The organism is Isoptericola halotolerans (assembly GCF_045689585.1).
GTDB classification, from domain to species: domain Bacteria; phylum Actinomycetota; class Actinomycetes; order Actinomycetales; family Cellulomonadaceae; genus Isoptericola; species Isoptericola halotolerans_B.
This window is the reverse complement of the sequence record NZ_CP140108.1, coordinates 3,969,842-4,011,455: the sequence shown is the minus strand read 5'-3', so window position 1 is coordinate 4,011,455 and position 41,614 is coordinate 3,969,842. Positions and strand designations below refer to the sequence as shown.

The following is a 41,614-nucleotide window of genomic DNA, read 5'->3' as shown; positions in this document are numbered from 1 at the left end:
GATGGAGGTCGTGATCGCTCCGGCGCAGGAGCTGGCGGTGCTGGCTGCTGATGCGGTCGAGGGGGTGCTGGGTTCGCGGGGCGAGCCGGTGCTGGGGTTGGCGACGGGGTCGAGCCCGTTGGCGGTGTATGACGAGCTGGTGCGGCGTCATGTCGAGGAGGGGCTGTCGTTCGGGCGGGCGTGGGGGTTCATGCTCGACGAGTACGTCGGGCTGTCCGCGGACCACCCCCAGCGGTACCGCAACGTCATCGCCACGGAGATCGCCGACCGCGTGGGCTGGCCCGCCGAGCGCGTCGCGGGCCCGGACGGGGCGGCGACGGACCTGCCGGCCGCGTGCGCGGCGTACGAGCGGTCGATCGCGGCGGCGGGCGGCGTGGACCTGCAGATCCTGGGGATCGGTACGGACGGGCACATCGGGTTCAACGAGCCGGGATCGTCCCTGGCGTCGCGCACACGGATCAAGACGTTGACGCAGCAGACGCGGGTGGACAACGCGCGGTTCTTCGACGACGAGGTGGACCAGGTCCCGACGCACTGCCTGACGCAGGGGCTCGGCACGATCATGGAGGCCCGGCACCTGGTGCTCCTGGCGACCGGGAGGCACAAGGCGCAGGCGATCCACCAGCTGGTGGAGGGGCCGGTCTCGGCGTTGTGGCCGGCGACGGTGATGCAGTGGCATCCGCATGCCACGGTGCTGGTCGACGAGGCGGCGGCGTCGCGGTTGCAGCTGGCGGGGTACTACCGCCAGACGTACGCGTCCAAGCCGTCCTGGCAGGGCCTGTGACCCGCCCGAGCCGGCCCCGGGCGGGCGACGTGCGGGGCCGACCGGGCGATTGCTGTAGCAGGCCGGGCGCCCCGTGCGGGATACTGACCAGATGAGCATGAGTCGCCAGTCCGTCGTGCCCCGCGTGCCGACCCTGCCGAAGGGGGAGGAGATCGCCGCCTACGACTCCTACCTGGAGGCCCAGAAGGCGGTCGACTACCTGTCGGACGAGAAGTTCGCCGTCCAGCACGTCACCATCGTGGGGACCGACCTGCGCATGGTCGAGCGGGTCACCGGCCGGCTCACCTACGGGCGGGTCGCGCTCGCCGGGGCGCTCTCCGGTGCCTGGTTCGGGTTCTTCGTCGGCCTGCTCCTCACGCTCTTCGCCGGTGGGGAGGCCGGGGTGCTCGTCGTGGCCCTCGCCCTGGGTGCCGGGTTCGGCCTGATGTTCTCCGTGCTGTCCTACGCGTTCACGGGCGGACGGCGTGACTTCACGTCACAGTCGCAGATCGTCGCCTCGACGTACGCCATCCTCTGCGCCACCGAGCAGGCCGGCGAGGCCCGGCGGATGCTCTCGGGCTCGCCGAGCGGGCTCGGCAAGCAGCGCACCCCCGAGCGTCCGGCGGCCCCCGCCGCGCCCTCGGCACCGGACCCCCGGTGGACGATGCCCGACGGCGCCCCGCGCTACGGGGCGATGCGCCCGGGCGGGGCCGAGGGTTCCGCAGGCTCGGAGGGCGCCGGCGGGTCCGACGGCGCGGGCGATGCCGGTGCGAGCGGCTCCTCCACGTCCTCGGTCGCCGGCGGCGAGGGGCCGTCGCACCCGCACCCGCACCCGCAGCCGCCCGCCACCGGCCCGGACCTGCCCGAGGACCCGTCGCGGACCGGCCCGCAGCCGCCGACCGGTTCGGCCACGGCCGCCCCGGACTCCACGGTGGACCCGGACGACCCGTACGCGCCCCCGCGCGACCGGTGACCGCCTGCGGTGACCCGCAACCGGCGCCGGCCGTGAGTCACCGCAGGACCGCTGGTCAGCCGCGCAGGCGCGCCATCCACGCCTCGACGTCCTCCGGGCGGCGCGGCAGCGCCGCCGACAGGTTCTCGTTGCCGTCGGCGGTGACGAGCACGTCGTCCTCGATCCGTACGCCGATGCCGCGGTACTCCTCGGGCACCGCGAGGTCGTCGGCCTTGAAGTACAGCCCCGGCTCGATGGTGAAGACCATGCCCGGCTCCAGCACGCCGTCGAGGTACATCTCGCGGCGGGCCTGCGCGCAGTCGTGCACGTCCAGCCCGAGGTGGTGCGACGTGCCGTGCACCATCCAGCGGCGGTGCTGCTGCCCCTCCGGGGTCAGGGCCTCCTCCGCGGAGACGGGGAGCAGGCCCCACTCCTCCAGCCGGGCCGCGATGACCTCCATGGCCGCGGTGTGCACGTCGCGGAACCTCGCCCCGGGCCGCGCGGCGGCGAACGCGGCGTCCGCGGCGTCGAGCACGGCCGTGTAGACGCGGCGCTGGACGTCGGTGTACTCGCCGTCGACCGGCAGGGTGCGGGTCACGTCGGCCGTGTAGAGCTCGTCGATCTCGACGCCGCCGTCCAGCAGCACCATCTGGCCGGACCGGACCTGGCCGTCGTTGGTGATCCAGTGCAGCGTCGTGGCGTGCTCGCCGGCAGCCGCGATCGTCTCGTAGCCCACGGCGTTGCCCTCGAGGCGGGCGTGCGCGTCGAACGTCGTCTCGATGACCCGTTCGCCACGACGGTGCTCCACCGCGCGGGGCAGCGCGAGCACGACGGCCTCGAACCCGGCGATCGTCCGGTCGACGGCGTCGCGCATGAGCTCGATCTCGAGCTCGTCCTTCACCAGGCGCAGCTCCGAGACGGCCTCGGCCAGCGACTCGTCGGACGCGTCCTCCTGGGTGCCGGCCTCGGTGCGGATCGCCTCGATCAGCGCGGCGATCTCCTCGTCCGCCTCGGTGATCACCAGCACCTGCACGCCGTCCGCCCCGACGTCCTTGGCGAGAGCCTCGCGCAGCTCGTCCACGTGCCGTGCCTCGATGCCCGTCAGCGTCGTGACGTCGTCCAGGCTGGGGCGTGCGCCCACCCAGAACTCGCCGTAGCGGGAGTCGGCGTAGAACTCCTCGGTGTTGCGGGGCGCCAGCGGGCGCACGTAGAGCACGGCGTGGTGGTGCGTACCGGAGCCGTCCGCGCCGGGGTCACCCTCGCCCTCCGCCACGGGGTGCATGACGAGCACGGCGTCGGGCTCCTGGTCGGTCCCGAGCCCGGTGAGGTGGGCGAACGCGGAGTGCGGCCGGAACCGGTAGTCCGTGTCGTTGGAGCGCTGCTTCAGCGGCCCCGCAGGGATCACCAGCCGCGTCCCCGCGAAGCGGGCCGACAGCTTCGCGCGGCGCTCGGCGGTGAACGGGGCCGCGCGGCCCGGCGTCGTGCCGAGGTCCGGGCGCGGTCCCCACTGCGAGGTGATGAAGTCCTTGAACGCCTGGGAGTCCGGGCGGTGGGAACGGTTGCTCCCACGGTCCTCGACGGTGTCGTCACGGGTCTGGTCGACCGGGGTGGTGTCGTTCATGACGTCCATCCTCCCACCTGCCGACGGCACCGGCGGTGTCGACGAAGACGCCCCCGTCTCACCGGCGGCCGAACTCGCGCAGGGCCCTCGTCAAGGTGTCGTTGAAGGCGGTGGGCGCGTCGGAGTTGACGTCGTGCCCGGCCCGCGGGACGACGACGAGGGCGCCCCGGGCGGCCGCCGCCAGGTGCCGGGACTCCTCCAGGCGCATCCGGTCCCGGGCACCGTTGACCAGCCAGACGGGTGCCTGGATCGCGCGCAGGCTCGCCACCGAGGACCGGCCGGCGAGCCCGGTGAGGGCGTCCGTCACCACGTCCCAGCCCGGTCGGTACCCATCGGCCGTCCGCCTGCTCCCCGGTGCGCTTCTCGGCCCGCCCGTCATCGCCGGCACGTCGGTGCCTCCCGGGCGGACGCGATCGCACCCGGCGGCGGTCCGCCAGGTTCGCAGCGCGGCCCGTCGCGCCGTCGTCGTCCCCGAGACGGCGAGACGTGCGGCGTCCCGGAAGAGGGCCACGGGCTTGCCCCGGGGGTCGGTGGTGCACGCGGCGGCGACGACACCGGCCAGGTCGGGCCCGCCGCCGGCCGCCTCCCGGCTGCGGCGCGCGGCCCAGGCGAGCGACGTGTACCCGCCCAGGGACAGGCCGACGACGACGACGGGGGAGCCGGGCCGGAACGAGGCCGCCGCGCCGTCGAGCACCTCGAACGCACGCTGCATGGAGAAGCGTTCGGTGCGTCGCGCCCCGTGGGCGGGCAGGTCGACCGCGACCGCCTCGTGGCCCGCGCGCCGCACGTGGTCGACCTGGTCTCGCCAGATCGCGGACGACGTCCGCATGCCGTGCACGAACACCACGCCCGCCGGCGGTGCCGCCGAGCGGGCGGACGGCGTGGACCGGGCGTCGCTCTGCGGCTCGGCGTGCAGGTCGAGGTGCTGGTTCATCCCTTCGATGGTCGCGCGCGACCGGGGACCGCTGGCGGAAGCCTGCGTCGGGCCCCGTGGAGACGTTGTGAGCATCGGCGTCCGTACACTTGCCGGGTGATCGACCTCCATACGCACTCGCGGGCGTCCGACGGCACGGACACGCCTCGTCAGGTCATGGAGGCCGCGGCCGCGGCCGGCCTGGCCACCGTCGCCCTCACCGACCACGACACCACCAGCGGGTGGGCCGACGCCGCCGCGAGCGTGGCGAGCACGGGCGTCGCCCTCGTGCGGGGCACGGAGATCTCGACACGAGCCACCGTGCCGGGTGGCGGGCTCAGCGTCCACCTGCTCGCCTACCTGCACGACCCCGCCCACCCGGCCCTCCTGACCGAGCTCGCCCGCACCCGCGACGACCGCGTCACCCGGGCCCGCCGGATGGCCGAGCTCCTCGCCGAGGATTTCCCGCTGACCTGGGACGACGTGGTGGCCCAGACGCACGACGGAGCGACCGTCGGGCGCCCCCACCTCGCCGACGCCCTGGTGGCCGCGGGCGTCGCCGCCGACCGGGACGAGGCGTTCGCGACCATGCTCCACCCGGGCGCCCGGTACTACGTGCCGCACTACGCCCCCGACACGGCGGACGCGGTCCGGGCCGTCCTGGCCGCCGGCGGTGTGCCGGTGATGGCCCACCCCCGGGCCGGCAAGCGCGGCCGGGTCGTCACCGAGGAGACGATCGCCGAGCTCGCGGACGCCGGGCTGGCCGGGCTCGAGGTCGACCACCGCGACCACGAGGACGCCGACCGTCGACGGCTGGCGGTCCTGGCGGCGGACCTGGGACTCCTGGCGACCGGGTCGAGCGACTACCACGGCACCGGCAAGCTGAACCGCATCGGGGAGAACGTGACCGATCCCGACGTGCTGTCCGAGATCGAACGACGGGGCCGGCTGGAGGTGCTGCGGCCGTGAGCCACGTCATCGACCTGACGTTGTTCACGCAGGCGTTCGTCACGCTGTGGGTCATCATGGACCCGCCCGGCACCATCCCGGTCTTCCTGGCCCTGACGTCCACGATGGGCTCCAAGCAGCGCAGCCGGGCCGCCCTGCAGGCCGTGCTGGTGGCGTTCGGCGTCATCGTGACCTTCGCGCTGTTCGGCCAGCAGCTCCTGCAGTACATGGGCATCTCCCTGGCGGCGCTGCAGGCGTCGGGAGGACTGCTGCTGCTCATCGTCGCCATGCAGCTGCTCACGGGGAAGTTCGAGTCCGGGGAGGCCACGGCGGCGACCCCGGGTGCGAACGTCGCCCTGGTCCCCCTGGGGACCCCGCTGCTCGCCGGGCCGGGCGCCATCGTCGCGACGATGGTGTTCGTCCAGCAGGCGAGGGCCGAGGACGAGGGGGTGCCGGGAATCGTGGCGATCTCGGTGGCCATCGTGCTGGTGCACGTCTGCCTCTACCTGGCGATGCGCTTCGCCGACGTGCTGCACCGGGTGCTCAAGGACTCCGGGGTCACGCTCATCACCCGGATCGCGGGCATCCTGCTCGCAGCGATCGCGGTCCAGCAGATCGCCGACGCCGTCATCGAGTTCGTGCAGACCGCGTAGCCGCGCGGCCGCGCCGCGGTCACACGTCGACGGGGGTGAGGGTGACCTCGACGAGGGTGTCGGGACCGAGGTTCTCGGCGCGCCGCACGGTCTTCTTCATCGGCAGGATGAAGGCCTCGTGCTCCTTGGAGGGGAACACGGACGTCTGCCACGTCGTGGCCCCCACCGTCACGCGGACCCGGACGGACCCGAACCCGCGCGGCGGCAGCGGGATGTCGGCGAGCACGTCGGACTCCTCGGGCGGCAGCGTGACGAACCACCAGGCGTCACCCTGCCGGGCCGCCCACTGCCACATCGGGGCCGTGAAGCTCAGCTGCATGTGCAGCACCGTACGCCCCCGGGTGCCGAACAGGAGCCTGGTCCCGCAATCCGGAGGGAAAGCGGGACCAGGCTCCTGCTCGGCGTGGTGGCGGGTCGCTCAGGCCTCCGCGCCGCCCGCCTGGCCCTCGGAGCCGGTGCGGGGACGGCGGCGACGGCGACGGCGGCGCTGGCCCTCGCCGGAGCCCTCGTCCCCCGTGCGCTGCTCGCTCGACCGCTGCTCGCCGTCGGGCCGGGAGCTGCCGGAGGCCGAGCCACCGCGACGTCCGCCGTCGCGACCGCGGCCGCCGTCGCCGGTACGGCCCCGGCCGCCCTCACGCCGGCCCTTGCCCTGACCGCCGCCCGAGCCGCCCCGGCCGCCGTCGCGACCGCTGCTCGGACGCTTGCCCGTCTCGCCGAGGTCCTCGAGCTCCTCGGCGTCGAGGCCGCCGAGCCTCTGGGCACCCTTCGGCAGCCGGCCCTTGGTGCCCTCAGGGATGCCGAGGTCGCTGAGCAGGTGCGGCGAGGACGAGTAGGTCTCGACCGGCTCGGGGAACCCGAGGTCCAGCGTGCGGTCGATCATCTGCCAGCGGGGCACGTCGTCCCAGTCGACGAACGTGATCGCGGTGCCCTTGTTGCCGGCACGGCCGGTGCGACCGATGCGGTGCAGGTAGGTGCGCTCGTCCTCGGGGCACTGGTAGTTGATCACGTGCGTCACGTCGGTGACGTCGATGCCGCGGGCCGCGACGTCCGTGGCGACCAGCACGTCGATGTTGCCGTGCCGCAGCGCGCGCAGCGCCTGCTCGCGCGCACCTTGGCCGAGGTCGCCGTGGATCGCGCCGGCGGCGAACCCGCGGGTGCGCAGCTCGTCGGACACCTTGGCTGCGGTGCGCTTGGTGCGGGCGAACACGATCGTGCGGCCACGACCCTCGGCCTGCAGGATGCGGGCCAGCACCTCGACCTTGTCCAGCGCATGGGCGCGGTAGACGACCTGGCGGGTGTTCTTCACCGTCGCGCCGTCGTCGTCCGGGTCGGCCGCACGGATGTGCGTGGGCTGCGACATGTAGCGGCGGGCCATGGAGACGACCGGGCCGGGCATGGTCGCGGAGAACAGCATGGTGTGGCGCACGGCGGGCGTGCGGGACAGGATCTTCTCGACGTCGGGCAGGAACCCGAGGTCGAGCATCTCGTCGGCCTCGTCGAGGACGACGGTGGCGGCACGGGTGAGATTGAGGTGACCCTGGTTGAGCAGGTCGACCATGCGTCCCGGCGTGCCGACGACGACCTCGACGCCGGTGTTCAGCGTCTCGATCTGCGGCTCGTAGGCGCGGCCGCCGTAGATCTGCACGATGCGGACGCTGCGGTGCTTCGACGCGGTCTCCAGGTCGCGGGCCACCTGCGAGGCGAGCTCGCGCGTCGGTGCCACGACGAGGGCCTGCGGCTTGCCCGGGGCGGGCAGCTCGTCGAACCCGGGCTCGCCCGGTGCGACGACGCGGTGCAGCAGCGGCACGCCGAAGCCGAGGGTCTTGCCCGTGCCGGTCTTGGCCTGGCCGATGATGTCGTGGCCCTGCAGCGCGACCGGGAGGGTCATCGCCTGGATGGGGAACGGGTGCGTGATGCCGGAGTCGCTGAGCGCCCGGACGATCTCCTCGCGGACGCCGAAGTCCGCGAAGCTGACGTCCTGGGCCTGGATGGCTGCCGCGCTCGAGTAGTCGAGGTCGTCGGTCGCCTGGTCGCTGCCCGCGGTAGCCTCGGCGGCGCCGTCCGGGGTGAGGTCTGTGGTGGTCACTGGGTGCCTTCGCATGTCGTCGGCGCGACGGACCGCGAGGGCTGACCAGAGGGCTTGCCGCGGGTCGGACGCTGCGCCGAGGTGGTCGGCAGCCGATCGCGAAAGGACATCGCGCGGTGAGCACGGGGGGTCTGCAACGAGACGACCGGGCAACCGAAGTACCACACCATCGTATCGGAACGCACACCGATCGGCGGGAGGCGTCCGTCACGGTGCGACCTATCCTGGTCCGGTGAAGAGCTCCCGCAGCGCCGCCGGCGTCGATCCCACCGTGCCCGCACCGGCCGTCGAGCTGGTGGGGCTGGCCGCCTACACCGAGCTCGCGGAGTTCGGCCTGCTGGCGGCGCGGTCCGTGGACGCCCCGGACCTCGCGACCCGCCAGGCGCTGGCGGACGGCGCCGACCGTGCGCTCGGCCGGCAGCGGGCCCTGCTGGCCCTGGTCAGCGCGGACGACGGCGTGGTGCCGGGCGTGGTGGGGGCCGCCGTGATGGCTCCCTTCGACGACGCCCTCACGGACTTCGACGCACGGACCGACACCGACGACTGGGCCGAGGGCCTGCTCAAGGGTGTCGTGGGCCACGGGGTTGCCCAGGACTTCTGCCGGGTCCTCGCCGGCGGTCTCGACGGCTCGAGCGGCCGGGCGGTGCGCCAGGTGCTGGAGCGGCCCGCTCCCGGGCCGGAGGCCGGCGCCGACGCCGGCGCGGACGCGGAGGCCATCTGGTTGCTGGCCCGGCTCGCCGCCGCCGACGACGTGCTCGGCTCGCGGCTGGCGCTGTGGGGCCGGCGTGTGGTCGGCGAGGCGCTGGGCGTGGTCACCGCCCTGCTGGGCCGGCGGCCGGAGCTGGCCGCGCTGGCGGCCGAGTCGGCCTCCCGGTCCGGGGTGGACCTGCCGCCCGCCCCGGACCGCGACGACGCCGTGCGCACCTGGTTGGTGGCCCGGCTGACCGGCGAGCACACGCGGCGTATGGACCGCATGCGGCTCGCCGCCTGAGACGGCGAGCCGCATCCCGCTCAGAGGTTGCCGAAGCCCACCGGGCGCTGCTCGCCGCTGCCGATCTCGACGTAGCCGATGGTGGCGGTGGGGACGATGATCTGGCGGCCCTTGGTGTCGGTGAGCTCGAGCGCGGCACCGCCGTCGAGCGCCTTGCGCACGGCCTTCGCGACGTCGTCGGCCTTCTGGTCGGTCTCGACCACCAGCTCGCGGCTCAGGTTCTGCACACCGATCGTGATCTCCACGTTGACTCCTTCGCGCGAGGCGCCGCGACCTGCGGCGCCGGATGGACGGTCTGCCCCGATCCTATGCACGGGCGAGCGTGCGGGCGGCACCGTCCGCGCAGGGTGAACGCGTGCGACCGGCGCGCCGGGTGGGCCGGTCCGGTGCAGAGCCGCTGTCGGAGGCTCGTGGTCGAATCGCCCCCGTGACACCCAGCAGCTCCGTCCGCCTCGTGCCGCCGGCCCCCGCGCAGCCCGCCGGGGCCGCCGTCGCGCTGGACGAGACCCAGACGGCAGCCGTGGAGGCGGCGCTCGAAGGACCCGCGACGCTCGTGGTCGGCGCCCCGGGAACGGGCCGGACCACCGTGGCGCGGGAGATCGCGGTCCGTGCGATCGAGGCCGGCACCGACCCCTCGCGCGTGCTGGTCCTCGCGGCCACCCGCCGCTCGGCGGCCCGGCTGCGCGACGAGGTCGCGGCCGGCGCGGGGCGCACGATCGGCGCCCCGATGGTGCGCACGGCCGCGTCCGCCGCCTTCACCGTCCTGCGCACGCGGTCCGCGGCGCTCGGCGAGCCCCCGCCCACCCTGGTCTCGGGGCCCGAGCAGGACCTCGTGCTGGCCGAGCTGCTCGCCGGCCACCTCGCCGGGGAGGGCGCGCCGCTGCCCCTGCCCGAGGGTCTGCCCGAGGAGTCGCTCGGGCTGCGCGGCCTGCGCCAAGAGCTGCGCGACCTGCTCATGCGTGCCGCCGAGCGTGGGTTGGCACCCGTCGACCTGGACGACCTCGCGCGCCGCCACGAGCGGCCCGAGTGGCGGCTCGCCGCCCGGCTCTACGAGGAGTACCTCGACGTCACCGCCCTGCGGATCGGCACCCCGGACGCGGGCGCGCGGTACGACCCGGCGGTCGTGGTGGACGAGGCGGCGCACACCCTGGCGACGTGGGACGTGACCGGGGCGCCCGCCCCGTCGTGGGACCTCGTCGTCGTCGACGACTACCAGGAGGGGACGGTCGCGACCGCCCGCCTGCTCGGCGTGCTGCACGACGCCGGAGCGCGGCTCGCGCTGCTGGCCGACCCCGACGTCGCCGTCCAGGGCTTCCGCGGCGCCGCCCCCGCGCTGGTCGGTCGGGCCGGCGCCCGGCCCGGCGAGATCGGCGCCTTCGACGCCCGCACGGTCGTGCTCGGGACCGCGTGGCGCCAGCCCGAGCTGCTGCGCGAGGTCACGCTCGCCGTCACCTCCCGGGTCGCGACGGTGTCCGGCGCGCTGCACCGGGGCGCGGCGCCCCGTCCGGGCGGGGCCGCCGACGGCGTGCCGACGCCACGTGCGGACGTCGCGGTCCTGTCCGGTGCGGCGCAGGAGGCGGCCTACATCGCGCGTGAGCTGCGGGCCGAGCACCTGCTGCACGGCACCCCGTGGGAGCGGATGGCGGTGCTGGCGCGCAGCGGTGACCAGCTCGCCGCGCTGCGCCGCGACCTCGTGGCGGCCTCCGTGCCGGTGGCGCTCCTCGGCTCGGACGTCCCGCTGCGGGACGAGCCCGCCGTCGTCCCGCTGCTCGCCGCGTTGCGGGTGTGCGCCGGTCCCGGCGCGCTCGACCGGATGCTCGCCGACCTGGAGCCCGCGGAGCGCCCGTCGTCGCCGGACGACGTCGACGAGGCGTCCCGCCCGGACCCGCTGCCCACGCTGGACGCCGAGGCCGCGGCGCTGCTCCTCACCTCGCCGCTCGGGGGCCTGGACGCGGTCTCCCTGCGCCGTCTGCGCCGCGCCCTGCGTGCCGAGGAGCTCTCCGGCGGCGGCGGGCGGTCGTCCGACGCGCTGCTCGTCGAGGTCCTGGGCGATCCCGCACGGGCGGCGACCCTGCCGTCGGCGGTCCGCCGTGGACCGGTGGCGGTCGCGCGCGTGCTCGCCGCCGGTCGCGAGGCGGCGGCCGTGGACGGCGCTACCGCCCAGACCGTCCTGTGGGCCGTGTGGGCGGCCACCGGCCTGGCGGACCGCTGGCGCGACGCGGCGCTGGCCGGCGGACCCGCCGGGGTGCGCGCGGACCGCGACCTGGATGCGGTCCTCGCGCTGTTCCGCGCCGCCGAGACGTACGTCGAAAGGATGCCGGGCGCCCCGGTCGCCGCGTTCGTCGACTACGTCGCGTCGCAGGACCTGCCGGCCGACTCGCTCGCCGCGTCCGCCACCGGCGCCCGCGCCGTCGAGGCGCTGACGCCCGCCGGTGCTGCCGGGCGCGAGTGGGACGTCGTCGTGGTGGCCGGGGTGCAGGACGGGGTGTGGCCCGACCTGCGCCTGCGCGACTCGCTGCTCGGGTCCCAGGCCCTCGTCGAGCTGCTCGCCGGGCGGGTCCAGGACGCGCACGGGGTGGGCAAGGAAGCCCGTGCCCAGGTGCTCGCCGACGAGCTCCGCGCCTTCGCGGTGGCGGTCTCGCGAGCCCGGCGGCGGTTGCTCGTCACCGCGGTCGAGGACACCGAGGACAGCCCGTCGGTCTTCTGCGACCTGGTCGCCCCGCGCCCCGAGAGCTCGGTGGAGGGCCCCGACCCGCGGCGCGTCCCGGTGGGACAGCCGCTCGACCTGCGCGGCGTCGTGGCCGCTGCGCGCGCCGAGCTCGTGCGGGAGGTAGCCGGCCGCGCCGGCAGTACCGGCAGAGACGGCCCGGATCCGCGGGCCGACGCCGCCGCGGCGCTGCTCGCCCGGCTCGCCGAGGCCGGGGTGCCGGAGGCCGACCCGCGGACCTGGTACGGGGTGGCGCACGCTTCCAGCGACGCGCCGCTGTGGGGGTCGCAGGACGAGGTCGTGGTCTCGCCGTCGAAGGTCGACACCGTCACCACCTGCGCGCTGCGGTGGGCGTTCGAGTCCGCGGGCGGGACGGCGCCGGACGCGACGCACCAGAGTCTCGGCACGCTGGTGCACAGCATCGCCGAGACGCACCCGTCGGCTCCTGCGCACGTCCTGCGCGCTGAGCTCGACCGGCGCTGGCCCGAGCTGGCCCTGCCCGAGGGGTGGCCGAGCCGCCAGCTCCGCCGTCGGGCCGAGGAGATGGTCGGCCGACTCGCGGACTACTTCCAGGGGTCCGGCGAGCCGGTCCTCGTCGAGCCGTCCTTCGACCTGACGCTGGGACGCGCCCGGCTGCGGGGGAAGATCGACCGGGTCGAGAGCGACGGCGGCGACGGCGTGGTCGTGGCTGACCTCAAGACGGGCCGCAGCGCGCCCTCCAAGGACAAGGCGGCCGAGAACCCGCAGCTCGGTGCCTACCAGCTCGCCGTGGACGGTGGAGCGCTCGGGCTGCCGGAGGATACCCGCAGCTCCGGCGCCCGCCTCGTGTTCGTGGGGACCCCCACCAAGGGTCCGTCGCTGCGTGACCAGCCGGCCCTGGACACCGGCGCCGACGGCTCGAGCTGGGCGCGGGCCCTGGTGGAGCAGGCCGCCGACACGATGGCGGACTCCGCCTTCCGGGCCCGCGAGAACGACCTGTGCGGCATGTGCCCGGTGCGGCGCAGCTGTCCCGTGCAGACCGAGGGACGGAGCGTGATCTCGTGACGACGCCACAGGCCTCCGAGCCGGGATCCGGTCACGGGTTCGGTGAGCTCACGTTCGAGGGGCTCGACCACGAAGCCCTCGGTGGCGAGCGGCGCAGCGCCGAGCTCGGGTTCCCGGAGCTGGACGACCCTGCCGGTGCGGCGGCGCCCGAGGCAGGTGCCGCCGTCCCCCGGCTGTCGCCTCGCGACATCGCGGAGCTGCTCGGCCGTCCGGCCCCGACCGACGAGCAGGTCGCCGTCATCGAGGCGCCGCTCGAGCCGGTGCTCGTCGTCGCCGGAGCCGGCTCGGGCAAGACCGAGACGATGGCCGCGCGCGTCGTCTGGCTCCTCGCGAACGACCTCGTCGAACCCGAGGAGGTCCTCGGCCTGACGTTCACGCGCAAGGCCGCCGGTGAGCTGTCGACCCGGGTGCAGTCGCGCCTCGGGCAGCTCGCCCGTGCCCGCGGACGGTCGGCCGCGGACCTCGACCTGCTGGCGCGTCCTACGATCGCCACGTACAACGCCTACGCGGCGTCGCTCGTGGCGGACCACGGCCTCCGGCTCGGGGTCGAGCCGGGTTCGCGGCTCCTGGGAGGTGCCAACCAGTGGCAGCTCGCCGCCGAGGTCGTCGAGTCCTGGGACGGCGACCTGGAGACGGACAAGGCCGTGAGCACCGTCGTCGGCGCGGTCCTGTCGTTGTCGGGCGCGCTGGGGGAGCACCTGCTCGACGTCGACGCCGCCCGTGGCGCCCTGGAAGACCTGGTCGAGCGTCTCGACACGCTGCCCCTCGGACCGAGGCAGCGCTCCCGCACCAAGGACGTCGACCAGCTCGTCGGCTCCGTCGCCGCACGCTCCCGGCTCCTCGACCTGGTGGCCGAGTACCGACGGCGCAAGCGACACACCGACTCCCTCGACTTCGGCGACCAGGTCGCGCTCGCCGCCGAGCTCGCCCGGACGGTGCCCGCGGTCGGCGACGCGGAACGCGCCAGGTACCGGGTGGTCCTGCTCGACGAGTACCAGGACACGTCCTTCGCCCAGGTGGAGCTCCTGGCCGGGCTGTTCCGCGACGGGCACGCCGTCACCGCCGTCGGCGACCCGCACCAGTCGATCTACGGCTGGCGGGGAGCCTCGGCCTCCGGGCTGTCCCGCTTCCCCGAGCGCTTCCGGCACGCCGACGGTACCGCTGCGTCGGTGCGCTACCTCAGCACGTCGTGGCGAAACGACGCCGCCGTGCTCGCCGCGGCCAACGTCGCCTCGGGCCCCCTGCGGGAGACGCCAGGTGCGACCGCGGTGCCGGTGCCGCCGCTCGACCTGCGTCCCGGCGCCGGGGCCGGCTCCGTCGCGGCGCACGTCGCCGCCACCCTCGAGGAGGAGGCCGAGGCGGTCGCCGACTTCGTCGCCGCCCGGTGGCGACGTGCCTCGCGCCCGGACGCGTCCGACCGGGTCACGGCGGCCGTGCTGTGCCGGGCACGCTCGCAGTTCGCCGCCCTGGAGACGGCGCTGCGCCGCCGCGGGCTGCCGGTGGAGGTCGTCGGGCTCGGCGGCCTGCTCACCACGCCCGAGGTGGTGGACGTCGTGGCGCTGCTCGAGGCCGTGCACGACCCGTCCCGCGGCGACTCGTTGCTGCGGCTGCTCACCGGGCCGCGCGTCAACCTGGGTGCTGCCGACCTGCACGCTCTCGGCTCCTGGGCCGCCGACCTCGCCCGGCGGGACGCACCCCGCAGCGCCCGCCGGTCGGGCGCCGGCGCACCCGACGCCGAAGGTCCGGCGGTCGTCGAGGGCGACGTGGTCGACCACCGTTCCGTCGTGGACGCGCTCGACGACCTCCCCGCCCCGGGCCAGGCCGCCACGGACGGTCGCGCCCTGACCTCCGAGGGGCACACGCGGCTCACGGCCCTGGCCCGGCTCCTGCGCGAGCTGCGTTCGCTCACCTACCTCTCGCTGCCCGAGCTCGTCGTCACCGCCGAGCGCGCCCTCGGGCTCGACGTCGAGGTCGCGACCGCGGAGACGCTCGCGCTCGCCGTCGGGTCGGGGCCGGACGGGATGGCGGCCGCCGAGCGCATCAGCCGCCGTGGGCGCGAGCACCTCGACGCGTTCCGCGACGTGGCCGCGAGCTTCGCGCAGTCGGCGGACGTGGCGACGCTCGGCGCGTTCCTCGCCTGGTTGGGGGTGGCCGACGACCAGGAGCGCGGGCTCGACATGCCCGTCCGGGAGCCCGACCCCGACGCCGTCCAGGTCATCACCGCGCACGCCGCCAAGGGGCTTGAGTGGGACGTCGTCGCCGTGCCCGGCCTCGTCGACGGGATCTTCCCGACCGTGGCCGAGTCGTCGAAGGGGCGCACGAGCAGCGGATGGCTCACCGGACTGGGGGAGCTGCCCTACCACCTGCGGGGCGACGCCGACGACCTGCCGCGCTTCCGGTTCGACCTCGCGACGGACACCAAGGACCTCCTCGCCCGGCGCGACGAGTTCCGGCTCGACTGCGGAGAGCACCAGCTCGCGGAGGAACGACGCCTCGCCTATGTCGCGTTCACCCGAGCCCGCCGTGAGCTGTTCTGCACCGCCCACTGGTGGGGGACCGGCAGCCGGCCGCGGCGCGTCTCGCCGTTCCTCGTCGAGCTCGCGGAGGCCGGGATCGTCCAGGCCGAGGGCTGGGAACCCGCCCCGGACGGAGCAGCGTCCAACCCCCGCGACGAGATCGAACGGACCGACGTGTGGCCCGCGGCGGTCGAGCGACCCGACGGCAGCGCCCCCGCAGCGACCACCGCCGACCCCGCCGCCACCCCTCGCGCGCTGCTGCGCGCCACCGCGGCCCGGGTGGCGGACGCGTCCGACGCCGCTCCCCGGCAGGGGGTGCTGCTCGACCGGGCCGGGCACGACCTCGTCGAGCTCACGGAGATCCTGCTCGCCGAACGAGCCGAGCGGGTCGAACCGTCCGTGGAGATGCCGGCGCACGTCTCGGCCTCGGGGCTGGTGCGGCTGGCCCGCGACCGGGACGAGTTCGCCCGTCAGCTGCGCCGCCCGCTGCCGAACGAACCGACCGTGCACGCCCGTCGGGGCACGCTGTTCCACGCCTGGGTCGAGCAGTTCTACTCCTCGGCGTCTCTCCTGGACGTCGAGGACCTGCCGGGGGCGGACGAGCTCGACGTCGCGACCGACCTGGCGCTGGAGGACCTGCGCACCCGCTTCGAGCAGACACCCTGGGCGAGGCTGACACCGGTCGCCGTCGAGCAGGATGTCGAGACCCCCGTCGCCGGCGTCATGGTGCGCTCACGCATGGACGCCGTGTTCCTCGACCCCGACGCGCCGCCGCCGGACCCGGGCGAGCCGCATGCCGTCGTCGTCGTGGACTGGAAGACCGGCCGTGAGCCGCGCGACCCCGCCGACCGGGCCCAGCGCGAGGTGCAGCTCGCTGCCTACCGGCTGGCCTGGGCTCGGTGGACAGGTCTGCCCGTGGAGAAGGTCAGCGCGGCGTTCGTGTACGTGGCGTCCGGTACCACGGTGCGGCCCGCCGAGCTGCTCGACGAGGACGGGCTGGAGGCCCTGGTGCGCGGGGAGTAGGACTGCGCTGCACCTCCGCCTCAGGCGGTGCCGTTCCGCCCGAGGCGACGGCTCCGCTGCGCGCGAGTGCCTCGTTCCGGTGGGTCGCGGGCGTCCTGCACTCGCAAGCTCGCTCCGGACGACCGCTCCGGCCCCCGGCCCTCACGCTGCGCTGCACCTCCGCCTCAGGCGGGGGTGTCCTCGCGGGTGGCCTCGTCCAGGTCCGCCAGCATCGACTCGGCGTCGGCGACGACGTCGGGCAGCCCGCGGCGCACGCCGTGCATGAGCCACCGCGCGAGCGCCAGCTCGCTCACCAGCAGAGCGCGGTCGACGAGGCGCGGGTCGGTCAGCTCGGTGCGCCGCAGCTGGTAGGCCTCCATGATCGCGTCCACGCAGTCCGGCGGGGCGGCGGCGAGCAGCCACGCGAGATCGTCGGCCGGGTCGGCGACCCGTGCGTCGGACCATCCGCTGACGCTCGTGACCCGCTGACCGGTGACGAGCACCTGATCCGGGGCGAGGTCCCCGTGCACGACGACCGGCTGGAACCGCCACAGGCTCACGTCCTCCAGTGCCGTCTCCCACCGACGCAGCAGGTCGCCGGGGACCCGGCGAGTCGCCGCGGCCTCGTCGAGCTCCACCAGCCGGCGCTCGCGGTACTCCGCCGAGGTGTACGACGGCAGTCCGCAGGCCTCGACGACCGCGGTCGGCAGCTCGTGCACCGCGGCGAGCGTCCGGCCCAGGTCGGCGGCCAGGCCCGGTCCGGGGCGCAGCGTCGAGATGTCCAGCGGCGCCCCACCCAGCCGCTGGTGGACGACGGCGCGTCCGCCCTCGGGCAGCAGCGCCGAGCCGGCGACGTGCGGCACGGCGAACGGCAGCACCCCGGCGTCGACGTACAGGTGCAGCGACTCGAGCAGCTCGATCTCCGCCTCGAGGGCGGCCCCTGCCAGGGTCGTCGCGGGCGCACGGACCATCCACTCGTCCCCGGAACCGGTCGTCACCACCGCGACGTCGTAGTCGCCGGGCACGTCCTCGCGCCGCACGGTCCGGGCGTCGAGACCGGGTACGGCGGCCGTCGACAACGCGGCGAGGGCGAGCGGGCTGCGGGGCACAGGCCCACCGTAGTGCGGCTGCGGGCCGCTGCCCCGCTGCGTCGCCGGGCGTGTCCCGCCGGTCGGCGTGTCCGACGCCGCGGAGCAGTCGGTGGGCGTTGATGTTCCCGGGACGAGGTGACGTAGCGTCGTGGCGTGCACCCACTCGAGCTCCCGTTCTCCCGCGCCGGCCACGACCGGGCAGCGCACCGCCGCACCGAGCCGGACCTCGTCGGGCGGCTGCGCGCAGACCCGAGCACCCGCGTGCTGGCGCTGCACGGTGGCCGGCTCGCCGTCGTCGGGCAGGAGATCCCGCGCGCGACCCTGCTGCCGCCGGCCGCCCTCCTCGACGCGCCGGTCGATGCGTCCTGGGCGTTCCTCGGCGAGGCGGACGGGACGGCCTACCTCTCGGTCGTCCTGCCCGACGGCGACGAGACCCTGCCTCCGGGCGCGGCGGCCTGGGCGGGTCTGCGGCAGATCGTCCTCGGGCAGTCCGGGGCGCTGGCGGCGGCGGAGCCGGACGTCGTGCTGGTGCACGGGCTCTCGGTCGCGGCCGTCGCGTTGGCGGGGTGGCACTCCACCCACCGCCGCTGCGGACGCTGCGGCGAGCCGACCGCCGTCGTCCAGGCCGGGTGGGCACGCCACTGCCCGGTCGACGAGCGCGAGACCTATCCCCGCACCGACCCGGCCGTGATCATGGCGGTCGTGGACGACGCGGACCGGATCCTCCTGGGGCACGCCGCGACCTGGCCCGCGGGGCGGTTCTCGACGCTGGCCGGGTTCGTCGAGGCCGGCGAGGCGCTGGAGGACACCGTCCGCCGGGAGGTGGCGGAGGAGACGGGGGTCGTCGTCGGCACGTCGCCCGGCGACGTGGTCTACCGGGGCAGCCAGGCGTGGCCGTTCCCGGCCTCGCTCATGCTCGGGTTCCGGGCACGGGCGGTCGCGACGGCGGTGCAGACCGACGACGAGGAGGTGACGGACGCCCGCTGGTTCACACGGGACGAGCTGGCGGCGGCCGCGGCCTCCGGCGAGGTCGGTCTGCCCGGCCGGCACTCGATCGCTCGCGCGCTGATCGAGGAGTGGTTCGGCAGGGAGCTTCCCGCGCGGTAGCGACGCCGCCTCGGCGGGCCGCCGCGGGACTCAGCCGGCCGCCGCGCGACTCAGCGGGCGAGCGCCGCCTGGACGTCCGCCAGCGAGGGGTTGGTCGCCGCGGAACCGTCCGGGTAGACGACGGTCGGCACGGTCTGGTTGCCGCCGTTGACCTGCTCGACGTACTCCGCCGTCTCCGGATGCTCCTCGATGTCGATCACCGTGTACCCGATGCCGGCGGAGTCGAGCTGCGTGCGCAGCCGGCGGCAGTACCCGCACCACGCGGTCGAGTACATGGTGACGGTGCCGAGGTCGGGCAGGGCGGGGCGGGCGGTCATCGGGTCCTCCTGTGGATGGCGGGCAGCGGTGTGGGCGACGCCTGCGACAATCGCAGACGATGTCAGCTCTGACCAACTCCCCGGGCGCCCCGCTTCATCCCGACGCGATCCTCGACGCACTCGATCCGGAGCAGCGTGAGGTCGCGCTCGCCCTGGCCGGACCGGTCTGCGTGCTGGCCGGCGCCGGGACCGGCAAGACGCGGGCGATCACCCACCGCATCGCCTACGGGGTTCGCACGGGTGCTTATCCTCCGACGTCGGTGCTCGCCGTCACGTTCACCGCGCGCGCCGCGGGGGAGATGCGCACGCGCTTGCGAGAGCTCGGCGTCGCCGGTGTCCAGGCCCGGACCTTCCACGCCGCCGCGCTGCGCCAGCTGGGCTACTTCTGGCCGCGGATCGTCGGCGGCGCGCCGCCGCAGATCCTCGAGCACAAGGCGCCTGCGGTGGCCGAGGCGGCGCGCCGCATCGGGGCGAGCGTCGACCGGGTGGCCGTGCGCGACCTGGCCAGCGAGGTCGAGTGGGCCAAGGTGTCGCTGGTCACGGCCGAGGACTACGTCAAGGCGGCCGCCGCGGACGACCGGCCCGCGCCGTCGGGCTACGACCACCAGACCGTGGCCCGCCTGGTCGCCGCGTACGAGGACGTCAAGACCGAGCGTGGCGTCATCGACTTCGAGGACGTGCTGCTGATGCTCGCCGACATGCTGGGTTCGCACCCGCACGTCGCCGACCAGGTGCGCTCGCAGTACCGGCACTTCGTGGTCGACGAGTTCCAGGACGTCTCCCCGCTGCAGCAGTTCCTGCTCGACCAGTGGCTGGGCGGCCGCAAGGAGCTCTGCGTCGTGGGCGACCCGTCCCAGACGATCTACTCGTTCACGGGTGCGACGCCGCACTACCTGCTGGACTTCACCCGGACGTACCGCGAGGCCCACGTCGTGCGGCTCGTCCGTGACTATCGCTCGACGCCGCAGGTGGTGCACCTCGCCAACGACGTGCTGCGCCGCGGGCGGGTGACCGGTGCTCTCGAGCTGCTGGCGCAGCGCCCGGCCGGTCCGCCGGTGCGCTTCACGACCTACGACGACGACGAGTCGGAGGCGACGGGCATCGCGGCCCGGGCCGCGCGCCTCGTCGCCGACGGTGTGCGCGCCAGCGAGATCGCGGTGCTGTACCGCACCAACGCGCAGTCGGCCGCGTTCGAGTCCGCCTTCTCCGACGCCGGGGTGAGCTATCAGGTGCGTGGTGGGGCGCGGTTCTTCCAGCGCAAGGACGTGCGCGACGCCGTCGTGCTGCTGCGGGGCGCCGCGCGGTCGGCGGACCCGGACCAGCCGATGCCGGAGCAGGTGCGCGACGTGCTGCTCTCCGCGGGCTGGTCGGAGAAGTCGTCGGCGGTGCGCGGCGCGACGCGTGAGCGCTGGGAGGCCATGCAGGCACTCGTCGGGCTGGCGGACGATCTCGCGGCAGCGGCACCGGAGGACGCTCCGGCCACCCTGCAGAACCTGGTCGACGAGCTGGCCGAGCGTGCCGCCGCCCAGCACGCCCCGACGGTCGACGGCGTGACGCTCGCCTCGCTGCATTCGGCGAAGGGGCTCGAGTGGGACGCCGTGTTCCTCGCCGGGATGAGCGAGGGGTTGATGCCGATCTCCCTCGTCGAGACGGACGAGGGCGTCGCCGAGGAGCGCCGGCTGCTCTACGTCGGCATCACGCGGGCACGCGAGCACCTGGACATCTCGTACGCCCGGTCCCGGAACCCCGGCGGGCGGGCGACGCGCAAGCGGACCCGCTTCCTCGACGGGATCTGGCCCGACGACGGTCGCGGCGGCGGGCGCACGCGTCCGTCGAAGGGCCAGGCGCGGGCCCGGCTGACGGGGCAGGCCGACGTGCAGCTCTTCGACGCACTGCGTGAGTGGCGGCTGTCCGTGGCCCGGGAGACCGACAAGCCGGCCTACACGGTGCTCGGGGACGCGACCCTGGCGGCGATCGCCGAGCTCCGGCCGACGTCGACCTCCCAGCTCGCCCGGATCAACGGCATCGGGCCGGCCAAGATCGACCGCTACGGACCCACCCTGATCGCGCTCGTCGAGAGCGCTCCGGCGGGCGTCTGAGAGAGGTCGGAGAAGTCGTCAGAAAGAACTTCGGAAAAAGATGTGGCAGGTCCGGCCGAGCCGTCTATGCTCGTCATGACCGAGTTGGAGCGGTGCCTGCCGAGAGGCAGGAACCCGAGATGACGAAGGAGGTGCGCACAAGATGGACATCATCACTCAGCAGATGATGGGCGGCAAGCACGTCACGGCGGGGGAGAGCTCTGCCCTGAGCACGTGCGCGCCGGCCTTCCGTTTCCGTACGCGTCACGGCGCTGGGGCAGCCCTCGTCGATCTCGCACCCGACTCCGCTCCCTGGAGACCACCGGTCCTCTGACCGATCCAGGCCGCGGAGTCCACCGGGACCCGCGGCCTTCGTCTTCTCCTCACCCGGAGAGCGGCCTACTTCGGCCGGACGATCCGGCTCTCTGTCAACCAGAGAGTCGTCCGCAGGTCCTGAACACCGACGTTCACACCACACCCAGGACCTGACGGAGGAACATCGTGCGTCTCGCACAGCTGTTGGACGAGCGGCTGCTCGACGCTGCCCCCGCCGGTGGCACCAGTCGCTGGACCCCTCATCAACCGGTGGCGCAGACCCCCGAGGAAGCCGCAGAGCTCGAATGGAAGTTCGCGGCTCTCCTGCCCTGCCGCACCAACGACCCCGAGCTCTGGTTCGCCGAGCACACCGACGAGGTGGAACGGGCGAAGGCGCTCTGCCGCGCCTGTCCGTTGCAGTCCGGCTGCCTGGCCGGTGCCCTCGAGCGTTCCGAGCCGTGGGGAGTCTGGGGCGGCGAGGTGTTCGTCGACGGCGTCGTCGTCGCCCGCAAGCGGGGTCGTGGCCGCCCCCGCAAGACGGACCAGGCCGCGGCCTGACCACCCATCGATGCCCCGTGAGGCAGGACCTCGCGGGGCATCGCGCTATCCCGGCGGCGTGGTGCAGGCGCAGCCGGGGTGCACCGCCACGGGGCGCACGCGCGGGAGCGCCTCCGGGAGGGCCACCTCCAGCACCGCGCCCGCCGCGGCCGGCCGGGCACCGTCGAGGTGGGCCAGCACCTGACCGGCTGCCAGGGCGGCCGCCGTCGTGGACAGCACGGTCTCCTGCCCGGGCACGCCCGGGGCGTCGACGAGCTGGTCGGCCAGTGCCGGCCACCGCTCGTCGACGTCCCGGGCGTGCAGGTACCAGCACGTCGTGCAGGCCGTGGTCCCCGGCAGGACGAACGGCCCCAGCGTCACGTCGGCCTCGCCGACCACCACGGGCAGGTGCGGGACGCCGGAGCTCATCAGCAGCGTGAACACCTCCGGCCGGGCGATCCGGTCGCGGACCACGACGACGACGTCAGGAGGTGCGTCGTCGTGCCAGGTGCGGGCCAGGGTCGTGCGCGGGTACCTGCCGCCCAGTCGTTCCCGCAGCCGTCCCGCACGCCGGTGGCCGACGTCGGTCTGCTCGTAGGAGCCCGTGCCGAGGTCGCTGAGCCGGACCGGCGTGTCGTCGTCGAGCAGCAGCGTGCCGACACCCGCCGTGGCGAGGTGGGCAGCGAGCAGCGCACCGATCCGGCCGAGCCCGCTGACCCCGACGCCCCGCACTGCCCGCCGGGCGAGCGTGACCATCCCGGCGCCGTCAGGCAGCAGCGCGCCGAGCGCCGGAGCGTCCGCGGACCCGCCGGCGGTGGCGAGCACGTCGGGCGAGCGCCGGACGGTGGGCACCAGGAACCCGCAGCCGGCCAGCAGGGAACGGATCGTCTTGCGCCGCTCGTCGTCGACGTGGAAGCGCGCCGCCGTCCGGTCGAGCGAGGCGTGCGGCGTCCCGGCCGCCGCCGACAGCCATCGGGCCTCGGTCTCCTCGAGCCCGGACACGACCAGCGCCCAGCGGGGGTCGGTGCCGAGCTGGACCTCGCCCGGACCGCGGTCGAGCACCGGGGCGCCGGGGCGCAGCCTGAGGCCGTCGTGGCGCCGGGCGTCGGAGGGGGACGTCATGACGGCACGATGGCACGGCCTCGACCCTCCCCGTCGGGCCCCTCCACAGGCTGTGGAAGGTCGGTGCGTGTGTGTCCGGTCACACGGACTTGACGCGATCCCGGTATGGTCATGGTGTGGCCCGCGACACGTTGACGTCCGTCGAGGTCCGGCGGAGCCGTCGTCGGACTGCGACGGTCAGTGCCTACCGCGACGGCGACCGCACCGTCGTGGCCATCCCCGCGCGCTTCTCCCGGGCTCAGGAGCGCGAGTGGGTGGAGAAGATGGTCGCGCGCCTGGAGGACAAGGAACGCCGTCGTCGGCCGTCCGACGCCGAGCTCGTGGAACGGGCGCGTGAGCTGTCGGTCAGGTACCTGGACGGCCGAGCCCGTGCGACGAGCGTGCGCTGGGTGACGAACCAGGAACGCCGCTGGGGCTCCTGCACCCTCGTGGACGGCTCGATCCGGCTCTCCACCCGGTTGCAGGGCATGCCCGAGTGGGTCATCGACTACGTGCTGCTGCACGAGCTCGCGCACCTGCTGCACGCCGGCCACGGCCCGGACTTCTGGCGGCTGCTCGAGAGCTATCCGCGCACCGAGCGCGCCCGGGGGTTCCTCGAGGGTGTGGCGTTCACCAGCGACGGGTCACGGGACGACGACGCGGACTCCGGGTCCTCGGCCTCCTGAGCCACCGGACTCACTGCTCGTCCGTGCCGGTGCCCTCGGCTGGGGTCCCGCTCTGGTCCTCGCTCGAGGGCTGCGACTCCGAGAAGATCTGCGCGAGCGCCGCGTCCACGTCCGACTGCTCCTCCGCCTGCGCGGTGCGCCGGTCCGCGTAGCCCGTGGGGTCGTCCAGGTCCGTGGTGTCCGGCAGCAGGTCGGGGTGGTTCCAGACGGCGTCGCGCGCCTCCGGCCCCCCGGTGGCGAGCAGGTGGGCGAACAGGGCCGCGGCGTCGCGCGACCGGCGCGGCCGCAGCTCGAGGCCGACCAGGGACTTGAACGTGTGCTCGGCCGGTCCGCCGGCCGCCCGTCGGCGGCGGATCATCTCCCGCAGCGGCACCGAGTGCGGCAGGTGCGGCAGCGAGGCGGCGGCGGCGACCTCGGAGACCCAGCCCTCGACGAGAGCCAGCGCCGTCTCCAGGCGCAGCAGCGTCGCCTGCTGTTCCGGGGTGTTGTGCAGGCCGAAGACGTCGCCCGACAGGGCGCCGCGCAGCGACTCCGGGTCGGACATGTCGATGTCGCGGACCTGCGACTCGAGCGCGTCGAGGTCGATCGTGATCCCGCGCGCGTACTGCTCGACGAGCGCGTGCAGGTGCGACGGCAACCAGGGAACGTGCACGAAGAGCCGGGCGTGGGCGGCCTCGCGCACGGCCATGTAGAGCTGCACCTCGTCGAACGGCGAGTCCAGGCCCTCGGCGAACGCTCGCACGTTGGTGGGCACGAGCACGGTGGCCGGCTCGCTCAGCAGGGGGACGCCGACGTCCGTGGCGCCGAAGACCTCCCGGGACAGGGTGCCCGCGGCCTGGCCGACCTGCATGCCGTAGACGGCGGAGCCGAGGCTGCGCATCATCGTGGCCGGGTCGAGGTTGCTCAGGCTGCCGCCGGGGAAGACCGGCATGCCGGGCATCCCGGGCAGCTCGAGCCCCGCACCGGCGTCGTCGCCGAGCTGGTCGCCGAGGACGGTGGCCAGGGCCTCGGCCGCCGAGGACGCGACGGGGGCCACGAGCCGCTGCCAGGCGGGCAGGGTGGCCTCGACCCACTCGCTGCGGCTCCATGCGCGGGCAGGGCCCCCCGACGGCGGGAGGTCGGTCGCGGCGTCGAGCCACAGCTCGGCGACGCTCAGCGCCTCCTGCGCCGAGCGGGCCTGGGCCGCGGTGAGCGAGGGGTCGCCCTCGGCGACCGCCACCTGACGGGCGAGGTCGTGCGCCACCTCCGCGTTCACGGGTCCGTCCCCGGAGGTGAACAGGCGCTGGAGCTGGTTCATCAGGTGCTGCATCGTGGCGGGGTCCGGGGCGCCGCCGCCGAGCAGGGCGGCGGGGTCGAGGCCCTGGGACCGCATCTGGTCGAGCACCTCGTCGGTCCGGTCGCCGAAGATGCCGTGCAGGGCGTCGCGCAGGGCGCGCTCGCGCTCGTCGGGGTCGTCGGGCAGGTCGCTCATCGCAGTCCTCGGCTCCTTCCGGTACGGCGTGTGCCGCACGTTCACGGTATCCGTGTCCGACGACGGCGCGTCGGCCATCGTTCCGCCGTTCGCTCACGGCGCACGGCAGATCGGCGATGATGGTGTCGTGAGCTTCGACCGCAACCATCGACCCGCCGAGCTGTTCGGGCACGCCCCGGCGCACCCGACTCCCGGTGACCCCCGCGGCGCCGGGGACGACGGCGGGAGCCCGTGGGCCCGGCAGCCCCGGGCGGGCCGCCGGTCGGTGACGCTCGTCGTGTCGATGCTGGTGACCGCGGTCCTCGCCGCGGTGCTGATGGTGCTGCCCACGCCGTACGCCGTCCGCACGCCGGGACCGACGGAGGACACGCTCGGCGTGCAGGACCAGGGGGCCGGGCAGAGCGCCGGCGAGCTGCCGCTCATCGAGATCTCCGGTGCCGAGACGTATCCCGCGTCGGGCGAGCTCCGCCTGACGACGGTGTCCGTGTACGGCGGCCCGGGGGGCGACGTGCTCGTCGGGGACGTGCTGCGGGGCTGGACGTCGCGGGAGCGGTCCGTGCAGCCGGTCGAGCTCATCTTCCCCGAGCCGGTCACGCAGGAGGAGCAGCAGGAGCAGGGGCAGGCGCAGATGATCAGCTCCCAGGAGTCGGCGACCGTCGCGGCCCTCACCGAGCTCGGCTATGAGGTGCCCACCACGATGACCGTGGTCGCCGCCGCCGAGGGCACCGGTGCGGACGGCGTGGTCGAGCCGGACGACGTGATCGTGTCGCTGGACGGCGAACCGTTGGAGAGCTACCCCGAGCTGCTCGCGGTGCTCGACGACGTCACGCCGGGGGACGACGTCGTCCTCGGCGTCGAGCGCGACGGCGAGCCGCTGGACCTGACCATCACGACGGGCGAGGGCGACGGCCGGGCGCTGCTCGGCGTCCTCATCGACCCGGTGTACGACTTCCCGGTCGACGTGACGATCCAGATCGAGGACATCGGCGGGCCCAGCGCCGGGACCATGTTCGCCCTGGGGATCATCGACCTGATGACCCCGGAGGACGAGCTCGACGGGGCCTCGGTGGCCGGCACGGGGACCATGGACGTGGACGGCCGCGTGGGGCCCATCGGCGGCATCGGGCAGAAGATGTACGGCGCTCTGCGCGACGGTGCGCAGTGGTTCCTGGCGCCGTCGGAGAACTGCGCCGAGGTGGCCGGCAACGAGCCGGAGGGCCTCGAGGTGGTGTCCGTGAGCACGCTGTCCGAGGCGCGCGCCGCCCTGGAGGCCATCGGGGCGGGGGAGGGGGCGGACCTGCCCCGCTGCTCCTGAACCGGGATCGTGACCGCTTCGTGAGGGACCCGGTGCCCCTCTGTGCGGGAATCGTGGGAACCTGGGGAGACGCAGGAACGTTGTCCTGACGTCCCCGCGTGCCTGCACGTGTCCCGTCCCGAGCACGAATGAGGTGCCCGCACCGTGTCCTTCGCCCCACCCCGTCGACCGGACGGACCGCCACCAGCGAGGCGTCGGAGCCCGCTGCTGATCACGGTCGTCGTCCTGGCGGCCCTGGTCGCCGCCCTCATCTTCCTGGCGACCTTCTGGACCGAGGTCCTGTGGTTCACGCAGGTCGGCTACGCCAACGTCATCTGGACGCAGTGGATCGCCCGCGCCGTGCTGTTCGTGGTCGCGTTCCTCGTCATGGGCGCGGCGGTGTACAGCTCGTTCGCCGTCGGCTACCGGTCGCGACCGGTCTACGCGCCGTCGACGCCGGAGCAGGCGACGCTCGACCAGTACCGCGAGGCCGTCGAACCGCTGCGCAAGATCGTCACCTACGCCGGTCCCGTGCTCATCGGCTTCTTCGCCGGCGTGGCGGCCTCGTCGCAGTGGCGCACCGTGATGCTGGCCCTCAACGGGCAGTCGTTCGGCGAGGCAGATCCGGAGTTCGGCATCGACATCGGCTTCTACGTCTTCACGCTGCCGGTCATCCGCTTCGCGGTCAGCTTCCTCATGGCGGTCGTGGTCATCTCCGCCATCGCGGCCGTGGTGACCCACTACCTCTACGGCGGCCTGCGGATCGGTGCGCTGCCGGCCGGGATGTCGCGCACGACGACGGCGGCCCGCGTCCACCTCGCCGTCCTCGGCGCGGTGCTGATGCTGCTGATCGCGGCCAACTACTGGCTCGACCGCTACAGCATCCTGACGAACTCGAACGAGCGCTACGACGGTGCCTCCTACACGGACGTGCACGCCGTGATCCCCTCCAAGGAGATCCTCATGGGCGTGGCGGTGCTGGTGGCCGCGCTGTTCGTGGTGGCCGCGTTCCGCGACACGTGGCGGCTCCCGGCCATCGGCGTGGGTCTCATGGTCGTCTCCGCGATCGCGATCGGTGGCATCTACCCGTCGATCGTCCAGCGCTTCCAGGTGGACCCGAACGCGCAGTCGCTCGAGGCCCCGTACATCCAGCGCAACATCGACGCGACGCGCGACGCGTTCGAGATCGCCGACGTCCAGTCGCAGCCGTACGAGGCGACGACCGAGGCCACCGAGGGCCAGCTGCGTGACGACGCTGAGACGACCGCCTCGGTGCGGCTGCTCGACCCGCAGGTGGTCAGCCCGTCGTTCCGCCAGCTCCAGCAGAACAAGCAGTTCTACAACTTCACCGACAACCTGTCGGTGGACCGCTACGAGATCGACGGGGAGTCGCGCGACACGGTGATCGCGGTGCGGGAGCTGAACCTGGACGGCCTCGCGGACCGCAACTGGGTCAACGACCACACGGTGTACACGCACGGCTTCGGTGTGGTGGCCGCGTACGGCAACCAGCCGGGGCCGGACGGCCAGCCCGCGTTCTACGAGGGCGGCATCCCGACCCAGGGCGCGCTGACCGACATGTTCTCCGGCGGCTACGAGCCCCGGATCTACTTCAGCCCGGAGGCGCCGGAGTACTCCATCGTGGGCGCTCCGGAGGACGAGGAGCCCTGGGAGCTCGACTACCAGGCGGACGACGAGGGCGGACGTCAGGTGCTCACGGAGTTCCCGACGGACGAGCAGACCGCGGGCCCGGAGATCGGCACGTTCGTGGAGAAGCTGCTCTACGCCCTGAAGTTCGGCGACGAGCAGATCTTCTTCTCGGAGCGTGTGACCGAGGAGTCGCAGATCCTCTACGACCGTGACCCGCAGGAGCGCGTGGCCAAGGTCGCGCCGTGGCTCACGCTCGACAACAAGGTGTACCCCGCCGTCGTGGACGGTCGCGTCAAGTGGATCCTCGACGCGTACACGACCACCGACGCGTACCCGTACTCGACGTCCGCGCCGATGCAGGAGGCGACCACCGACTCCCTGACGCTCGCCGCCCAGGGGGTCCCGGTCGACCTGCCGCCCGAGGTCAACTACATCCGCAACTCGGTCAAGGCGACGGTCGACGCGTACGACGGCACGGTGACGCTCTACGCGTGGGACACCGAGGACCCGCTGCTGCAGGCCTGGAGCCAGGTGTTCCCCGACTCGCTCGAGCCGATCGAGGAGATCTCGGGCGACCTGATGTCGCACGTGCGCTACCCGGAGGACCTGTTCAAGGTCCAGCGCACGCTGCTCGAGCGCTACCACGTCACGGACGCGGTGGGTCTGTTCTCGGGGTCGGACGAGTGGGTGACCCCGGAGGACCCGGTCGCCACGTCCGAGGCGGCGGCGTCCAAGCAGCCGCCGTACTACCTGACGTTGCAGATGCCGGAGCAGGAGGAGTCCTCCTTCTCCCTGACGAGCACGTTCATCCCGGGCGGCAACACCGACCGGGAGATCCTGACGGGCTATCTCGCGGCCGACGCGGACGCCGGGTCGGAGGACGGTCAGGTCGCCGAGGGCTACGGCACGTTGCGCCTGCTGGAGCTGCCGCGTGACTCCACGGTGCCCGGTCCCGGGCAGGTGCAGAACAACTTCAACTCCAACCCGACCATCTCCGAACAGCTCAACATCCTGGGCCGCGGGGACTCCGTGGTGGTGCGCGGCAACCAGTTGACGCTTCCGGTCGGCGGAGGGTTGCTGTACGTGCAGCCGGTCTACATCCAGTCGGCGGAGGGGACCCAGTTCCCGCTGCTGCGTCGTGTGCTGGTGGCCTTCGGCGACCAGACGGGGTACGCGGAGACGCTGGACGACGCACTGGACCAGGTGTTCGGCGGGGACTCCGGCGCCCAGGCGGGGGACGCCGACGAGGCGGAGACGGAGGTGCCCACGGACGTCCCGACCGACGAGGTGGTGGACCCCGCGGCGGAGCCCACGGCCGAGCCGGACCCGGCCGAGACCACCGAGCCGGCCGAGCCGACCGAGGAGCCGGCGGCTCCCACCGGGGACGCGCAGGCTCGCCTCAACGCCGCGTTGGCCGACGCCAACCAGGCGCTCACGGACAGCCAGGAGGCGCTGCAGAACGGCGACTGGACTGCCTACGGCGAGGCGCAGGAGCGGCTCCAGACGGCGCTGGAGCAGGCGCTCGCCGCCGAGGGAGAGCGCGAGGGCTGACGACCCCGTCGGGCGGATGGGACGCCGTTGTGACGTGCGTCCCATCCGCCCGGATCGGTTGGACTTCGACCGAATCCATGACGTAATGTTGCAGACATCGCCGCGGGGTGGAGCAGTTCGGTAGCTCGCTGGGCTCATAACCCAGAGGTCGCAGGTTCAAATCCTGCCCCCGCTACCACGGAGAACCGCGCAGGTGGTTCTCGTCGAAAGGCCCTCGGGATTCCCGGGGGCCTTTCGCTGTGTCCGGCGTCTCCTCCGCCGGTTGGCGTCGAGAGCGGCGCATGCCGTAGTGTTCACCAGGTCGCCGCGGGGTGGAGCAGTTCGGTAGCTCGCTGGGCTCATAACCCAGAGGTCGCAGGTTCAAATCCTGCCCCCGCTACCACGGAGAACCGCGCAGGTGGTTCTCGTCGAGAGGCCCTCGGGATTCCCGGGGGCCTCTCGACGTCTACCGGGGGTGTGCTGCTCCCAGGGTGCGGCCCGGCCTGCCGGTGTCCGCTGCGGCGCGCGAGAGTGGCGGCATGACGCTGAACCCCAGCAAGACTCGCCTCCCCGCTCCACCGACCTCCCGGACCGTCGTCGTCGCCGGGGCGCGGGTGTGGCAGACCTCGCGGGCACCCGTCGTCGGCGACCTGTCCGTGGCCGGTGACCGTCTGGCGCCCGGCCCGGCCGCGCCCGACGCCGAGGTGGTCCGCGCCGGCGGCGCCGACGCCGTCCCCCTGTTCGTCGACAGCGCCGTGGCGCAGCTCCCGCCGGCGCGGCGCGGTGACGACGACCTGCGACCCGGCAACGCCGCGACCTTCGCCGTCGTGCGGCGGCCCGTCCGCCCGGCCGAGATCCGCCGCATGCTGATCGTCGACCCGTCCGACCTGCTGGGCGTCTGGGTCGCGGGAGAGATCGAGGTGTGGGACGGCCGGCCGACCCGGCCGGCGGGACGGGACGTCGGCGACCCGACGGCCCGGGAGACGTGGGTGGCGACCTGGGACGACCCCCGCCGCGACATGCAGCAGCACCTGGGACCGGACGGCCGCTACTCCGAGACGCGCGGCGGCCGCGCCGACGCGTACACGGGGCGCTACTGGGTCCGGGGGGACCGCATCACGTACCTGGACGACTCCGGGTTCTGGGCGTTCGGTCAGCTGCTGGACGGGGTGCTGCACCACGCCGGGTACGTGATGACCCGCCGTTGAGGTACCGGCACGGAGCGCGGCCGGCGGCCGCGCTCTCCGCGGCGTTGGCCCTGGAGGTCGAAGCTCTGAGCCCCGCGGGCTCGGGATGCGACGGCCGCGAGCCTGGGGTGACCATGATGACGAGGTGCCGTCGTCGGACGGCCGACCACCGATGTGAAGGGAGCCATCCGATGCCGCAGCGAGACCCCGGCCCCAGCGTCAAGGACGACGAGCTCTACGAGAAGCTCCGCGACGAGGGCAACAGCAAGGAGAAGGCGGCGCGCATCGCCAACGCGTCGGCGAACCAGGGACGGAGCGAGGTGGGTTCCCGGGGCGGCAGCTCCGGGTCCTACGAGGACTGGACGGTCGACGACCTGCACGGGCGTGCCGCGGAGATCGGGATCGAGGGCCGCTCGACCATGAACAAGGACGAGCTGATCGAGGCGCTGCGCTCGCACTGAGCCCTCGCGCCGAACCGTGAGACCGCCGCTCCTGGGTCCGAGGACCCAGGAGCGGCTGGGCGTCAAGATGGGCCGCCGGGCCGTCGTCGTCGGCATCGCCGCTGCCTACGTTGGGAGGCATGACCCGTGCCGCCCGCGAGACCCTGCGTCGCGCCCCCGCGGCGGGATGCCTGCGCCGGCGGCCGACCGGAGAGGCGGGTCAGGCGCTGCCGGAGTACGTCGCCGTGCTCGGTCTGGTGCTGCTCGTGTCGGTCCTCGTGCTCGCGGCGGCGTCGCCCGTCGGGGCGGACGTCTCGCGGCAGCTGCTCTGTGCCGTCGACCCGATCGTCAAGGAGCAGGGCGACACCGGGTGCGAGGGCGACGAGAGGCCTGGCGAGGACGAGGAAGGACCGGACGAGGACGGCGGAGAGGGCGACGGGTACAGCCCGCCGACGGGCAGCTGTGAGGACGACACCACCTTCCAGATGGTCGAGAAGGACGACTCGCAGTGGGACACCGCCGTCGTGCAGATCGACTGCGAGTGGTACCCGGGCCCGACGATCTGCTTCTCCGCGCACATGCCGTCGGGGCACCTGGACCGTGACCGGGACGACCGGGTGTACCGGGAGCACGAGATCCAGGACTTCGTCGACTGCGTGCTCGACGGCCGCGGCGACCCGAGCGACGACCCGGACGACCCGAGCTGCGTCAACACGATGCCGACGAGCGGTCAGATCGACGCCGACGCGCCCCCGAACGTCCAGGTGGGATGTCGGGACTGGCCCGTGCCCAAGGGGTGCGAGGGGGAGTGGGACCGCTATGTGGACGCCGCGGCCGGCAAGGAACGCGCGGCCAGGTCGGGAGAGCTGGCCAATTGCATTACCGAGCGGTACACCACGATGGAGCTGCCCTGCGTGGTGGAGGCCACCGGGCACGTCGACGAGACGAAGATGCAGTTCCTGTTCTTCCGGTTCGGCGAGAACGACGGCACCCTCATCGAGAAGCTCGGTGACGGCCGCGTCCGGGTCCACATACTCAAGGGCGTCGAGGTGGGCGCCGGGGCCAGCGGCAGCGACGTGGGTGGTACCCCCGTGGCCTTCGACATCGCTGGCATCACCGGGTACTCCGAGGACTACACCTACGAGTTCACCGACATGGACGACGCGCAGCGGTGGATCGACTGGTACAAGCGGTACTCGATGACCACCGAGCTGGTGCAGGTCGGCGCGAAGCCGAACTGCCCCATGCCGGGCCGCGGCGTCTGCATTCCGCAGCCCGACCACTTCCCGGACGTGGGCGACGTCCAGGAGCTGATGGACGAGGAACCGGAGCACCATGTGCTCGCCGACGCGACCAGCGACATCAAGAAGGTGAAGCTCAAGGGCGGGCTGAAGCACGGCGCCGGGGTCGGTCAGTTCGAGCTGAAGGGCACCGTCGAGGGCGGCTACGAGGGTGAGGTCCAGGTCGAGGACCGCGCGTGGTCGGACGGCAGTCGGAGCGCGACCTACACGTCTGCGGACATCGGCGGGTTCCTCATCGGTGCCGAGCTCGGTGGGAAGAAGCCGTTCACCAAGGACAAGAAGAACGGCAACACCGACGGCAAGGGCAAGGGCAAGGGGCAGGTCGGCAAGGAGTGGAAGGGCACGACCAGCACCTCGGTGTACTGGGACAAGGAGGGCGAGCTCTCCAAGCTGGTGATCGCGATGGACGAGCAGGTGATGTCGACCCTCTACAAGGCGGGCATCGACCTCGAGGTGGTCCTGCCCTACGGCTTCAAGGCGGGCGGGGGCTACAAGGCGCAGGAGGAGGACGGGAAGATCTCCAAGGTCGAGATGATCATCGACTTCAACCAGTATCCCGAACTGCGTGACGAGCTCGGGCCCGTGATCGACGAGGTCTTCCCGCGCCACGACGACGGCACGCTGAAGAAGGGCGACGTCGAGATCGCCGGCAACGACGAGGACGGGGGGACGCTCTACGACGCCGCCGCGGAGTACGCGAACGTGCGTGAGCTCGAGTACGACGCGAGCAGGGTCACCGAGGGTGGCGAGACCGGCCTCAAGTGGCAGGGTCTCGACCTGTTCAAGGTCGAGTGGAACTCGATCGACGACGAACGGACGCTCAAGGAGTCGTCGTTCGAGGTGACGGACGTCGCGGGCGGCAAGCAGAAGGTCTCGCCGGCCCCGCAGTGCCGGGCGAAGGCGTTCGACACGCCCGACGACTACTACACCGACGAGTTCTCGGCGCCGCCGACCCCGATCTTCCGCGGCGGCCAGAGCTACGACAACCCGTGAGCCGCGACTCGCTACCGGGTCTGCAGCGCCAGGTGGCTGCCCGGCCGGAGCCCCCAGCGCTCGAAGCTCCCGACGGGCGCCTCGAGGATCTGCACCACCCCTGGGCGCGGCACCGTCGCGCGCCACGGGCGCAGCACCCGGACGTCCCGCACGCTCATGCCCCTGGTGAGCAGCGCGACGTCGAGGGATGTGCGCATCCACGCCCCGTGGACCGACGAGCACGGCCGCAGGAGCAGTCCTTCCGGGAGCTCACGGCGGAACAGCAGGCCACGGGCTCGGCTGAGCACGGTGTCGGCGACGACGACCTCGGCCACCGGCCGGCCGTCCACGAGGAGTCGGGCGGTGCGGCTGCTGAACGTCATGGCACCAGCGTCTGGTACCGACATGAACAGAGGACCAACTTTGAGCCGATTTGTCCGTAAATCACTTGTCTGCCCGTTTGCGGTGCGAGCATCGTCATGGCTGAGCCGGATCCCGTCCTGCCAGGCACTCTCGTCGAAGGGAACGCTGTGCACGTGATCGCGATCGGCGCGCCGGAAGGTGTGCACCCGGCCGTCCGGAGGACGGCACCGGACCTGGCCGACGTCGCGACGACGGCCGCCGCGATGCTGGCCGACGACGTCGTTCTCGTCACGCGCGACGAGGAGTCCCGCAAGGTGGCCCGGTCCGCGCGCCTGGTGCTCGGCCCGGAGCACGTCGGCCTGCTGCACGTCACCGCCCCGGTCACCGCCTGGGCGGTGGTGCTCTCGGGCCTCGCCTCGGGCGACCTGCCGGCGTCGAGCGCGTCCGCGGTGTCCGAGGCCGTGCTCGCGCGGACGACGACACGGGTCCTGCTGTCCAGCGTCGCCTCGCTCGACCGACCTGCGCCCACGCTGCGCCAGCACCTGGGCAGCTACCTGCCGCGCACGGCGTTCGTGGTCGACCCGGATCGCGGCACGGTGGGCCGGTTCAGCGGACGCCTGGGCATACCCGACGGCGGCGACCTGCTCGTCGTCGCCCGCTCCGGGAGAGCGGTGGTCCGGGGCGCCGAGAGCGAACTGCTCCCGCGCGAGCCCGACGTCGACCTGGGTGTCCCGGCGACCTCGTGGCGTGCAGCCCGGTGGATGGAGGTGTCGACGCTCGACGGCGCGGTGTGCGACGTCGCCGCGGGAGCGCTCTCAGCCCGGCCCGAGGTGTGCGACGCCTGCGGGCGCGACGCCTCGGTGACCTGCGTCTTCTGCCAGGTCGCCGACCGGCGGGCACGCCCGCAGGCCCCCGGGCGGACGACGCCCGTGGGGCCCGTGCCCGCCGAGCTCGAGGGAGCGGTCCGTTGAACCCCCGCCGACGACGGGGAACGTTCTTCCTCGTGATCACCTCGGTCCTCGCCGTGGCCGTGTTCACCGGAGTCATGCTGTACGTGGGCAGCATCAGCACGCAGGTGGGACCCACCACCACGACGCTCCGGCTCACCCGGTCGGTGGAGGCCATGGAGCGGATCGACGCGTCGATGGTCGCCGAGGTGGAGGTGCCCGAGCGCTGGATCCCCGAGACCGCCGTGCGCGAGCTGGACGAGGTCGAGGGTCTCGTCGCCGCCACGGCCTACGAGGGAGGCTCGGTGCTGCAGAGCGGCATGCTGATCACCCGGCCGGGGGTCCAGCCCGGGTTCCGGGAGGTGGCGATCATCGTCGACGCCGAGACCGGGGTGGCCGGCAAGGTGGAACCCGGCGACCACGTCGACATCATCGCCACGACCGGAGGTGACGGCGACAGCGAGCCCGTCTCCCGCGTGTGGGTGTCCAACGCTCTGGTGCTGGACGTCGGCCTGCCCCGGTCGGTGGAGGACCCGGTCGACCTGTCCACGAGCAGCGGGCTGCCGGTGACCTTCGCCCTGAGCACCGAGGACGCGCTGACCGTGGCGTACGTCGAGTCCTTCTCGGTCAAGATGCGCCTGGCGCTCCGCGGCACGGGGGACGACGAGGAGCTGCCGCCCGACGAGACCGTGTTCGACGGCACGACCGCTGAGGAGCAGGACTGATCATGGCGACCAAGGTGCTGCTCGCGACGCCGTCCTCCGAGGTGCGGGACCACCTGGGCCACGTGCTCGCCGAGTCGGACGGCTTCGAGCTGGCCGCGGCGGTCCCGGACGGGGTGGCCGTGCTGACCGCGCTCGACCGCGACCCCGAGATCGGGGTCGTCGTGGTCGACGAGGTCGCCGACGACGGGCGCGGGCACGACGTGGCGCGGACGGTCGGCCTGGCTGCTCCGCTGACCGGGCTGGTGATGCTCGTGGACGCCCGGGACCCGGAGGACCTGAGCCGGGCCATGGCCGCCGCCATGGAGGTGGGCGCCCGGTCGGTGCTGACACGTCACGCAGGGCTCGAGGAGGTCCTGGGCCGCCTCGAGGCGGTGGCGGCGTGGTCGGCCACCACCCGGGCCGCGATCGCCGCCGAGCGCCACGGAGGTCGTGGCGGCCAGGTCGTGGCGGTGGCCGGCGCCAAGGGGGGCGTCGGCGCGTCGGTGCTGGCCCTGCTGCTGGCGCGGGTCGGACGCACCGGCGACACCACGCTCGTCGACCTCGACCTCGGCGCCGGCGACCTCTCGGCGTTCACCGGCGTGCGCACCCGGCGCTCGGTCGTGGACCTCGCGGCGGTGGAGGGTGAGGTCACCGGCCGCATGCTCCGCGAGACCACGTACGAGGTGCCCGGCGGCCTCCGGCTGCTGCCCGCGCCGGACACGGGCGAGCGTGGCGAGGAGATGACGTCGGCGACGGCGCGCTCCGTCGTGAGCGCGCTGCGCTGGGAGTGCGATCTCGCGGTGCTCGACGTCGGCAGCCACCTGGACGACCCGCGGGCGACCGCGCTGGAGTTCGCCGACCGCGTGCTGCTGGTCACGACCCCCGACCTGCCGTCCCTGCGTGCCGCGCGTCGCACCCTCGCGCAGTGGGAGCGGCTGGCGGTCCGGCGCCCGTCCGCCGTCGAGCTGGTGCTGAACCGCCGGACGTCGCGGGACGAGGTGACCCCGGCGCTCGTGGAGCGCATCGTCGAGCGGCCGGTGGCGTTCACCGTGCCGGACGGCGGCCGGGCCTTCTCCGAGGCGGTGAACACGGCGACCCTGCTGGAGGCCCCCACGCCCGTCCACGCCGCGGTCGCGGAGCTCGGTGCGGCGGCGCTCCGGCCCGTCGAGGCGCCGCTGCACCCGGACGTGCCGCAGGGCTCGGAGGTCGAGGCCCTGGTGGCGGACCGGGCCCGTCCGCCGCGCCGCCGTCGGCGAGCACCTGGACGCCGGCGCGACCGCCGCGCCGACCGCCGCGCCGACCGCCGCCCAAACCGCGGCGCCACCGACGGCACCGACCACCGTGACGACGGTGCCGACGATCGTGAGGCGGGCCAGGCCACGGTCGAGCTGCCCGTGGTGATCGTCCTGGCGCTGACCGTCGTCCTGCTGTGCGTGCAGGGCATCGGTTGGGCGTCGGGGCTGCTGGCGGCACGTGCGGCGGCCCAGGAGGGTGCCCGCACCGTCGACGTCCTCGAGTACGCCGGGTCGGACGACGCCCGGCGTGCGGCCGTGGCCGACCAGGTCCGCGACGACGTGCGCGACCGGCTGCCCGACGGCCTGCGCGAGACCGTCACCGATGCCGACATCGAGGTGACCGCCGAGGCCGTGACCGTCCGGGTGACCGTCTCGACGCTCGTGCCCGGCGTGGACCTCTCCGCGTCGTCGTCGGCCGCCGTCTACCAGGAGGGCCGCCGTGCCTGAGGAACGTCGCGACGAGCGCGGGCAGGCCACGGTCGAGCTCGTGGGGCTGGTGGTCGCGGTGCTGACCGTGGGACTGCTGGCCGTGCAGGGGATCACCGTCGCCCAGTCGGCCTCGATCGCGCAGGAGGCGGCGCGCCACGGTGCCCGGGCGCTGAGCCAGGGCCACGACTGGCGCGCGGAGGTCGACCGGGCGGTGCCCGACGGGATCGACGTGACGCGGGCCGAGGCGACCCTCGACGACGACGCCGCCCGGGTCCGGGTGACCGTCTCCGTCCCCCTGGGCCTGGCCGGCGCCCCGGTCGTCGACGTCACCCTCGACCGGGAAGCGGTCTTCGCGGTGGGGGACCGGCATGGCGCTGCGTGACCGGCTGGCGGCCGAAGCCCGCCAGCACGACGACCACGACCTGACCACGACGTACCGCGAGCGGCTGCTCGAGGAGGTCGACGTCGACGACCTGGCGCGCCTCTCGCCGGCGCAGCGGCGGGTGCGGATCGAACGGGTCCTGTCGCGCATCCTGTCCGTCGACGGGCCGGTGCTGTCCGCCCGTGAGCGCGGTGCGCTCGTACAGCGCATCGCCGACGACGCGCTCGGGCTGGGCGTGCTGGAGCCGCTCCTCGCGGACGAGTCCGTCACCGAGATCATGGTCAACGGTCCCCGCGACGTGTTCGTGGAGAGGTACGGCCGGGTGGAGCGCGTGCCCGCCCGGTTCGCGTCGGCGGACCAGCTGTACCAGACCATCGACCGCATCGTGTCGCGGGTGAACCGTCGCGTCGACGAGTCCTCGCCGATGGTGGACGCGCGGCTGCCGGGCGGCGAGCGGGTGAACGTGATCATCCCCCCGCTGGCCCTCGACGGTCCGACCCTGACGATCCGGCGGTTCCCGACGCCGTTCCGGATGGGCGAGCTTGTCGACCGGGGCACCCTGGACCAGGGGACCGCGGGTCTGCTGGCCGCGTGCGTCCGTGCGCGGCTGAACATCGTGGTGTCCGGGGGCACGGGGTCGGGCAAGACGACCTTCCTCAACGCGCTGTCGGGGATGATCCCCGAGCACGAGCGGATCGTCACGATCGAGGACGCCGCCGAGCTGTCGCTGCAGCAGGGGCACGTGGTGCGGCTCGAGTCGCGGCCGGCGAACGTCGAGGGCCGCGGTGCCGTGGAGATCCGCGACCTGGTGCGCAACGCGCTGCGCATGCGCCCCGACCGGATCATCGTGGGCGAGGTCCGTGGCGGGGAGACCCTGGACATGCTCCAGGCGATGAACACCGGGCACGACGGCTCGGTCGCCACGGTGCACGCGAACACGGCCCGCGACGCGCTGGGCCGCCTGGAGACGCTCGCCTCCATGAGCGAGCTCGAGCTGCCCGTGGCCACGCTGCGCGACCAGATCAACTCGGCGCTGGACCTCGTGGTGCACCTGGAGCGGGCGCCGGACGGGTCCCGGCGGGTGACGGAGGTCCAGGCCGTCACCTCGCACGGACGCGAGGAGTACCGGCTGACGCCGCTGATGCGCTTCGTCCCGGACCCGGTCGGACCGGACCGCGCGGTGGGCGGCCGCTTCGTCCCGGCGCCGGCGCCGGCGCCGCTGGTGGAGCGGTTGCGCCGCGCCGGCGAGTCGCTGCCGCCGGTCGAGCACGCCGACGCGCCGCCCGCGCCCGGTGATGCGCCCGCGCCCGGGGACGGTGTCGTGCGATGACGGTGCTGCTCATCGCCGTCGGCCTGTTCCTGACCCTGGTGGCCGCAGCGGCGGCGGTGGCGACCCTGGTGGACGACGCGGAGGTCGAGCGGCGGATCCTGGAGTCCGCGGACCTGCACCGGCCGGCCGGAGGATCCGTGACCGCGCGGTTCGACGAGCGGCTGGCGCGGACCCGCCGCGGCCAGGCACTCGTGGCGCTGCTGTCCGGCGCCGGCCTGTCGTGGTCGCCGTCGCTGTTCCTCGCGGGCTCGGGAACCGGTGCCGTCCTGGCCGGCGCGCTCGTGCTGCCGGTGGCCGGCTGGGTGACGGCCGTGCTGACGGTGCTCCTCGTCGTCGTGGGCGTGCGGCGGTGGCTGGACCGGCGGCGCAAGCAGCGGGTGGACCGGTTCGTCGCCCAGCTGCCCGAGCTGGCCCGCCTGCTGGCCAACGGCGCGTCCGCCGGGCTGGCGGTGCGCCGTTCGCTCGAGATGGCGGCCGCCGAGATGGACGAGCCGGCGGCGTCGGAGATCGCACTGGTCGGGGCCGAGCTGTCGGTCGGGCGTGCGCTGCCGGACGCGCTCGGGGGACTGACGGTGCGGCTGCCGTCCCGGGAGCTGTCCGTGCTCGTCCAGACGCTGACCATCCAGGGGCGGTCCGGCGGCGAGCTCGTCACCGCGCTGTCGGGGATCGGGCACGCCCTGGAGGAGCGGCGCCGGCTGCGGCGCGAGGTCGTCACGGCGACCATGGGCGCCCAGTTCTCCGGGTACACGGTGATCTTCCTCGCGTTCGCCGCGGTGGCGCTCATGAATGTGTTCAGCCCCGGCGTGGTGGACCGCATGATCACCAACCTGGTGGGACAGGTGGTGCTGCTGGTCGCCGGCGGGCTGTTTCTGGTCGGGTACGTGGTGGTGCGGCGCGTGGCGAAGGTGGAGGTGTGAAGTGCCGGAGCTGGTGATCGCGTCGGTGGCCGCGCTCGCGGCGGTGCTCGGCATGGCCGGGCTGCGCCTGCTGACCAGCACGGGTCTGGAGGCGGTGGAGGCCGAGTACGTCCCCGACGCCGAGCCGAGGCAGCGCGGGTTCGTCGCCGTGCTCGACCGGCTCGGTGCGCCGCTGGTACCCCTCGCGGTGCGGCTGCACGGCCGCCCCCGGCTGCAGCGGCTGGACGCCGCGATCCGTCGCGCGGGTCGGCCCGAGGGCGTGACCATGACGATGTTCGTGCGGCGTGAGGCGGCTCTGACGCTGCTCGGGCTCCTCGGCGGGCTGCTGCTCGCCGTCGAGGGCCAGTGGATGCTCGGCGCGGCACTCGCGCTGGCCCTGAACGTCTGGATGCGCCTGTGGCTGTCGGGCGCGGCGGCCAGGAGACGTCAGCAGATCGACGCGGAGCTGCCGGACTTCCTGGACGTGCTCAGCGTCACCGTGACCGCGGGCCTCGGGTTCCGTCAGGCGCTGGAGCGGGTCTGCGAGCTCCACGGGGGTGCGTTGGCCTCGGAGATGCGCACCGCGCTGCGGGAGATGAGCGTCGGGGTCTCCCGCCGGCAGACGTTCGTCGCGCTCCGGGAGCGCAACCGCTCGGCCGCGGTGGGCACGTTCGTGACGGCGCTGCTGCAGGCCGAGGAGCTGGGCGTGCCGCTGGCGGACGCGCTCAACAGCATCGCGGCGGACGTGCGGCGCGAGCACGCCGAGACCGTGCGGCAGCGCGCGGCCCGCGCGGCGCCGCTGGTGTCCCTGGCGGTCACGGTGACCATCCTGCCCGGCGCGCTGATCCTCATCGTGGCGGCGGTCCTCGTGGCGAACGCGGGAGTCCTCGGTGGGATTTTCTGAGCACCTCAGCCCCCGTGAGGCGATGGACGCCATGAGCCGGCGGGCGGTCGGGGGCACGATGCGGCTGCTGTGCCAGGTGCGGCTGGCGGTGCTCGCCTTCGCGCTGGTGCTGGCGCTGCTCAGGGGCGAGGGCTGGCTCGGCGTCCTCCTCGTCGTCCTCGCCGCCCCGTTCTCGCTGGTGCCTGCGGTGCGCTGGGACACGCGCGGGAAGGTCTACGCCCGCAACGGCATCCTCCTGGCGGCCGACGTGGTCGTCACGCTCGTGGCGCTCCTGCCGCTGGCCGGGTCGCCGTTGCTGACCGTCTACGCCGCGGCGACCGCCGCGATGTGGGGCCTCCTCGCCGGTCTGCGGCTGGCCGTGGTCATGGCGCTGCCGCTCTGCCTGTACCAGCTCACGCTGTACGACGACGGGTGGCGCGGGCTGGTGACGGGGCTCGCCGGGGCGGCCCTCACGGTCGGCATGGCCTGGACGGGGACCGGTCTGGGCCGGCGGCTGCGGCACCAGGCGCTGCTGTCCGCCGAGCTCGCGTCGGTGCGGGAGGAGGCCGCCGCGCTGGCGGAGCGGCTGCGGCTGGCACGGGACCTGCACGACACCGTGGCGGGCGACCTCGCCGGGCTCACCCTGGCGGCCCGCGGGCTCGCCGACCGCCTCGACCGGCACGGCGGCGTCCCGGGCGACTGCGCCGGAGCCGCCCGGGAGCTGAGCGACGCCGTCGCGGTCGCGCACCGGCAGACCCGCAGGGCGCTGGGTGACCTGCGCGACGAGCCGGACGGCGTCGCCGGACCGGTGGGCGAGGCGGTCCGGCGCTGGACGACCCGCACCGGGATCCCGGTCCGGGTGCAGATCGACGAGGAGGTGGACGCGGTGACAGGTCCGGGTCGGGCACGACATCTGCGGGCGATGGTGGCCGAGCTGCTGGAGAACGTGCGCAAGCATGCGCACGCCTCCAGGGTGCAGCTGAGGATCACGACCGACGGTCGGGTGGTCGAGGTGCTGGTCGACGACGACGGGTCCGGTCTGCCGGCCCGGCTGCCGGAGGTCGAGCGCTACGGCATCCGCGGTGTCCGTGAGCGTGCGGTGCTGTGCGACG

Annotated in this window: 34 protein-coding genes and 2 tRNA genes (1 of these 36 only partly in view); 26 read left to right on the top strand and 10 right to left on the bottom strand. The window is 73.9% G+C overall.

Features of this window, described 5'->3' with window-relative positions; translation table 11 throughout:
* Position 1 precedes the first annotated feature (1 nt).
* Both nagB and UQW22_RS18850 read left to right on the top strand, forming a co-directional pair.
* Positions 2-784: a glucosamine-6-phosphate deaminase gene (nagB, locus tag UQW22_RS18855; RefSeq protein WP_407318515.1), complete on the top strand. Its 783-nt coding sequence runs from the start codon at positions 2-4 to the stop codon at positions 782-784.
* A 91-nt stretch (positions 785-875) separates the two neighbouring features.
* Positions 876-1,736: a general stress protein gene (locus tag UQW22_RS18850; protein WP_407318757.1), complete on the top strand. Its 861-nt coding sequence runs from the start codon at positions 876-878 to the stop codon at positions 1,734-1,736.
* Between the two features lie 55 nt (positions 1,737-1,791).
* On the opposite strand, the gene UQW22_RS18845 is transcribed toward UQW22_RS18850, so the two are convergent.
* Together UQW22_RS18845 and UQW22_RS18840 are read right to left on the bottom strand one after the other, a co-directional pair.
* Positions 1,792-3,345, bottom strand: coding sequence for an aminopeptidase P family protein (locus UQW22_RS18845; RefSeq protein WP_407318756.1), 1,554 nt, complete (start codon positions 3,343-3,345; stop codon positions 1,792-1,794).
* A 49-nt stretch (positions 3,346-3,394) separates the two neighbouring features.
* Positions 3,395-4,270 (bottom strand): alpha/beta fold hydrolase, encoded by an 876-nt coding sequence (locus tag UQW22_RS18840; protein ID WP_407318754.1) that lies wholly within the window; start codon positions 4,268-4,270, stop codon positions 3,395-3,397.
* Between the two features lie 96 nt (positions 4,271-4,366).
* On the opposite strand from UQW22_RS18840, the gene UQW22_RS18835 reads away from it, so the two are divergent.
* Positions 4,367-5,218 (top strand): PHP domain-containing protein, encoded by an 852-nt coding sequence (locus tag UQW22_RS18835; RefSeq protein ID WP_407318753.1) that lies wholly within the window; start codon positions 4,367-4,369, stop codon positions 5,216-5,218.
* On the top strand, positions 5,215-5,850 hold the full coding sequence (locus tag UQW22_RS18830; protein WP_407318752.1) for a MarC family protein: 636 nt from the start codon (positions 5,215-5,217) through the stop codon (positions 5,848-5,850). The genes UQW22_RS18835 and UQW22_RS18830 overlap by 4 nt, the downstream gene beginning before the upstream one ends.
* 19 nt (positions 5,851-5,869) lie before the next feature.
* On the opposite strand, the gene UQW22_RS18825 is transcribed toward UQW22_RS18830, so the two are convergent.
* Both UQW22_RS18825 and UQW22_RS18820 read right to left on the bottom strand, forming a co-directional pair.
* On the bottom strand, positions 5,870-6,169 hold the full coding sequence (locus UQW22_RS18825) for a DUF1905 domain-containing protein (protein ID WP_407318751.1): 300 nt from the start codon (positions 6,167-6,169) through the stop codon (positions 5,870-5,872).
* 99 nt (positions 6,170-6,268) lie between these two features.
* A complete protein-coding gene (locus UQW22_RS18820) occupies positions 6,269-7,951 on the bottom strand; it encodes a DEAD/DEAH box helicase (RefSeq protein ID WP_407318750.1) in 1,683 nt (560 codons plus the stop codon).
* A 217-nt stretch (positions 7,952-8,168) separates the two neighbouring features.
* Between UQW22_RS18820 and UQW22_RS18815 the strand changes: the two genes are divergently transcribed.
* Positions 8,169-8,927, top strand: a complete 759-nt coding sequence (locus UQW22_RS18815) for a ferritin-like fold-containing protein (protein WP_407318749.1) — start codon at positions 8,169-8,171, stop codon at positions 8,925-8,927.
* A gap of 20 nt (positions 8,928-8,947) precedes the next feature.
* Here the strand turns inward: UQW22_RS18815 and UQW22_RS18810 are convergent, their stop codons facing one another.
* Positions 8,948-9,172, bottom strand: a complete 225-nt coding sequence (locus UQW22_RS18810) for a DUF3107 domain-containing protein (RefSeq protein WP_407318748.1) — start codon at positions 9,170-9,172, stop codon at positions 8,948-8,950.
* 182 nt (positions 9,173-9,354) lie between these two features.
* Between UQW22_RS18810 and UQW22_RS18805 the strand changes: the two genes are divergently transcribed.
* Together UQW22_RS18805 and UQW22_RS18800 are read left to right on the top strand one after the other, a co-directional pair.
* Positions 9,355-12,678 (top strand): ATP-dependent helicase, encoded by a 3,324-nt coding sequence (locus tag UQW22_RS18805; RefSeq protein WP_407318747.1) that lies wholly within the window; start codon positions 9,355-9,357, stop codon positions 12,676-12,678.
* The gene (locus UQW22_RS18800) at positions 12,675-16,217 is read left to right on the top strand and encodes a UvrD-helicase domain-containing protein (RefSeq protein WP_407318745.1); all 3,543 of its coding nucleotides are present in this window, start codon (positions 12,675-12,677) and stop codon (positions 16,215-16,217) included. Before UQW22_RS18805 ends, UQW22_RS18800 begins: the two co-directional genes overlap by 4 nt.
* A 164-nt stretch (positions 16,218-16,381) precedes the next feature.
* Here the strand turns inward: UQW22_RS18800 and UQW22_RS18795 are convergent, their stop codons facing one another.
* Positions 16,382-17,305, bottom strand: coding sequence for a macrolide 2'-phosphotransferase (locus UQW22_RS18795; protein ID WP_407318743.1), 924 nt, complete (start codon positions 17,303-17,305; stop codon positions 16,382-16,384).
* A gap of 135 nt (positions 17,306-17,440) precedes the next feature.
* Here UQW22_RS18795 and nudC point away from each other — a divergent pair, with 135 nt between their 5' ends.
* On the top strand, positions 17,441-18,394 hold the full coding sequence (gene nudC, locus UQW22_RS18790; protein WP_407318742.1) for an NAD(+) diphosphatase: 954 nt from the start codon (positions 17,441-17,443) through the stop codon (positions 18,392-18,394).
* Positions 18,395-18,444: 50 nt separating this feature from the next.
* Here the strand turns inward: nudC and UQW22_RS18785 are convergent, their stop codons facing one another.
* Entirely contained in the window at positions 18,445-18,711 is a 267-nt protein-coding gene (locus UQW22_RS18785; RefSeq protein ID WP_407318741.1) for a mycoredoxin, read from the bottom strand.
* A gap of 59 nt (positions 18,712-18,770) precedes the next feature.
* Here UQW22_RS18785 and UQW22_RS18780 point away from each other — a divergent pair, with 59 nt between their 5' ends.
* On the top strand, positions 18,771-20,810 hold the full coding sequence (locus UQW22_RS18780; RefSeq protein ID WP_407318739.1) for an ATP-dependent helicase: 2,040 nt from the start codon (positions 18,771-18,773) through the stop codon (positions 20,808-20,810).
* Between the two features lie 480 nt (positions 20,811-21,290).
* The gene (locus tag UQW22_RS18775; RefSeq protein ID WP_407318738.1) at positions 21,291-21,662 is read left to right on the top strand and encodes a WhiB family transcriptional regulator; all 372 of its coding nucleotides are present in this window, start codon (positions 21,291-21,293) and stop codon (positions 21,660-21,662) included.
* A 45-nt stretch (positions 21,663-21,707) separates the two neighbouring features.
* Here the strand turns inward: UQW22_RS18775 and UQW22_RS18770 are convergent, their stop codons facing one another.
* Entirely contained in the window at positions 21,708-22,763 is a 1,056-nt protein-coding gene (locus UQW22_RS18770) for a ThiF family adenylyltransferase (RefSeq protein ID WP_407318737.1), read from the bottom strand.
* 116 nt (positions 22,764-22,879) lie between these two features.
* Between UQW22_RS18770 and UQW22_RS18765 the strand changes: the two genes are divergently transcribed.
* Positions 22,880-23,428: a M48 family metallopeptidase gene (locus UQW22_RS18765; protein WP_407318736.1), complete on the top strand. Its 549-nt coding sequence runs from the start codon at positions 22,880-22,882 to the stop codon at positions 23,426-23,428.
* 10 nt (positions 23,429-23,438) lie between these two features.
* On the opposite strand, the gene UQW22_RS18760 is transcribed toward UQW22_RS18765, so the two are convergent.
* Complete coding sequence (locus UQW22_RS18760) at positions 23,439-24,899, bottom strand: zinc-dependent metalloprotease (RefSeq protein ID WP_407318735.1); 1,461 nt, start codon at positions 24,897-24,899, stop codon at positions 23,439-23,441.
* Positions 24,900-25,026: 127 nt separating this feature from the next.
* Here UQW22_RS18760 and UQW22_RS18755 point away from each other — a divergent pair, with 127 nt between their 5' ends.
* The 7 genes from UQW22_RS18755 to UQW22_RS18725 all read left to right on the top strand — a co-directional run bounded on the left by UQW22_RS18755 (position 25,027) and on the right by UQW22_RS18725 (position 33,294).
* The gene (locus UQW22_RS18755; RefSeq protein WP_407318733.1) at positions 25,027-26,214 is read left to right on the top strand and encodes a PDZ domain-containing protein; all 1,188 of its coding nucleotides are present in this window, start codon (positions 25,027-25,029) and stop codon (positions 26,212-26,214) included.
* Between the two features lie 144 nt (positions 26,215-26,358).
* Positions 26,359-29,394, top strand: a complete 3,036-nt coding sequence (locus UQW22_RS18750) for a UPF0182 family protein (RefSeq protein ID WP_407318731.1) — start codon at positions 26,359-26,361, stop codon at positions 29,392-29,394.
* A gap of 101 nt (positions 29,395-29,495) precedes the next feature.
* A tRNA-Met gene (locus UQW22_RS18745) sits at positions 29,496-29,572 on the top strand.
* A 127-nt stretch (positions 29,573-29,699) separates the two neighbouring features.
* Positions 29,700-29,776: transfer RNA gene (locus UQW22_RS18740), tRNA-Met, on the top strand.
* A 136-nt stretch (positions 29,777-29,912) separates the two neighbouring features.
* The gene (locus UQW22_RS18735; protein WP_407318729.1) at positions 29,913-30,581 is read left to right on the top strand and encodes an Atu4866 domain-containing protein; all 669 of its coding nucleotides are present in this window, start codon (positions 29,913-29,915) and stop codon (positions 30,579-30,581) included.
* Positions 30,582-30,751: 170 nt separating this feature from the next.
* Positions 30,752-31,021, top strand: coding sequence for a Rho termination factor N-terminal domain-containing protein (locus tag UQW22_RS18730; protein WP_407318727.1), 270 nt, complete (start codon positions 30,752-30,754; stop codon positions 31,019-31,021).
* Between the two features lie 119 nt (positions 31,022-31,140).
* Positions 31,141-33,294 carry a hypothetical protein gene (locus UQW22_RS18725; RefSeq protein WP_407318725.1) on the top strand — a complete coding sequence of 718 codons (2,154 nt, stop codon included), beginning with the start codon at positions 31,141-31,143 and terminating at the stop codon, positions 33,292-33,294.
* An 11-nt stretch (positions 33,295-33,305) separates the two neighbouring features.
* On the opposite strand, the gene UQW22_RS18720 is transcribed toward UQW22_RS18725, so the two are convergent.
* Positions 33,306-33,656, bottom strand: a complete 351-nt coding sequence (locus UQW22_RS18720) for a DUF192 domain-containing protein (protein WP_407318724.1) — start codon at positions 33,654-33,656, stop codon at positions 33,306-33,308.
* A gap of 153 nt (positions 33,657-33,809) precedes the next feature.
* Here UQW22_RS18720 and UQW22_RS18715 point away from each other — a divergent pair, with 153 nt between their 5' ends.
* The 8 genes in view from UQW22_RS18715 to UQW22_RS18680 are tightly spaced (at most 32 nt apart) and all read left to right on the top strand, a layout consistent with a single transcriptional unit that may run on beyond the window.
* Complete coding sequence (locus tag UQW22_RS18715; protein ID WP_407318723.1) at positions 33,810-34,607, top strand: hypothetical protein; 798 nt, start codon at positions 33,810-33,812, stop codon at positions 34,605-34,607.
* 32 nt (positions 34,608-34,639) lie between these two features.
* A complete protein-coding gene (gene cpaB / locus UQW22_RS18710; RefSeq protein WP_407318721.1) occupies positions 34,640-35,308 on the top strand; it encodes a Flp pilus assembly protein CpaB in 669 nt (222 codons plus the stop codon).
* A 2-nt stretch (positions 35,309-35,310) separates the two neighbouring features.
* On the top strand, positions 35,311-37,029 hold the full coding sequence (locus UQW22_RS18705) for a hypothetical protein (protein ID WP_407318720.1): 1,719 nt from the start codon (positions 35,311-35,313) through the stop codon (positions 37,027-37,029).
* Entirely contained in the window at positions 37,022-37,393 is a 372-nt protein-coding gene (locus UQW22_RS18700) for a TadE/TadG family type IV pilus assembly protein (protein ID WP_407318718.1), read from the top strand. The genes UQW22_RS18705 and UQW22_RS18700 overlap by 8 nt, the downstream gene beginning before the upstream one ends.
* Positions 37,380-38,723 carry a CpaF family protein gene (locus UQW22_RS18695; protein WP_407318716.1) on the top strand — a complete coding sequence of 448 codons (1,344 nt, stop codon included), beginning with the start codon at positions 37,380-37,382 and terminating at the stop codon, positions 38,721-38,723. Before UQW22_RS18700 ends, UQW22_RS18695 begins: the two co-directional genes overlap by 14 nt.
* Positions 38,720-39,640, top strand: a complete 921-nt coding sequence (locus tag UQW22_RS18690) for a type II secretion system F family protein (RefSeq protein WP_407318714.1) — start codon at positions 38,720-38,722, stop codon at positions 39,638-39,640. Before UQW22_RS18695 ends, UQW22_RS18690 begins: the two co-directional genes overlap by 4 nt.
* A gap of 1 nt (position 39,641) precedes the next feature.
* Positions 39,642-40,523: a type II secretion system F family protein gene (locus UQW22_RS18685; protein ID WP_407318712.1), complete on the top strand. Its 882-nt coding sequence runs from the start codon at positions 39,642-39,644 to the stop codon at positions 40,521-40,523.
* Positions 40,510-41,614, top strand: the 5' portion of a protein-coding gene (locus tag UQW22_RS18680) for a sensor histidine kinase (protein WP_407318710.1). Its footprint extends 122 nt past the window's final position; only the first 1,105 of its 1,227 coding nucleotides appear in the window; the start codon lies at positions 40,510-40,512; its stop codon lies off the right edge, out of view. Before UQW22_RS18685 ends, UQW22_RS18680 begins: the two co-directional genes overlap by 14 nt.

Excerpts from the sequence above, each read along its gene's own strand:
- nagB (WP_407318515.1), top strand. The coding sequence starts at position 2 with ATGGAGGTCGTGATCGCTCCGGCGCAGGAGCTGGCGGTGCTGGCTGCT.
- UQW22_RS18850 (WP_407318757.1), top strand. The coding sequence starts at position 876 with ATGAGCATGAGTCGCCAGTCCGTCGTGCCCCGCGTGCCGACCCTGCCG.
- UQW22_RS18845 (WP_407318756.1), bottom strand. The coding sequence starts at position 3,345 with ATGGACGTCATGAACGACACCACCCCGGTCGACCAGACCCGTGACGAC.
- UQW22_RS18840 (WP_407318754.1), bottom strand. The coding sequence starts at position 4,270 with ATGAACCAGCACCTCGACCTGCACGCCGAGCCGCAGAGCGACGCCCGG.
- UQW22_RS18825 (WP_407318751.1), bottom strand. The coding sequence starts at position 6,169 with ATGCAGCTGAGCTTCACGGCCCCGATGTGGCAGTGGGCGGCCCGGCAG.
- UQW22_RS18820 (WP_407318750.1), bottom strand. The coding sequence starts at position 7,951 with ATGCGAAGGCACCCAGTGACCACCACAGACCTCACCCCGGACGGCGCC.
- UQW22_RS18785 (WP_407318741.1), bottom strand. The coding sequence starts at position 18,711 with ATGACCGCCCGCCCCGCCCTGCCCGACCTCGGCACCGTCACCATGTAC.
- UQW22_RS18780 (WP_407318739.1), top strand. The coding sequence starts at position 18,771 with ATGTCAGCTCTGACCAACTCCCCGGGCGCCCCGCTTCATCCCGACGCG.
- UQW22_RS18770 (WP_407318737.1), bottom strand. The coding sequence starts at position 22,763 with ATGACGTCCCCCTCCGACGCCCGGCGCCACGACGGCCTCAGGCTGCGC.
- UQW22_RS18760 (WP_407318735.1), bottom strand. The coding sequence starts at position 24,899 with ATGAGCGACCTGCCCGACGACCCCGACGAGCGCGAGCGCGCCCTGCGC.
- UQW22_RS18735 (WP_407318729.1), top strand. The coding sequence starts at position 29,913 with ATGACGCTGAACCCCAGCAAGACTCGCCTCCCCGCTCCACCGACCTCC.
- UQW22_RS18730 (WP_407318727.1), top strand. The coding sequence starts at position 30,752 with ATGCCGCAGCGAGACCCCGGCCCCAGCGTCAAGGACGACGAGCTCTAC.
- UQW22_RS18725 (WP_407318725.1), top strand. The coding sequence starts at position 31,141 with ATGACCCGTGCCGCCCGCGAGACCCTGCGTCGCGCCCCCGCGGCGGGA.
- UQW22_RS18720 (WP_407318724.1), bottom strand. The coding sequence starts at position 33,656 with ATGACGTTCAGCAGCCGCACCGCCCGACTCCTCGTGGACGGCCGGCCG.
- UQW22_RS18705 (WP_407318720.1), top strand. The coding sequence starts at position 35,311 with ATGGCGACCAAGGTGCTGCTCGCGACGCCGTCCTCCGAGGTGCGGGAC.
- UQW22_RS18695 (WP_407318716.1), top strand. The coding sequence starts at position 37,380 with ATGGCGCTGCGTGACCGGCTGGCGGCCGAAGCCCGCCAGCACGACGAC.
- UQW22_RS18690 (WP_407318714.1), top strand. The coding sequence starts at position 38,720 with ATGACGGTGCTGCTCATCGCCGTCGGCCTGTTCCTGACCCTGGTGGCC.